General features: G+C 74.6%; 37 protein-coding genes and 1 pseudogene. 13 read left to right on the forward strand and 25 right to left on the reverse strand.

Annotated elements, in window-relative coordinates; all coding sequences use genetic code 11:
- Nucleotides 1-102 precede the first annotated feature (102 nt).
- A pseudogene (locus IH44_RS44380) lies at nucleotides 103-959 on the forward strand (serine hydrolase domain-containing protein).
- Between the two features lie 127 nt (nucleotides 960-1086).
- Here IH44_RS44380 and IH44_RS0121165 read toward each other — a convergent pair.
- From IH44_RS0121165 to IH44_RS0121185, 5 genes are read right to left on the reverse strand one after another with little or no spacing between them, the layout of a single operon-like run.
- Nucleotides 1087-1515, reverse strand: a complete 429-nt coding sequence (locus tag IH44_RS0121165; protein WP_030461228.1) for a Fur family transcriptional regulator — start codon at nucleotides 1513-1515, stop codon at nucleotides 1087-1089.
- A complete protein-coding gene (locus IH44_RS0121170; protein ID WP_030461229.1) occupies nucleotides 1512-2342 on the reverse strand; it encodes a metal ABC transporter permease in 831 nt (276 codons plus the stop codon). The genes IH44_RS0121165 and IH44_RS0121170 overlap by 4 nt, the downstream gene beginning before the upstream one ends.
- A complete protein-coding gene (locus tag IH44_RS0121175; protein ID WP_030461230.1) occupies nucleotides 2339-3244 on the reverse strand; it encodes a metal ABC transporter permease in 906 nt (301 codons plus the stop codon). The genes IH44_RS0121170 and IH44_RS0121175 overlap by 4 nt, the downstream gene beginning before the upstream one ends.
- Nucleotides 3235-4119 (reverse strand): metal ABC transporter ATP-binding protein, encoded by an 885-nt coding sequence (locus IH44_RS0121180; RefSeq protein ID WP_232795035.1) that lies wholly within the window; start codon nucleotides 4117-4119, stop codon nucleotides 3235-3237. The genes IH44_RS0121175 and IH44_RS0121180 overlap by 10 nt, the downstream gene beginning before the upstream one ends.
- Nucleotides 4116-5069, reverse strand: a complete 954-nt coding sequence (locus IH44_RS0121185; protein WP_030461232.1) for a metal ABC transporter solute-binding protein, Zn/Mn family — start codon at nucleotides 5067-5069, stop codon at nucleotides 4116-4118. Before IH44_RS0121185 ends, IH44_RS0121180 begins: the two co-directional genes overlap by 4 nt.
- Nucleotides 5070-5325: 256 nt before the next feature.
- Between IH44_RS0121185 and IH44_RS0121190 the strand changes: the two genes are divergently transcribed.
- The gene (locus tag IH44_RS0121190) at nucleotides 5326-7026 is read left to right on the forward strand and encodes a class I SAM-dependent methyltransferase (RefSeq protein ID WP_030461233.1); all 1701 of its coding nucleotides are present in this window, start codon (nucleotides 5326-5328) and stop codon (nucleotides 7024-7026) included.
- 111 nt (nucleotides 7027-7137) lie between these two features.
- On the opposite strand, the gene rpmF is transcribed toward IH44_RS0121190, so the two are convergent.
- From rpmF to rpmB, 5 genes are all read right to left on the reverse strand, one after another.
- Complete coding sequence (gene rpmF / locus IH44_RS0121195; protein ID WP_030461234.1) at nucleotides 7138-7302, reverse strand: 50S ribosomal protein L32; 165 nt, start codon at nucleotides 7300-7302, stop codon at nucleotides 7138-7140.
- A gap of 9 nt (nucleotides 7303-7311) precedes the next feature.
- Nucleotides 7312-7530 (reverse strand): 30S ribosomal protein S18, encoded by a 219-nt coding sequence (gene rpsR / locus IH44_RS0121200; protein ID WP_051817139.1) that lies wholly within the window; start codon nucleotides 7528-7530, stop codon nucleotides 7312-7314.
- Nucleotides 7531-7596: 66 nt separating this feature from the next.
- The gene (locus IH44_RS0121205; RefSeq protein WP_030461236.1) at nucleotides 7597-8760 is read right to left on the reverse strand and encodes a GTP-binding protein; all 1164 of its coding nucleotides are present in this window, start codon (nucleotides 8758-8760) and stop codon (nucleotides 7597-7599) included.
- Nucleotides 8761-8765: 5 nt separating this feature from the next.
- A complete protein-coding gene (rpsN, locus tag IH44_RS0121210) occupies nucleotides 8766-9071 on the reverse strand; it encodes a 30S ribosomal protein S14 (RefSeq protein WP_030461237.1) in 306 nt (101 codons plus the stop codon).
- On the reverse strand, nucleotides 9071-9307 hold the full coding sequence (gene rpmB, locus IH44_RS0121215; RefSeq protein WP_030461238.1) for a 50S ribosomal protein L28: 237 nt from the start codon (nucleotides 9305-9307) through the stop codon (nucleotides 9071-9073). The genes rpsN and rpmB overlap by 1 nt, the downstream gene beginning before the upstream one ends.
- Before the next feature lie 115 nt (nucleotides 9308-9422).
- On the opposite strand from rpmB, the gene rpmG reads away from it, so the two are divergent.
- Nucleotides 9423-9587 (forward strand): 50S ribosomal protein L33, encoded by a 165-nt coding sequence (rpmG, locus tag IH44_RS0121220; protein WP_030461239.1) that lies wholly within the window; start codon nucleotides 9423-9425, stop codon nucleotides 9585-9587.
- Nucleotides 9588-9729: 142 nt separating this feature from the next.
- On the opposite strand, the gene IH44_RS0121225 is transcribed toward rpmG, so the two are convergent.
- From IH44_RS0121225 to IH44_RS0121255, 7 genes are all read right to left on the reverse strand, one after another.
- Complete coding sequence (locus IH44_RS0121225; RefSeq protein WP_035955862.1) at nucleotides 9730-10617, reverse strand: anchored repeat-type ABC transporter permease subunit; 888 nt, start codon at nucleotides 10615-10617, stop codon at nucleotides 9730-9732.
- Nucleotides 10614-11372 (reverse strand): anchored repeat-type ABC transporter ATP-binding subunit, encoded by a 759-nt coding sequence (locus tag IH44_RS0121230; RefSeq protein ID WP_030461241.1) that lies wholly within the window; start codon nucleotides 11370-11372, stop codon nucleotides 10614-10616. Before IH44_RS0121230 ends, IH44_RS0121225 begins: the two co-directional genes overlap by 4 nt.
- A complete protein-coding gene (locus IH44_RS0121235; protein WP_030461242.1) occupies nucleotides 11365-12255 on the reverse strand; it encodes a TIGR03773 family transporter-associated surface protein in 891 nt (296 codons plus the stop codon). Before IH44_RS0121235 ends, IH44_RS0121230 begins: the two co-directional genes overlap by 8 nt.
- On the reverse strand, nucleotides 12252-13802 hold the full coding sequence (locus IH44_RS0121240) for an anchored repeat ABC transporter, substrate-binding protein (RefSeq protein WP_030461243.1): 1551 nt from the start codon (nucleotides 13800-13802) through the stop codon (nucleotides 12252-12254). Before IH44_RS0121240 ends, IH44_RS0121235 begins: the two co-directional genes overlap by 4 nt.
- Entirely contained in the window at nucleotides 13799-15628 is a 1830-nt protein-coding gene (locus IH44_RS0121245) for a TIGR03773 family transporter-associated surface protein (RefSeq protein ID WP_051817140.1), read from the reverse strand. The genes IH44_RS0121240 and IH44_RS0121245 overlap by 4 nt, the downstream gene beginning before the upstream one ends.
- Nucleotides 15629-15700: 72 nt before the next feature.
- Nucleotides 15701-16351 carry a choice-of-anchor M domain-containing protein gene (locus tag IH44_RS0121250; RefSeq protein WP_030461245.1) on the reverse strand — a complete coding sequence of 217 codons (651 nt, stop codon included), beginning with the start codon at nucleotides 16349-16351 and terminating at the stop codon, nucleotides 15701-15703.
- A gap of 11 nt (nucleotides 16352-16362) precedes the next feature.
- Nucleotides 16363-17016 carry a choice-of-anchor M domain-containing protein gene (locus IH44_RS0121255; protein ID WP_030461246.1) on the reverse strand — a complete coding sequence of 218 codons (654 nt, stop codon included), beginning with the start codon at nucleotides 17014-17016 and terminating at the stop codon, nucleotides 16363-16365.
- 346 nt (nucleotides 17017-17362) lie between these two features.
- Here IH44_RS0121255 and IH44_RS42940 point away from each other — a divergent pair, with 346 nt between their 5' ends.
- Nucleotides 17363-18394 carry a choice-of-anchor M domain-containing protein gene (locus tag IH44_RS42940; RefSeq protein ID WP_051817141.1) on the forward strand — a complete coding sequence of 344 codons (1032 nt, stop codon included), beginning with the start codon at nucleotides 17363-17365 and terminating at the stop codon, nucleotides 18392-18394.
- A 546-nt stretch (nucleotides 18395-18940) separates the two neighbouring features.
- Here IH44_RS42940 and IH44_RS0121265 read toward each other — a convergent pair.
- Nucleotides 18941-19831, reverse strand: coding sequence for an NAD(P)H-binding protein (locus IH44_RS0121265; protein WP_030461248.1), 891 nt, complete (start codon nucleotides 19829-19831; stop codon nucleotides 18941-18943).
- Between the two features lie 52 nt (nucleotides 19832-19883).
- Between IH44_RS0121265 and IH44_RS0121270 the strand changes: the two genes are divergently transcribed.
- A complete protein-coding gene (locus IH44_RS0121270) occupies nucleotides 19884-20543 on the forward strand; it encodes a TetR/AcrR family transcriptional regulator (protein WP_030461249.1) in 660 nt (219 codons plus the stop codon).
- A 184-nt stretch (nucleotides 20544-20727) separates the two neighbouring features.
- Here the strand turns inward: IH44_RS0121270 and IH44_RS0121275 are convergent, their stop codons facing one another.
- Complete coding sequence (locus IH44_RS0121275) at nucleotides 20728-21699, reverse strand: NADP-dependent oxidoreductase (protein WP_030461250.1); 972 nt, start codon at nucleotides 21697-21699, stop codon at nucleotides 20728-20730.
- Between the two features lie 88 nt (nucleotides 21700-21787).
- Here IH44_RS0121275 and IH44_RS0121280 point away from each other — a divergent pair, with 88 nt between their 5' ends.
- Nucleotides 21788-22369, forward strand: coding sequence for a TetR/AcrR family transcriptional regulator (locus IH44_RS0121280; RefSeq protein WP_030461251.1), 582 nt, complete (start codon nucleotides 21788-21790; stop codon nucleotides 22367-22369).
- A gap of 302 nt (nucleotides 22370-22671) precedes the next feature.
- Nucleotides 22672-23430, forward strand: a complete 759-nt coding sequence (locus IH44_RS0121285) for a hypothetical protein (RefSeq protein WP_030461252.1) — start codon at nucleotides 22672-22674, stop codon at nucleotides 23428-23430.
- A 78-nt stretch (nucleotides 23431-23508) separates the two neighbouring features.
- Here IH44_RS0121285 and IH44_RS0121290 read toward each other — a convergent pair whose 3' ends face one another.
- The gene (locus tag IH44_RS0121290) at nucleotides 23509-24252 is read right to left on the reverse strand and encodes a polysaccharide deacetylase family protein (protein WP_051817143.1); all 744 of its coding nucleotides are present in this window, start codon (nucleotides 24250-24252) and stop codon (nucleotides 23509-23511) included.
- Nucleotides 24253-24493: 241 nt separating this feature from the next.
- On the opposite strand from IH44_RS0121290, the gene IH44_RS0121295 reads away from it, so the two are divergent.
- Together IH44_RS0121295 and IH44_RS0121300 are read left to right on the forward strand one after the other, a co-directional pair.
- A complete protein-coding gene (locus IH44_RS0121295) occupies nucleotides 24494-25009 on the forward strand; it encodes a GNAT family N-acetyltransferase (protein ID WP_030461254.1) in 516 nt (171 codons plus the stop codon).
- 126 nt (nucleotides 25010-25135) lie between these two features.
- A complete protein-coding gene (locus tag IH44_RS0121300; RefSeq protein ID WP_030461255.1) occupies nucleotides 25136-25780 on the forward strand; it encodes a hypothetical protein in 645 nt (214 codons plus the stop codon).
- Between the two features lie 166 nt (nucleotides 25781-25946).
- Here IH44_RS0121300 and ccrA read toward each other — a convergent pair whose 3' ends face one another.
- From ccrA to IH44_RS0121320, 4 genes are read right to left on the reverse strand one after another with little or no spacing between them, the layout of a single operon-like run.
- Entirely contained in the window at nucleotides 25947-27191 is a 1245-nt protein-coding gene (gene ccrA / locus IH44_RS0121305) for a crotonyl-CoA carboxylase/reductase (protein WP_030461256.1), read from the reverse strand.
- A complete protein-coding gene (locus IH44_RS46605; protein WP_030461257.1) occupies nucleotides 27188-27370 on the reverse strand; it encodes an MbtH family protein in 183 nt (60 codons plus the stop codon). The genes ccrA and IH44_RS46605 overlap by 4 nt, the downstream gene beginning before the upstream one ends.
- Nucleotides 27371-27372: 2 nt before the next feature.
- On the reverse strand, nucleotides 27373-31242 hold the full coding sequence (locus IH44_RS0121315; protein WP_063759658.1) for a type I polyketide synthase: 3870 nt from the start codon (nucleotides 31240-31242) through the stop codon (nucleotides 27373-27375).
- Nucleotides 31235-39217, reverse strand: a complete 7983-nt coding sequence (locus IH44_RS0121320) for a non-ribosomal peptide synthetase (protein ID WP_051817144.1) — start codon at nucleotides 39215-39217, stop codon at nucleotides 31235-31237. Before IH44_RS0121320 ends, IH44_RS0121315 begins: the two co-directional genes overlap by 8 nt.
- 329 nt (nucleotides 39218-39546) lie before the next feature.
- Here IH44_RS0121320 and IH44_RS0121325 point away from each other — a divergent pair, with 329 nt between their 5' ends.
- Nucleotides 39547-40065: a SigE family RNA polymerase sigma factor gene (locus IH44_RS0121325; protein ID WP_030461260.1), complete on the forward strand. Its 519-nt coding sequence runs from the start codon at nucleotides 39547-39549 to the stop codon at nucleotides 40063-40065.
- Nucleotides 40066-40097: 32 nt separating this feature from the next.
- Complete coding sequence (locus IH44_RS42945) at nucleotides 40098-41015, forward strand: hypothetical protein (protein ID WP_051817145.1); 918 nt, start codon at nucleotides 40098-40100, stop codon at nucleotides 41013-41015.
- 84 nt (nucleotides 41016-41099) lie between these two features.
- Here the strand turns inward: IH44_RS42945 and IH44_RS0121335 are convergent, their stop codons facing one another.
- Entirely contained in the window at nucleotides 41100-42068 is a 969-nt protein-coding gene (locus tag IH44_RS0121335) for an acetylxylan esterase (RefSeq protein WP_030461262.1), read from the reverse strand.
- Nucleotides 42069-42480: 412 nt separating this feature from the next.
- Here IH44_RS0121335 and IH44_RS0121340 point away from each other — a divergent pair, with 412 nt between their 5' ends.
- Nucleotides 42481-44040 (forward strand): cellulase family glycosylhydrolase, encoded by a 1560-nt coding sequence (locus IH44_RS0121340; protein ID WP_051817146.1) that lies wholly within the window; start codon nucleotides 42481-42483, stop codon nucleotides 44038-44040.
- Nucleotides 44041-44346: 306 nt separating this feature from the next.
- Entirely contained in the window at nucleotides 44347-45606 is a 1260-nt protein-coding gene (locus tag IH44_RS0121345; protein WP_030461264.1) for an MFS transporter, read from the forward strand.
- Nucleotides 45607-45811: the final 205 nt, after the last annotated feature.

Here is a 45811-nt window from a genome sequence, read left to right on the forward strand (position 1 = left end):
TGCGGTCGCGAGGGAGTCCAGGTCAGGCGTCACAACCGACCTTTGGACTCCCTCGCTTCATCTCATGCGCTTCAGGTGCCCTTGGCATCAACCATCTAGCTCCTGGCCGACGGTGTCCGCGACCGGGCCTACCCCGGCGCCGTATGGGCCGTCGGCGACCCGGCCGGATTCCGAGCGGGCGGCGCCGCCGGTGTCCTCGACCCCGCCCGCCCGGGCACCCCGATGCTGCCGGACACCGTCTTCGACGTCGCCAGCCTCACCAAGATCCTCGCCGTCTGGTCCACCGTCGGCACGCTCTGGGAGGACGGCCTCCTCCCCCTCGACGAACCGCTCGGCGCCTTCTGGCCCGAGGTAACCGGGCACCCCCTCGGCCGGGCCACCGCACGGAACCTGCTCACCCACACCGCCGGCCTCCCGCCGCCGTCCGCGAAGGCGTCCTCCACGAAGCCCTCCACCGCCGCCCGGGCGAAGCCGTCGACTACACCGACCGCGCCGCCCTCGTCCTCGGCTACCTCGCCGAACACCTCTCCGGCCACCACCTCCGCGGCACCGCCCACGACTTCTCCGCCCGCCTCCTGAACGGCGTCTGCGGAATCGCCGGCGCCTTCTCCACCGCCGACGACCTCGCCCGATTCCTCCACCACCTGCTCACCCCCTCCCCCACCGGACAGGCCGGCTTCGGCCCCACCTGGACCAAGGAGTCCCTGACCGTCCACACCGGCCAACTGACCCCCGCACGCGGCCTGTTCTGGCACCCCGCCCCGGGCACCGACCCCTGCGACGACACCTGGGTCCACTACGGCTTCACCGGCACCGGCATCTGGATCTCCCCCAGCCGGCAAACCTGGGCCGTACTGCTCACCAACAAGCTCTACTACACCCGCGACCGGCAACCCCTCACCGACATCCGCAACGCCTTCCGGAAACTCGCCTTCGGCGAACGGCCGACCCGGACCTGACCGCAACCGGAAGTTGTCGGCCGCACCGCACCCGCCACGACTACCTCGATCGGGGATCGGGGCGGTGGGAACTCGCGGAAGCAGCGGGGTGGCGGTGGCGGGGTGGTCACCGGCCGCCGGGTCGGGGTTACTCGTCGGCCCGGCCGGTGAGGCAGGCCGGGCAGGTGCCGTGGAGTTCGACCCGGTGGTGGACGTCGGCGAAACCGGACCGTCCGGCGGTGCGTGCGGCCCAGGTCTCGACCTCGGCGGAGTCGACGGCGAGGCTGTGGCCGCAGCGGCGGCAGATCAGGTAGTGCCGGTGTCCGGGCCCGGGGCGGTGGCGGTACAGCCGTTCGCCGGAGTCGTCCCGCACGACGTCCACGAGTCCCGCCCCGGTGAGTGCGGCCAGGGTGCGGTAGACGGTGGACAGGCTCACCCCGGTGCCGGCCGAGGCCATGCGCAGGTGCAGGAGTTGGGCGCTGGTGAATCCCGGGCAGGCTGCCAGGGCCCGGCGCACGAGCGCCTGTTGCGGGCTCTCCCGCCCGGCCCGGGCGGCCGGTTCCGGGGACCGGGTCATGGGCCGGCCCGGCGGACCGGGGCCCGGCGGACCAGCGCCGTGGCGGCGTAGCAGGTGGCGGCGACGGCCATGATGGCGAAACTGGGCGGCAGTTGGGGCACGACCGCACTGAGCGTGAGCCCGCCCCACATCTGCAGCACGGCGAGTGCGGCGGAGAGGGCGAGCGCCCGGTAGGGGCGGTCGGTGAGGCGGACCGCGGCCCCGGCGGGTGCGGCGAGCAGGCCGAGCAGCAGCAGCGAGCCGACCGCCTGGGTGGCTTCGGCGGCGCAGGCCCCGACCAGGACGAGGAAGCCCGTGCCGAGGGCGCGGGCCGGCACGCCGCGCGCGGTGGCGACGGCTTCGTCCAGGCTCGCGAACAGCAGGGGCCGGGCGATGAGCAGGGTGGCGGCGGTGACGGCGAGGGCGATCAGCACGGCGGTGGCGGTCCGGGCGCTGTCGAGGCCGTAGAGGGAGCCGAACAGCACGCTGGTGCCCGCGTTGCCCTGGGTGGTGGAGCGGTGGGTGGTGTAGAGGGTGAGGAAGAAGGTGCCCAGGCCGAGGATCCAGGAGAACAGGGTGCCGATGACGACGTCGTCGGGGCGGCCGCGGCGGCCGAGGAGTCCGAGCAGCACGGCTGCGCCGATGGTGGCGGCGAACAGGCCGAGCCGCAGGTCGTAGCCGCCGGCGAGGGCGGCCATGGCGCCGGTGAAGGCGACGTGGCTGAGGGTGTCGCCGGTGAAGGTCTGGGCGCGCAGGACGAGGAAGTGGCCGATCAGGCCGGAGGCGAGGGCGATGGCGGTGCCGGCGATCAGGGCGTGCTGGAAGAACGGCTGGTGGAGGGTGGTCATGCGGGTCCTCCGGTCGGCAGCGGGGTCCGGCCGGACCTGTCGCGCAGGGCCCGGGCGAGGTGGGCGAGCAGGTACCCGGCGAAGGCGAAGGTGGTCACGCAGAAGCCGAGGGGGTAGGGCTGGTAGTAGGCGGTGAGCAGGCCGAGCCAGCAGGCGGCGAGGCCCAGGAGCACGGCGAGCGCGAGGCCGAGGGCGGGCCGGGCGGTGAGTTGCCGGGCGGTGGCGGCGGGCACGACCAGGAGTGCGAAGACCAGCAGGCTGCCGGTGATCTGGCCGGCCTCGGCCGTGGCAGCGCCCAGCAGCAGCAGGAAGGCAGTGCCGAGCGGGCGCACGGGCACGCCGCGGGCGGCGGCGACGTCCGGGTCGAGGGAGGCGAACAGCAGGGGTCGGCCGACCAGTGCCAGGACGGCCAGGACCAGGCCGCCGGCCGCGGCGAGCAGGACGACCTGGTCGGTGGTGATGCCGAGGAACGTCCCGAACAGCAGGGCCTGCGGGCCGCCGAGCAGTCCCTTGTAGAGCGTGACGAAGAGGAACCCGCAGGCCAGCGCGAGCGCCTGGACGGTGCCGGTGGCGGCGGACTCCTCGGCGCCCCCGGAGCGGCCCCGCTCGCGCAGCGCGGCGATGACCAGCGCGCCCGCCAGGCAGGCACCGAGGTAGCCGAGCGGGACGGAGAGGCCGAGCAGGGTGGCGAGCGCGGCGCCGGGGAAGGCCACCACGGACAGGGTGTGTCCGGCGAAGGTCTGTCGGCGCAGCACCATGAACCAGCCGACGACGCCCGCCACCACGGCGACGACGGTGCCGGCGCGGAAGGCGTTGACCATGAAGGGGTAGGACCACATCTGCTGGAAGTCGGCGAGCAGGTTCCAGGAGAAGGCCGGTGCGGCGGGGTCGGCTAGCAGCACGGGCCACAGCTCCCGCAGTCCTCGGGCACGCCGACGACGACCAGGCGGCCGGCGGCGGTGGTCAGCACCTCGACGGGGGCGCCGTACAGGCGGCTGAGGGTGGTGGAGGTGATCACTTCGGCGGGCGGTCCGGAGACGGCGCGGCCTTCGGCGAGGTACACGACCCGGTCGAGGTGGTGCAGGATCGGGTTGACGTCGTGGGCGACCATGACGACCGAGACGCCCTCGTCCCGGCAGATCCGGCCGAGCAGGGCGGCCGTGGCGCTCTGGTTGGGCAGGTCGAGGCTGTCGAGGGGCTCGTCGAGCAGCAGCAGCCGGGGGCGGGTGACCAGGGCCTGGGCGAGCAGCAGGCGCTGCTGCTCGCCGCCGGAGCACTGGCCGATCGGCCGGTGGGCGTAGGCGGTGGCACCCACCTGCTCGACGACCTCCCGGACCCGCTCGCGCTCGGCGCGGCGGCGGGCCCGGTGGAGACCGGGTACCGGGACGCCCCAGCGGTGGCCGTCCAGGCCGAGGCGGACGATGTCGGTGCCGCGGATGCGGACGCCCGCGTCGAAGCTGCGGCGCTGCGGCAGGTAGCCGATGCGGTCGCGGGGCGGGAGGCGCAGTTCGCCCGCGGTGGCGGGGACCGCGCCGAGCAGGGTCTTGACGAGGGTGGACTTGCCGACCCCGTTGGGGCCGAGGACGGCGGTGAACTCCCCGGCCCCCACGGTCAGGTCGACGCCCGACCAGAGCGGGCGGCCGCCGATCCGCACGGCCGCGCCGCGCAGTTCCAGCACGGGTTCGGCGAGGGGTGCGGCGGGTGCCGAGGGCCCGCTCGGTGCGGGAGGTGCGGGGGGTGCGGGGGGCGAGGCGGGCCCGGTCGGTGCGGCGGTCACTTGCCGGTCGCCTGCTTCAACGCGTCGGCGATGCCCCGGAGTTCGGCGGTCTGCCAGTCCTGGAAGGAGGCGTTCGCCGGGTCGGGCGTCTCGGTGACGGTGGCCACCGGGATGCCCTGGGCCTTGGCGGCCTCGGCCTGGGCCTTGATGTCCGGGGTGTCGTTCTGCCTGTTGTAGATGTAGACCTTGATCTGCTGGGCGGTGATCTGCGCGTCGGCGGCGCTCTTGTCGGCGGCCGTCGGGTCGGTGCCCTCGCTGACCGCGTCGAGCAGGCCCTCGGGGGTGAGGAGCTTGAGGCCGAGGCCCTCGGCAAGCGGGGTGACGATCGACTCGGAGGCGCCGATCGGGGTGCCGGCGTACTGCGTCCTGATCCGGTCGATCAGCTGGTCGTAGGGGGCCAGGGCGCCCGCCAGGAAGGTCGCCTTCTGCTGGTCGAAGTAGGCGGCGTCGGCCGGGTCGAGCTTCTTGTAGTCGGCGGTGATCTGCTCGACGACCTGGTGGACGCTCGCCGGGGAGTACCACTGGTGCGGGTTGCCGCCCTCCTTGACGCCGACCAGGTCGCCGACCTTGAGGGCGGTGCGACCGGGGGCCGGGTTGGCGGCCGTCAGCTTGTCCGCCCAGGTGTCGTAGCCGATGCCGTTGGTGATGACGTACTGGGCGTCCGCGACGGTGCGGCCGTCGGCCGCCGTCGGCTCGTAGTCGTGCGGGTCGGCGTCCGGATTGCTGATGATGTTCGTCACCTCGGCGTGCTCGCCGCCGAGTTGGGCGGCTATGGAGCCCCAGAAGCTCTCGGCGGCGGCCACCCGGACGGTCTTCCCGGTGGTGCTCGACGCCGCCGGGGCGTCGGACTTCGCGGGACTGGTCGAGCAGGCGGCGGTGGCGGCCAGGGCCAGCGCGGCGGCGGTGGCGGCGGTGAACCGGACGGGGCGTGCGGGCGCGGGGATGCGCATGGCGAAGGTGCTCCTCGGAAGGGTGGTGCGAACGCCCTCACCATAGATGGAAACGGTTTTCATCTCCAGATTCTTGAGGAGAATATGAAAATCATTGCCGAATCTTGACCCGGGCAGCGCCGGGGACCGCGCAGGCCGCCGCGGTTATTCAGTGAATATGATAACGATTGTCATATCAGTGCTGCCCGTGGTTCAGTGGTGCCGCCCCCCGCTGCCCGACTCCGGAGCACTCCCCGTGGATTCCGTTCCTCCGCTCGTGACCGCCCTGCGCGGTATCGCCGAACGCCCCGCGCTGATCGGCCACGACGGCCGACCGGTCAGCGGCGCCGCGCTCCTGGGCGGGACGGTGCCGGCCGACGTGCTGTCGCAGGCCCTGGCGGCCCGGGTGCGGGCCGCCAGGACGGCGACCCGCGAAGAGGACCCGCAGGAGCGGCGGCTGCAGTACTGGGCGAGCGTGCTGGGCCCGCCGCCGATCCGGCACACCGTGCTGCTGCCACCGGCCGAGCTGGGTGTCGAACTGGCGCTGGCCACCCTGCTGGCCGGCGGCACGGTCGTCTGCGGCGACCCGGACCGGCCCCTGGCCGACCTGCTCGCCGAGCTGGCCCGGTCGCGCTCCACCCACCTGAGCCTGCCCTCCGAACTGCTGTGGCGGATGAGCGGGTCAACAGACCTGCCCACCGAAGACCTCGGCGAGCTGCGGCGGGTCCTGCACATCGGTCCCGAACCGCGCCAGCAGGACGTGTACGCCGCCGTCGAGGCGCTGGGCGCGGTCGTGGCGCACGTCCGCGAGCCGGGCAGCAGTGCCGAGGCGTCCGACACCGCCCTGCGGGAGGTCGTCGCCGCCGCCACCGACGCGGCGTGGAAGCAGCTCATCGGCGTCACGGCCGACCAGGCGCGGGTGTTCACCGAACGCCTGGACGCCGCCGTGCTGGCCTCGATGCTGCTCGCCCTGCGCCGCGACGGCGTCTTCGCCGAGCCCGGCCGGGGCCACCCGCTCGCCGAGGTCCTCCGCGCGGCCCGGGTGGCACCCGCGCACCACCGGCTGGTCGAGCGGTGGCTGGAGGAGCTGACCGCCCGCGGGCTGACGGCCCGGCACGGCGACCTGTTCCGCGCCGAGCGCTGGGTCGACACCTCGGAGGTCGCCCGGGCCTGGCGGCTGGCCGCCGACGCCTGGACGGGCTCGCTCGGCTCGGCCACCGTCATCGACCACCTGCGCGGCAGCGCCGAGCGGCTTCCCGCGCTGCTGTCGGGCGAGGAGCGGGCCGTCTCGCTCCTGCTGCCCAAGGGCAGCCTGCGGGTGGTCGAGGCGCTCGCGGCCAGGACCGCGGCGGGCCGCTACCGGGCCGCCGTCCTCGGTGCGGCGCTCCGGCGGATCGCCGCCGGGCACCGCGGGCCCGGCCCGCTGCGGGTCCTGGAGGTCGGTGCCGGCGTCGGGACCGCCACCGACGCGGTTCTCCGGGCCCTCACCGCGGCGGGCTGTCCCGGCACGGGGGTGGAGTACCTCTGCACGGATCCGTCCGACGTGCTCCTGGCCGCCGTCCGCGCCCGGGTCGGCCGCCACCCCCACCTGCGGTTCGAGCTCTTCGACCCGCACGGTCCCGGCCCCGGGCCCGCGGCCGGCCCGTTCGACGTGGTGGTCTCCGACGGCGTCCTGGGCTCCGCCGCCGATCCGGACCCGGCCGCCCGGCGGCTCGCCGGGCTGCTCGCCCCGGGCGGATGGCTGCTGCTCAATGAACCGGCGCGCACCCGCCTGGAGTTCCTCGTCTCCGGAGCGTTCCTGCCCCACCTCCGGCCGGGGGACGCCAGGACCGGTCCGGGCGCGCCCGCGCCCGGTGCCGCCCGGTGGCGCGCGGCCCTCGCCCGGGCGGGCATCCGCACCGTGTCGGCCGTCACCGGCGACGACCACCCCGTCACCCTGCTCGGGGACCAGCTCTTCGCGGCCCGGGCCGGGGGCTGACACCCGCTCCCCCAGAACGGCGACTTCGCGGCCCGGGCCGGGGTCTGACACCCGCTCCCCCAGAACGGCGAGGGGACCGCAGCGCTGGGCTGCGGTCCCCTCGCTCCGGTCTCACGGCGTCAGCAGGCCGCGTTCGTACGCCTTCGCCAGCCGGCGCGGAACGAGGTGCTCGCGCCCGTCGACGGTGACCGGGACCAGGTGCGGGGCCGCGGCCTTCCAGTGGGCGCGGCGGTGACGGGTGTTGCTGCGGGAGGTCTTCCGCTTGGGGACGGCCATCATGGGCTCCTATCGGACGGTGGTGGGGTAAGGCAGCAGCGCCGTCTCGCGAGCGTTCTTGATCGCGGCGGCCATCGCGCGCTGCTGCTGGACGGTCAGCCGGGTCACCCGGCGAAGGGGGCACCTCCCGGCCGGAGGCCGGGGGAGGATCTTCCCGCGGTCGGAGACGAACTTCCGCAGCCGGGTGGTGTCCTTGTGGTCGATGTACTCGATGCCCGCCTCGATCAGCGGGTTGGGGCGCGGTCTGGCCGGCCGGGGCCGGGGCGCTCGGCCGTCTCGGGTTCTTCCTTCCGTTCAGGAGACGGGTTCGAGCAGGTCCTCGAAGGCGTCGGGGAGTGCCTTCCAGCCCTGTTCGCCCGTCAGCAGTTCGGCGTCGGTGAGCAGGCAGGAGTCGAGCAGCTCGGTGATCCCGTCGGCGTCCAGGCCCTCGGCGGTGAAGACCAGTTGCTGGATGCGGTCGCCGTGCTGCGGGTGCCAGTCGAGGGCGGCCGCGGCCCGGCGCTGGGGCGGGTAGTGCTCCCACTGCGCGTCGGGCAGCACGGCCAGCCACGGTCCGCACTCCTCGACCGCCAGGTTGGCCCCGGCCGCGTCCCAGGCCAGCATCAGCTCGGGGCGGTTGGCCAGCCAGAACCGGCCGCGGCTGCGCTGTGCGGCCGGGACGAGCAGTTCCAGCGCGTCGTGCAGCCGCTCGGGGTGCAGCGGGCGGCGGCGCTCCCACACCAGGGTGGCCACGCCCGCCTCGTCGGCCTGCTGCGGCAGCAGCGCCAGGGCCGGGTTGACCCGGTCGCGGGCGGCGGGCACGTCGAAGCCGCCGAGTGCGGCCCGCAGCAGTTCGCCCGTCCCGAGCACCACGCGCCGGGCGGTGGGGTGCAGTTGGCGCAGCATCGCGATCCCGGCGTCGCCGCCGCGGGCGACGGCGAGGGTGGTGGCGTACTCGATCTGGTGGGCGAGCGCCTCGGCCCGGGTGCGGAGGTCGTCCGCGGAGGTGTGCTCGGCGTGCTCGGCGAGGTCGTCGGAGACGGAGAGTTCGCCGATCAGCCGGTCGGGGTCGAGTGCGGCGACCACTCCGGCGAGCTCGATCAGCTCGGCCATCGGGCGGCCGTCCACCTCGCCCTCGGCGATCACCTCGACCACCGGGTGCGGGTCGCTGCCGCCCCACAACTCGACGATCGCCAGGCCGTGTTGACCGGCTTCGGCGAGGTCGGCCAGCTCGGGCAGCAGGTCCTCGCGCACCGCGCAGCAGGGGCAGCCGTTGGACAGGGGCAGTTCGCCGGTGTCGAACACGCCTTCGCTGTCGCGCAGTTCGCGGTGGACGGTGCCGCGGTCGGCGTCGCGCAGGTCGTGGTGGAGGACCACGCCGCCGACCGCGCCGTCGAGCAACTCCTTGACGGCGCGGCGGCGTTCGGCCCGGTGCAGGCCGACCACCACCACGACGGGGAGCCTGAGGTGTGCGGGCACCGCGCTCACCAGCTCGACTTGCGCACGCCCGGCAGCTGTCCGGCGTGGGCCATGGCGCGCAGGTTGATCCGGGACAGGCCGAAGGCGCGCTGGTAGCCGCGCGGGCGGCCGTCCACGGCGTCCCGGTTGCGCACCCGGGTGGCGCTGGCGTCCCGCGGCTGACGGGCCAACTCGGCTTGCGCGGCGGCGCGTTGCTCCGGCGTGCTGGCGGGGTACGCGATGGTCCGCTTCAGCTCGGCCCGGCGCTCGGCGTAGCGGGCGACCAGGGTGCGGCGCCGCTCGTTCTTGGCGATCTTGCTCTGCTTGGCCATCAGACCTTCTCCCCCCGGGCGCGGATCCGGGCGACGGCCGCCTCGATCCCGATGGTGTCGACGGTCTTGATCCCCTTGGCGCTGAGCACGAGGCGGACGTGGCGGCCCTCGCTGGGCAGCCAGTAGCGCTTGCGCTGGATGTTCGGGTCGAAGCGGCGCGGGGTGCGGCGGTGCGAGTGGGAGATCGCGTTGCCGAATCCCGGCTTGCGGCCGGTCAGTTGGCAGTGGGCGGACATCGGTGCTCCGTTCCAGGCAGGTTGATGGGAGTACTCTACATGAAAATGGATTTCATTTTGCTACAGTCGTGCCCTACCCCCGATGCCGGACAGCCGGCCGAACCGAAGGACCCCCGTGGCACGCAACGAACTGCGCCCGATCATCAAGCTCCGCTCCACCGCCGGAACGGGCTACACGTACGTCACCCGCAAGAACCGCCGCAACGACCCCGACCGCCTGGTGCTGCGCAAGTACGACCCGGTCGTCAGGCAGCACGTCGACTTCCGCGAAGAGCGCTGACCCCCTCACCCCGAAACCCCGAAACCCCGAAACCCCGAGACCCCGAACCGCCAGGAGGAACAGCGAAGTCCGGCATTCGCCCCGCGTACCGCCCCGTGATCGACGTCGAGGTCTCCTCGGCCGGCCGTCCCCTCCGACCCGATCAGGCCGGGCCCGGGTCCGGGACGGTCGAGGCGGCGGCGGCGCGGCGGCGCAGACCGGCCAACAGGCCGTGCCGCGGGGCGAAGGTCCAGCAGAGCAGGAACACCGCCGTCGCCACCAGGACGATCAGACCGCCCGCAGCGAGGTTCCAGGCGTAGGACAGGTACAGGCCCGTGAGCGAGGAGAGCGCTCCGATCACCGGGGCCAGGACCATCATCGTGCCGATCCGGTCCGTCAGCAGCCGCGCGCACGACGCCGGTGTGATCAGCAGCGCGAGCACCAGGACGTTGCCGACCGCCTGGAGCGAGATCACCACCGTCACGGTGACCAGCGCGTAGAGCACCGCGTCCAGCAGCAGGACCGGCAGGCCCAGCGCGCGGGCGCTCTCCCGGTCCAGGCTGACCGCCACCAGTTCCTTGTGCAGCAGCAGCGCCACCGCGACCAGGACCGTTCCCGCCACCGCCACGGTCAGCACGTCCCCGTCGCCGATGCCGAGGATCTGCCCGAACAGGAAGGACTCCAGCGAACCGCTGTAGCCGGGTGCGGTGCTGAGGACCACGATGCCCAGGCCGAACGCGGCGGCGAAGAAGACGCCGATCACGCTGTCCTCCTTGAGCCGCCGGTTCTGCGAGAAGACGGCGACCGCCAGCGCGGTGGCCAGGCCCGCGACCGCACCGCCGAGCACCAGGCTGGTGTGCAGGACGAAGGCGATGGCGACGCCGGGGAAGACGGCGTGCGAGACGGCGTCGCCGATGAAGGCCATGCCGCGCAGGACGACGTGGCTGCCGATCACCCCCGCGACGATGCCGGACATCGCCGCGACCAGCAGGGCCCGCTGCATGAAGACGTGCTGCCACGGGTCGGTGAGGAAGGCGAGGACGGCGTTCACCGCTCCACCCCCAGGGAGTGCAGCAGCTGGTCGGTGCGGGTGACGCCGAACGTGCGGAGCCAGACGTCCGGGTCGCGCAGGCTGCCGGGACTGGCGTCGGCGACGACGGTGCGGTTCAACAGGCAGAGCCGGGTGCAGGCTTCGGCCGCCGCCGGCAGGTCGTGCGTGGTCATCAGCAGGGCGGTTCCTTCGTCGCGGAGATGGGCGAAGAGAGCGGTCAGCAGGTCCTGGGTCGGTACGTCGAGTCCGGTGAACGGCTCGTCCAGCAGCAGCAGTTCGGGCCGCAGGGCCAGGGCGCGGGCGACCAGGACGCGCTGGCGCTGTCCACCGGAGAGCTCCCCGATCGGGCGGTGGCGCAGGTCGGTGAGGTCCACCCGCTCCAGTGCCTCGTCCACGGCGGCGCGGTCCGCCGCGCCCGGGCGGCGCAGCCAGCCGATCCGGTGGACCCGGCCGCTCATCACGGCCTTCTCCACCGAGAGCGGGAAGTCCCAGACGAACTCGTGGCGTTGCGGCACGTAGCCGACGCTGCCGCGCCGGCGCTCGGCCGGCGCGCCGCCCAGGGTGACGGTGCCGGTCCGGGCGGGGATCAGGGCGAGGACGGCGCGCAGCACGGTCGTCTTGCCCGCGCCGTTGGGGCCGATCAGGCCGACCAGTTCCCCGGCGCGGACGGTCAGGTCCACGTCGTGCAGGACCTCCCGTCCGCCGAGGTGGACACCCAGCCCGCTGATCCGCAGGGCGATCTGACGCTCAGTCACTTCCCGTTCCCCTTCCGCGGCGGCGCACCAGCACCACCGCCGCACAGACGGCGAGGACGGCCGCCGCCGCACCGCCCGACGCCCACGGCACCCACCCCGTCCGCCCGGTCGGCCCAGTAGGCCGGGCCGGCTGGGCCGGGGTGTCCTGCGCGGCGGGCAGGGCCGACAGCGGGTCCTGCGCCCCGACCGAGAAGTGCAGGGTGGTGCGGGCGTCGTGGCTCTGCCCGTCCAGGGTCCTGGCGGTCATCCGGATGCCGAGCCGGTAGCTGCCCGGGGCGGTGAACGCCCAGTTGCCGTGGACGTGGCTGTTGGTCTCGATGCCGGTCTCCTGCGGCAGCGGCCGGGTGCTGTCGAAGACCGGCTCGGGCGTGCCGAAGCTCCCGTTCAGGAAGAGCGTGAAGCGTCCCGGGCCGCGGACCGACTCCAACTGCCAGGTGACCTCGCGGTCGAGGGTGTGGACGACGCTCGGGTCCTGGCTGTTCCAGCCCGGCCACAGGACTCCGCGCTGCTGCACCTGGGGCAGCAGCCAGACCTTCGCGCCGGGGCTGCCGAGGAAGGCGAACGCCGGGTCCGGCGGCACCGTGACGGCGGCGGCGTCCACGGCCTGGAGCACCACGTGGTCGGGGTCGCGCCACACGGGAGCGGTACCGCCGGGAGCGGTACCGCTGTCGTCCCGGATGCCGATGGTCCAGCGCCCCTGGTCGAAGCGCGGCCCGAGGTCGACGTGGCCGTCGGCGATGACGGTCGGCGCGTCGCCGTCGGCGATGACGGTCGGCGCGTCGCTGCCGGCCGCTGCGGCGAAGGGCGCGGACGGGCCCGCGGTGAGGAGCAGGGCCGTCAGGGCGGCGGTGAGGGCGCGCACGGCGCGGCGGGCGGCGGTCACGAGGTGCCCCCGCCCAGGCAGGAGAGCAGTTCGTCGCCGTTGTGGCGCATCATGTCGGTGTAGTGGCGCACGGTCGCGTCGAAGGCGTCGCCGTACAGGGTGCAGACCCGCACGTGCTGGTCCTCGGCGACCTGGGTGAGGACGGCCGCGCGCCGGGCGAGGTTGGGCTCCGTGAAGACCGCGGGGAGCTTCAGGTTGCGGATGGTGGTGGTGAGCCGCTGCACGTCGTCCGCGCTGGGCTCCTGCGCCGGGTTGGGGACGACGAAGCCGGCGACCTTCAGGCCGTACGCCTGGGCGAGGTAGCCGAAGGCGTCGTGGGTGGTGATCAACTGCCGCCGCTCGGCGGGTATCCGGCCGATCCGTTCGGACAGGTAGCCGTCCAACTCGTCCAGTTCCTCCCCGTAGCGGCGGGCGTTCTCCGCGTAGGCCGCCGCTCCGCCGGGGTCGCGCCGGGCCAGGGTGTCCCGGATGAGCTGCACGTACGCCTTGGCGTTCTCGGCGTCCTGCCACAGGTGCGGGTCGATCTCGCCGTGGACGTGCTTGCCGAGGACGGCCTGCGGCAGTTGGTGGACGGCGGCGCCGGGGGGACCGAGGAAGGCGAACGCCGGGTTGTCGGGCACCTTGTCGAGGGCCTTGTTCGGGACGTCGATGACCACCTGGTCGGGCGGCAGCTCCTCCTGCCGGCCGTCCCCGGCCCGCAGGTCGGTGTAGGCGGAGAGCGCGCCGGTGTCGAGGTTGACCGTCAGGTCGGTGTGGCCCTCGTCGATGACGGTGTCCTGCGGGCGGGCCGCTCCGTGCGGGTCCACGCCGACGGCGAAGGTGAAGGTGCCGGAGCCGAGTTCCTGCGGCGCGCCCTGCGGGTTCTTCAACTGGGCGTGCAGCGTGAGGCGGTAGATCCCGGGGGCGGTGAACGCCCAGTTCAGGTGGGTGTGGGCGGCGGGCGGCAGCGAGGTGGTGTCCTTGTCGTCCAGGCCGTCGGCGGAGTCGAAGTACACCTGCGGCCGGCCGAGCGACTGGGTGAGGTAGGCGATCAGGTGGCCGGGGCCCTGGACCTCGGTGGCGGAGAGCAGCACGTCGGAGGAGCGGGTGGCCCCGCGTGCCGCGCCTTCGCCGCGCACCCGCAGGCCGAGCCACGGCACGTCGAGGGCGATGTTCTCCACCAGCGGGATGACGTGCGCGCCGTACGCCTCGGCCGCCTCGGCGAGGGAGACGTTCGGCGAGCCCTCGGGGGCGTTGGCGTCGATGGTCTTGATCAGGGCGTGTTCCTCCAGGAGCAGGTGGTTGGTGAAGGTCACGTCGGCCTCGGCGACCTTCGCCGCGTCCCTGGGGGTCGGCTCGTAGGAGTGCGGGTCGCCGCCGGGCGGGACGATCGAGTCCACCCGGACCCGGTCGCCGCCGACCTGGCGCACCAGGTCCGCCAGGATCTCCGTGGTGGTCACCACCCGGAGGCCCTTGCCGTCGGAGCCCGCGGCGTCCTCGGGCCCGCAGGCGGTCAGGGCCCCGAGCAGCAGGGCAGCGGCCCCGAGCAGGGCGGTGGGGCGTTTCATGGCTGGTCGCTCCGGGCGTTCGGGGGACGGTGGTCGGGGGCGGCCGGGACGGCGCCCGGCTTCGCCCGTCGGCGGCCGACGGCGGTGATCGCGCCGCCGCCGAGCAGGAGCAGCACGCCGGACACGGCGAGCGGGACGGTGGCGGACGGGCCGGTCTGCGCCAGCGCGCCGGAAGCGTTGCCCCGGCCCGCCGTGCGGCCCGGGTCGCGGGCCGTCCCGCCTGCGCCGGTTCCGGTGCTGCCGGTTGAGGTGCTGCCGGTTCCGGCGGGGGTGGTGGCGCCGTCACCGGCCGGGGTCGGGGCCGCCCCGTCCCCGACGGTGAAGGTGAGGGTCCGGGTGTCCGTGACGGTCTGCCCCGAGGCGAGGTGCCCGCTGAGGGCGAAGGTGAGCCGGTAGGTTCCGGCGGCGCTGAACCCCCAGTTGGCGTGCGCGTGGACGCCCGGGTCGACCGGGCTGCGGTCGGGCAGGCCGTCGCGGCTGTCGTACAGGACGGTGGCCCCGCCGAGGCCGGCCGTCTGCCAGATCGCGACCTCTCCGGGGCCGTCCGCCTCGGTCAGCGCCAGCTCCAGCGGCCCGGACAGCGGGCTGGAGGTCAGCGCCTCGGTGTTCCAACCGGCCCACACCACACCGGACTTCTGCACCTGCGGGATCAACCAGAAGGTACTGCCGGGTGCACCGAGGAAGGAGTACGCCGAACCGGCCGGGACCTGCTGCCGGGCCGCGTCGCCGACGTGCACCGTCACCGCGGAGGGCTCGCGCCAGAGCACGGCGTCCGGGGTGCGGCTGTCCTTGAACAGCAGGCGCAGCTTCCCGTCCACCCACTGCCCCGCCAGCGCGTCCACGTGCCCGTCGCCGATGGTGACGGGGGCGGTGGCGATCTCCGCCCCGGGCAACGACGCGGGCAGCAGAGCGCGGGGGGCCGAGAACGGGACGGCAGCCCGGGCGGCCGCAGCCGAGGCGGCCGCGACGGCCGGGGATCCGGCGGCCGCGGAAGGCTCGGCAGCGGACGGCGAGGGTGCGGCGGACGGCGCGGGTGCGGCGGACGGTGCGGCAGAGGCTTCGGAGGCGGTGACGGCGGCGTGCACGTGGACCGTGCGGGTCGCCACTCCCCCGCCGGACAGGGCCGCCTCGGCGGTGAGGTCGAAGTCGTACGCACCGGGGCGGGTGAACGCCCAGACCAGGCCGCCCCGGGCGGCGGGTGCCAGGGCTGCGGTGTCGGGCAGCGCGTCGGCGCTGTCGAAGAGCAGGAGCGGCTCGGCGGCGGACGGCCTCCCGCTGTTCCCGGGGGTGTCGGAGCCGGTGGGTCCGCCCGGACGTTCCGGGCCGGTGGTGTAGAGGATCACCGCGCCGGGGCCCTGCACCCGGCCGAGGGAGAGTGACAGGCCCGAGGGCGCGAGGTCGGCGGCGGCGACGGCCGCGGTGTCCCAGTGCGGGGCGTCCTGCCCGCCGGGTGCACCGAGTTGCCACAGCGGCGTGCCGGGCGGGCCGAGGAAGGCGGGGCTGCCGTCCGGGACGGCGGCCCGGTCGGCCGGGCCCAGGGTGAGCAGGCGGGTATCGGCGCCCGGAGTGCCGGTGGCGGGTGCGGGAGCGGGAGCGCCGACGGCAAGGTCGAGGCCCGCTCCGCTCAGGGAGAGAACGAGGTCGGCGGCACCGGTCGGCGTGGCGCCGCTGCTCGGGGCGGCGCCGGTGCCCGGCGTGGCGGCGCCGGTCGGCGCCTCCGGGACTGCGGCGTACGCACCGCCGGCGGCCCAGAGGACGGCGAGGGCCGATCCGGCCGCCGCGGCCCGTGCGGCCCGTGCGGTCCGTGCGGCCCGTGAACTCTTCATGCTGGTCACGACTCCTGGGTCGTCGGGCTGCGGACGGCGGGCCCGGACCTGTCCGGCCCGGGCCCGCGGGGGTCAGGCGTTCAGGACGTGGAAGGTGTACTGCTGGGGGGCGGAGGAGACGGTCTGCCCGTTCGAGGCGAGGACGCCGCTGACCTTGAAGGTCACCAGGTACGTCCCGGCCGCGTCGAAGCCCCAGTTGGCGTGGGTGTGCGACCCGGCGGCAACGGTGACGCTGTCGGGCAGGCCGTCGTCGCTGTCGGCGAGTTTGGTGGGCGTGCTGCCCGCGGCGGTGTAGATGCTGAACCCGGCCGGACCGCTGACGGCGGTGAGTTCGAACTTCACCTGGTTGTTCTGGAAGACGCCGGCGGGGACGTCGGTGGCGTTCCAGCCGGGCCAGAGCAGGCCCGCGGTCTGGCTCTGCGGCAGGATCCAGGCGGTGCCGCCGGTGCCGAGGAAGGACCAGGCGGGCGTGGTGGGCACGTTGGTGTGCTTGGCCGCGAGCGGGACGTCCAGCACGACGTCCGACGGGGCGCGGTCGACCGCGGTGGCGGTGGTCGAGTCGAGCAGGTCGAGGGTGAGCGCCCCGCCGCTGTAGTCGATGTCCAGCACGTCGACGTGGCCGCTGGAGAGGGTGACGGTGGTGGCGTTGGCGGTGGTGGAGACCCCCGCGACCAGCGCCGCGGCGAGCAGCAGGGAGCCCAGGGCCTTGGTGGGTGCGCGCATGGCGGACGTCCTCAGTTCTTGATCTGGAAGGTGTAGGTGACGGTGCGCGAGCTGACGGCCTGTCCGGTGGCGGCGAGTTCGGCGTCCGCCCTGACCTTCAGCGTGTAGGTGCCGGGCTCGGAGAAGGCCCAGTTGGCGTGGGTGTGGTCGCCCACGTGCAGGGCGACGGTGTCGGGCAGGCCGTCCCCGCTGTCGACGAGGACGCTCCCGGGCGCGCCGAACACGTCGTCGGTGTAGATCGCGATCTTGCCGGGGCCCTGGACGGACAGGAAGCGCACGTTGACGGTGTCGTTGCCGAAGTCGCCCGCGGACAGTTCCTCCGCACCGAGGCCGGCCCAGAGCAGATCCGGGTTCTGCACCTCGGGCAGGATCCACACGGGGGTACCGGCGGCGCCGAGGAAGGTGTACGCGGAGCCGGCCGGCACGGTCGTCCCGGCGGCGGGCAGGGCCTTCAGGACGACCTCCTCGGGGGCGTACTCGACCTCCACGGCACCGCTCTCGTCGTGGACGCCCACCTCCAGTCGGCCGTTCTCGTAACCGAGTCCGACCACGTCCACGTGGCCGTGGTCGAGGACGGTCACGCAGGTGGCGGAGGCGGGGTCGGCGGCTGTCAGCGTTGCGATCAGGGCGCCTGCGGCGACGAGCAGGCGGGCGGGATGGCGCACGGAACCTCCTTCGACGGAGCCCTCGGCGGGCTCGACGGCCGAAACGGTAATCATTTTCATTTTCATATGCAAGGGCCCGCAGGGGAGTTGGGGCGCCCTTGAGGCGGAGTTGGAAACGATGTTCATATCGGATAAGGTCTGCCTCCTCCCGCCTGACCCCACTCCGTCCGCGCGGCGCCACGTCGAAAGGAGGGGCCACGTGAAGGGCCCCAACTCCCTTGCCACTCAACTGGCATCTGCCACTGCCCTGGCCATCGCGGTACTCCTTGCCGGAGCACCGGCCGCCCCTGCCGCCGACACCCCGGTCCCGGCCTCCCCCGCCGCCCGGCCCGCACGTGCCGACGCAGTGGACCCCGTCCACACCGAACGAACCGTCATCGACTCCGGCCACGTGGACGCGATCTCGCCCCGGATCGCCGACGGCACCTTCCAGAGCCTGCTGCTCGACGACCGCGACGCCCTCGCCCCGGTCTGGCGCACCCCCGAGTCCGTGATCCTGCACCTCACCGGGGCCGGCGCACTCCATCTCGGCGACGACACACCGGGTTTCGAGTTCCTGGGCGCCCCCGGCAGGACCGTGTACTGCATCCCGCAGACCCAGGACCCCGCCGTCATCTGGACGGGCTGGAGCACCCAGGCGTTCACCCCCGGCAACGTGACCGGCGACCTGGCCCTCACGCTGGACGCGGTGGACGGCCCCGGGGACGTCGTGCTCTGGGAGTGGTCCCCGTTCGGCGAACCCGAGATGCTCCTCGACAGCCGGTCCGGACTCCCCGCCACCTACCCCGTCCCCAGCAACACCCACCAGCACGCCAACTGGGCCTTCACCGAACCCGGCGTCTACCGCCTCACCTTCGCCTGGAGCGCCAACCTGAACGGCACCGGCCACGTCAGCGACAGCTCCGTCTACACCTTCGCCGTCGGCAACGTCGACACCTCCACCATCACCCTGCCCGGAGCCCAGCCGAGCCCTTCACCCTCGTCTTCACCTTCGCCCTCGCCCTCGTCTTCGCCGTCACCCTCCTCGCCGTCACCATCGCCGTCGCCGTCACCATCGCCGTCGCTGTCACCGTCGCCGTCGGCTTCGACTTCACCGTCGGCATCGCCCTCGCCCTCCGCCGACACGCATGCGAGCCCCAGCGCGAGCGCGAGCCCGACTTCCGGCGCCGGCACAATCTCACCCCAGCCTTTCCTCCCGGCCAGTTCCCCGCCCACCGGCACCACGGCCCCGGTTTCGACGGCCGCCCAAGAACCCACCACCGGGCGCCTGGCTTCGACCGGCTTCCCCCTCACCCCCGTCCTCTTCACGGCCGGACTCCTCCTCGCCGCAGGAGCAGCCCTCCTGACAGTCCGCCACCGCGCGCGGCACACGAACTGATCCGGCTCGCCGCACGTAGCTGTTCCCCGCCTCCAGAAACGGCCCTCTGCCGGATCAGGCATGCTGCCCACCTACCGGCCGCGGGCGGACCGGCGGTAGCTCCACGAGGAACGCACCCTCGACCCGAAGCGACCGAAGCGACCGCGTGCCCACTGGCGGTGAGTGGCGGCGCCCGTCCCGGGTAGGCGCGGGTGCAGGCGGGGACGAGAAAGAGGAGAGCTGAGCACCATGATGACCGCCGTTTCCACGGCAGCGGCACCGCTTCCGCCGGTGCCACCCCTCCCGATGCGGCCGCCGCCCCGGCCCCCGCACCTGCTGCCCGACCTACCACCGCGCACGGGATGCGAAGCCCCGCCGATCGAAATTCCCGCCGCCGCCGGCAGGGCGCCCGGATCGCGCTGACACGCTCGCCGAGGCCGCGCTCTGCCGGGACAGCCGGAAGCCCGCCACCGCGGCCCCGGCTTCGGCTCCGCGTGCACGACTCCCCCGGCCGGCGAGCCGGTCCTGTCGTCCACCGGGGGCGATCGGCCCGTGGAGGTGGTGCGGTCAGGAGCGGGCGGCGTCGACGGCGGGTCGCAGGACCTCCGTGCACCACTGGCGGAAGGTGGTCGGCGTGCTGTTCCCGGCGGTGCGGACGACGCCCTCGTCGAGGCCGTCGATCTTGGCCAGCGCCATGTCGGCCATCGCCCGGGCCATGCCGGGTGACGCGCCGAAGGAGAGCATCGCGGCCTCCATCGACGCGACCTCGACCTGCACGTAGCGCACCGGGAAGCCGAGCACGTCGGTGATGACGGCGGCCGTGTCGTTGCCCGACAGGTCCTCCGGGCCGAGGACCGGAATCTCGGCGAACCCGGTCCAGGAGCGGTCGAGCAGCAGGCGGGCGGCGGCGGCGCCGATGTCGCGGGTGGCCACCAGGGGCAGCTTGCGGTCGGGCGCGAGGGGCCCGGGGAGCACGCCGTCGTCCAGGATCGTGCGGATGTCGCGCAGCGTGTTGTCCATGAAGGTCGGGTTGGCGAGCGAGCGGTAGTTCGTGACCGTGGCGAACAGGTCGTCCATGGCCAGCGAGGCGGTGACGTGGCCGGCCCGGTCGGCGGCCGCGGTTCCCCGGCCCAGCGCCGAGACCCCGACGACGTGGCGCACGCCGTGCGCGGCGACGGCTTCGACGCCGGGCCTGCTGCCCTCGACGTAGGAGGTCATCGCGTCGGGGGCGCGGAGGTCGCCGGGCATCAGCCAGAACACCGCGTCGGCGCCGGCGAAGGCCTTGTCGACCACTGCGGCGTAGCGGTGGGAGCCCTGCACGATCTCGACCCGGTCGCGGACGGCGGGGGAGAGCCGCCGCGGGTCCCGGACGACGACCCGGACGGGCTGGTCGGCGTCGAGCAGTCGCTCGACGACGTGGCGGCCGATTTTGGCGGTGGGTGCGGTGACGACGATCATGGATGCCCTCCGGGACGTACCCAATATGTAAACTCAACCGTACCGTTTACTTATGGAAGAGGCCACCATGCCGGCGCGACGAGGCGAGAAGCTCCGCGAGCACATCCTGTGGACGGCGAAGGACGTGTTCCTCGAGGCCGGCTTCGAGCGCACGTCGATGGACGTCGTCGCCCAGCGGGCCGAGACCTCCAAGCGCTCGCTCTACGCCCACTTCCCCAGCAAGGACGCCCTCTTCGCCGGGGTGGTCTCGCTGGTGCGCGAGCTCTACCTCGACCGCCTGGGCTCGCCCGAGGACTACCTCACCGCGGAGCGGGCCGACCCGGCCGACGCCCTCGTGCGCTACTGCGGGCGACTGCTGCAACTGCTGCTGTGGTCCTCGTCCCTGCGCACGCTGCGGATGGGGATCGCGGAGGCCGAGCGGGTGCCCGAGATCGCGTCCGGCTTCTACGAGGCGGTCTTCGAGGCCCCGATGACGCGGATCGGCGCGTACGCCTCCCGGGTCTGGGGCCTGCCGCAGGAGGAGGCGCGGGAGGCGGCCGAGGTCCTCGTCGGACGGACGGTCTACCCCGAAGTGGTGCGGGGCCTGCTCGGCGTGCGGGAGCCGATCTCCGAACGCCCCGACGAGGCCGCCCTTGCCGCCGACGTCGACCTCGGCCGGATCGCCGCGAGCGTTCGGCAACTGGTCCCGGACACGCCGGCGCCCCGGCCGTAGTGGCTCCATCGATGGCTCCATCGATGGCTCGACCGCGACGAGCGGCACCGGGGCATCCGCAGCATCCGCGAGGATCGCCCCCGGTGGCACGGCGTTTCGTACGGCCTGCCCCGGCCTCGGCCCCCGTCCCCTGCGCCTGCCCCGGCCCCGGCCGCGCCGGGACCGGCGACGACGTGCGCGGCTGTTACGGCCGGGGCGGGAGGTCGATGACGACCTTGCCGCGGACGTGCCGGGCCGCCTGGAGTTCGACGGCGGCGCGGATGTCCTCGACGGGGTAGGTCGCTGCGATGGGGACCCGCAGGCGGCCGGCGGCGACCAGGCGCGCGATGTCCTCCAGGGCGCCGGGGGCGGCGTTGGCACCGTTGGCGGCGGGAACACCGTCGACCTGGCCGGCGATGGTGCAGATCCGGTCGTCGGGGACCTTCAGCTCGCGGGCGACGTGCACGGTGTCCGTCCCGTGCAGGTCCAGGGCCGCCGTGACGGTACCGGCACCGAGGCCGCGGACCCGGTCGGCCAGGCCCTCGCCGTACGCGACCGGTTCGGCGCCGAGGCTCCGCAAGTACTCCGCCGACGACGGCGAGCCGGTTCCGATGACGCGTGCGCCCGCGATGCGCGCCAGCTGGACGGCGAACACCCCGACCCCGCCGCCCGCGCCACCGATCAGCACCGTGTCCTCCGGGCCGAGGCCCAGGACGTCGAGGGCGGCGGACGCGGTGCTGCCCGCGATCGAGAGCGTGGCGGCGGTGCGGTCGTCGACGCCGTCCGGGGTGTGGTGGGCGATGCCGCCGGCGATGTGCCCGGCCGCGTCCAGGACGATGTGGTCGGCGACCGCCCGGGACAGGGCCGTCCCGAACACGCGGTCTCCGATCGCGTAGCCGGCGGCGCCCGCACCGACCTGGTCGACGACTCCGGCGTAGTCGGTCCCGAACCCGCAGGGCAGGCTCAGGCCGAAACGTGCGGCGGTCCGGGCGTCGGAGGTCATGAACCAGTCCATCGGGTTCAGTCCGGCCGCCGTGACGCGCACGCGGATCTGCCCGTCGCCCGCCCGGGGTTCGGGCACCTCGGTGAGGGTCAGGGCCTGCGGGCCGCCGAACGAGTCGATGAGCAGGACGGCCCTGCTCGCGCCGTCCCGGGGGGTGTCGCCGTGGTGCTGCATGTCCTGCTCTTTTCGTCGCGTTCGTGGAGCAGCCTTAAGCGGACTACGCTCCGGTTAGGGAATCCACCATAACCGGAGCGTGATCCGTTTGACGACTTCCAAGCCACGGGCACCGCGCGCCGACGGCACCCGCAACCGCGAGCAGCTCCTCGAGGTCGCCACGCGCGTGCTCGCATCGCCCGGCGCGGAGACGTCGATGCGCGCCATCGCCCGCGAGGCCGGGGTCGGCATCGCGACGCTCTACCGCCACTTCCCGACCCGCGAGTCCCTGGTGGAGGCCGTCTACCGCGACCAGGTCGTCCGCCTCACCCACGGCGCCCGGGAACTGCTCGACACCCTGGCCCCGGCTGCGGCCCTCCGGTGCTGGATGGACCTGTTCGGCAACTGGATCGCGACGAAGAACGGCATGCTCGACACCCTGCTGGCCCTGATCGAGTCCGGCACGGTCGGCCACGCCGACACCAGGGACGAACTCCTGAACGCGATTTCGTCCCTCCTCGACGCGGGACGCGCCGCCGGAGACCTCCGCCCCGACGTCACCGCCGAAGAGGTCGCCACCAGCCTGATCGGGATCTTCACCGTCGCACCCCAGGCCGGCCCCGCGGTGACGGCCGACCGCCTCCTGGACATTCTCCTGGACGGTCTCCGCCCACAGGCGCGGCACAGCTGAGCCGGATCGCGCCCGCACCGCCGCGAATTGCGAACTCATCCGTCGGCGGGAACGTTGAAACACCCCCGGACCGGGCCCGCCGGAAGAATGATTGCACATGTGCATTCCCCCAGCGGATCCCGCAGCCCGATTACCCCCGGAAAGAGCATTCGGTAGATGAGATGAAGAGGGGCGTCAATTGTGGCGGACCCGGCTCCGGGACGGAAAGCGCTAATCTGGTTCGATAAATTCCGACCGATGGGACGCCCGCCATGGCCACCGAGGACCACAGAATTGCGCCACCCGGGGAGCCGGCGGTCCGCGTGGCGGAACGCTGCCAGTACAAGAGCCTCCCGTTGCGCGACTTTCCCCCGCTGGGGGTGGTGCGGCGCCTGCGGATCTCCCACGAGCAGCGGCGGCAGGACCGGGGCGGCGTCCCGGCCCCGGGGCGGCCCTCCCGGTACCGGGAGGGTGACTGGGTCCGCGTCAAGGAGGCAGCGGAGATCCGGGCCACCCTGGACGCGAAGGACTGCCACCGCGGCCTGTGGTTCACCGGCAGCCAGTGGTCGTTCTGCGGCGGCGTGTACCAGGTGGAGCGGGTGGTGCGGCGGATGGTCGACGACCACTACCGGGTCCGGCGGCTGTCCGGCACCGTCGCGCTCGCGGGGGCCACCTGCCACGGCGCGGACGGCACCCAGGGGTGCGGGCTGGACTGCGCCCTGCTCTTCCGGGACGAGTGGGTGGAGCCCGCCGCCGCGCCGGCCCCGGCCGACCGGCCGGCGGCTCTGCGGGCCACCGTCCGTAGCCTGGACGAGATCCGGGCGACCCTGGACGGACGCGGCCGGCTGCACGGCGTTCCCTTCCAGCCCGGCATGGAGCAGCACGCCGGAGAGGGCTTCGCCGCTCACGAAGTGAGCCACCGTTCGCTGGCGTGGTGGCAGCGCCCGGTGGGGGGCCGCTGGTTCACCCTCACCGGGTTGCGCTGCGACGGCGCGCCCATGGCCGCGACCGGCTGCGACCGGCAGTGCGCCCTGCTGTGGCACGAGTCCTGGCTCCACCTCTCCGGTTCCCCGCAGCGGTGACCCGCCCGGCCCGCCGGGGCGGCCGGGGGCCACCGCGGCGGGCGGGGTTTCCGGTGGACCGCCCGCGCGGGCCGCCCGTCAGCTCCGCCAGCGGTGCAGACCCCGCTTGACGGCCAGGCGGACCGCCCCGTCCCGCTGGCCCACGTAGCAGCGCGGCAGGGCGAGCCGGTCGTCGCCGCCGCGGCCGGTGGCGCACGCGTAGCCGTAGCCCGCCTCTCCCACCGCCTCCGCCGCCGCCCGGTCGTAGGACCCGTACGGGTAGCAGAAGCCCGCGACCTCCTCCCCCGTCACGTCCTGCAGCGCGGCCCGGCTGTCGGCGACCTGCGCCACCAGCTCCCGCCGTCCGAGACCGGCCAGCCGGCGGTGGGTCAGGCCGTGGGAGCCGATCTCCAGGCCGGCCGCGGCGACCTCCCGGACCTGGCGGGGGGACATCAGCGCTTTGCGGGGCCCTTCGCGGTCCCAGTCGTTGTGGCCGCTGAGCTTGCCCGCCACCACGTACACCGTTGCGGTGAAGCCGTACTCCTCCAGCACGGGGACCGCCTGCTCCGCGAAGTCCCGGTAACCGTCGTCGAAGCTGAGCCCCACCAGGCCCCGCGCCCGCCCGAGGGCGTGGGCGCGCATCAACGCGCCGACCCCCACCCCCCGCAGGCCGCGCGCCGCGAGCCAGCGGATCTGCTGGCGAAACCGCCGGGGGCTCACGGTGATCAGGTAGGGGTCGTCCTCGTCCCGCGCCACGGAGTGGTACATCAGCGTCCACGGGAAACGACCGCTGCCCCCCGGCGCGAGCCCGCCGGTGGAGAAATCCTCGTCGACCTTTTCCATGGCTGCTCCCGCTGTCACTCTTCCGGCGGCCGGTGATGGACAACGCAGTCTGGCAGTCCGCCTGAAACTTTCCGCGCAATCGGCCCAATTCCAGGCCATTCTTCACTCGAATGCGAATAATCCCACCGCACGCGCGGAGGCGCGGAGAACCGCCGCACCTCCCCCGCCCCGTCGCGCTCGTCCGTGTCGGCGCCCGGTTCGAGCGCGGCATACTCGTCGGACGTTCCGACCAGGAGGCAGTGTGATCGCTCTCGAACCCGAAACCATCCGCACCGGCCGGCTGGACCTGCTTCCCCTGCGGGTCGAGCACGCCGACGACATGGCCGCGGTGCTGTCCGACCCGGGCCTGCACGCCTTCATCGGTGGTGCCCCGGACACCGCCCGGGAGCTGCGCAGCCGCTACGAACGCCTGGTGGCCGGCTCACCGAATCCCGGTGAGTCCTGGTGCAACTGGGTCGTCCGGCTCCGCGACGCCGCCTGCCTGGTCGGCTACGTCCAGGCGACGGTCACCGCCGACGACCGCGGCGCCGCTGCGGAGATCGCCTGGGTGACGGGCACCTCCTGGCAGCGACGCGGCATCGCCACCGAAGCCGCCCAGGGCCTCGTCGCCTGGCTCCGGCGGCAGCCGGTGCACACGGTCACCGCCCACATCCACCCCGACCACCGGGCGTCCGCCGCCGTCGCCGCCGCGGCCGGTCTCACCCCCACCGGGCAGTCGCACGACGGAGAGGCGGGATGGCGGCTGACGATCAGCTGACCCCGCGCGTCCACGGGTCCCGACGGCCGCTCCCGCCCCGGCCGCAGACGGCCCGGGCCGCTCCCCTACCCTGACTCCTCGGCGTCCGCCCCAGGACGCCCAGGTCCGTGACGTACGAGGGAGAGCATGAACGCCCGTCTGATGGTGCATCTGATCGTGTCGCTGGCCGTGGCCCTGACGCTGGTCTTCGCCGGTGCGGCGATCGGGGGCCCGGCGCTGGGCCTGCTGGGCCTGGTCGTCTGGTACGTGCTGGAGAGCCTGGTCAAGGCGCTGCTGCCGGTCGCCCACCAGCCCGGCGTCGCGGGGGCGGAGAGCACCTCGGCCGTCTACCGGGGCTGGGCGGCCAAGCTGGTGGCGGGCACCGCCCTGGCCCGGGCGCGGACGCCGCAGGGCGACGCCGACCGCCTCGCCGCCGGGGTGCGGCTGTGCATGGTCACCTACGGGGTCCGCGACGGCAGCCAGAGCCTGGGCTACCTGCTGCTGGAGCGCACCCCCGACGGCGGCACGGCCGTCGCCTGGCACGGCCGGGGCAAGAACGCCGGGACCCGGCCGATCACCCCGGCGGTCCCGGCCTTCCGTCCGGGCCGCGAACAGCAGAACGCCGCCCAGGCCCGCCTCGGCTACACCTCGTCCGTGCAGTTCGGCCAGGACACCTACTGGCTGCAGCCCCACAACACCGAACTCCTCCAGCTGGCCCTCGCCCCGCAGGGCGCCGCGGCCGCGGGCGGCAAGGGCGGCAGCACCGGACCCGCGACGCCGGCGACCACCTGATCCACCCGACGGCTCGGTGACCGAGGGGACCCGAGGGGTACTGGAGTACCTCCGGGTCGGCCCGTCGTCCGGGTTCAGCCGAGCCCCCCGCGCGGCTTCCGAGGCCGCCGGGGCGGGCGGCAGCCCCTCCCGGCGGGCGGGGTGCCGCCGGGAGGGGCTGCCGCCATCATGCCTGCGCGCCCTCGTCCGGGCGGCGGGCGCCGACCAGGACCGCGAGGTTGCCCGGGGGCTGCCGGTTGTCGTGCAGCAGTTGGTGGGCCGCGCCGATCTCGTCGAAGTCGAGGACCAGGGACAGGCAGGGGTCCACGATGCCGCGGTCGATCAGTTCGGTGATCTCGCGGGCCTGCCGGGCGTTGGCGGCGTGCGAACCCTGCAGGCGCTTCTGCCGCATCCACAGGAAGCGCAGGTCCACGTCGCCGTTGTAGCCCGTGCTGCCGCCGCAGATGACCACCATGCCGGCGTTGTCGCACAGGTACATCGAGGTGGGGATGGTGTCCGCGCCCGAGTGCTCCAGGACGATCCGCGGGGCCCGGCGCTCGCCGAGCACCTCCCAGAACCGGCGGCCGAACGCGCGGGCGCCGGCCAGCCAGCGGTCCATCGCCGCCTGGTCGTCGGTGTTCGGCAGCCGCCCCCAGTGGTCGAACTCGCGGCGGTCGATGTAGCCCTTGGCGCCGAGCCGGATGCACTCCTCGCCGCGCTCCTCGCTGGAGACCACCGCGATCGGCACTCCCCCGGCCCAGCGCACCAGTTGGATCGCTATGCAGCCGAGCCCGCCGGCCCCGCCCCAGATCAGCACCGGGTCGCCGGGGCGCACGGTGTGGGGCTGCCAGCCGAACAGCTGCCGGTACGCGGTGGCCGCGGTGACCATGTAGCAGGCGGCCCCGGCCCAGGAGAGCCGGCGCGGCTTGGGGTGGCACATGTACTCGTCGGCGACCGCGAACTGCGCGAAGGAGCCGAAGTTCTCCTCGTAGCCCCAGACCGACTGCGAGGCGGAGGTGGCCGGGTCGGCGCCCAGCCGGATGTCCTCGGCGCGCTCGTCCCACTGGTTGCCGAGCACCACCACCTCGTCGCCCGGTTTGAGCGTGCGGACGTCCTCGCCGACCGCCCACACCACGCCGGCGCCGTCCGAGCCGCCGACGTGGAAGGCGTCGAGGTCGCCCCGGCGCCGGCGGGCGGCGACCACGTCGACCGGCTTGCCCAGCGCGGCCCAGACGTTGTTGTAGTTGATGCCGGCGGCCATCACCTTGATCAGCACCTGGCCGCGGCCGGGCTGCGGCGTGTCCACCACCTCGGTGCGGAATGCGTCGGCGGGGCGGCCGTAGCGCTCGGGGCGGATCACCGAGGCGTACATCCGCTTGGGCCACTCGCCCAGCGGCGGGGCGTCACCGAGTTCGTACAGTTCCTTGGTCATCGCGGGTCTCCCTCCAGGTGGGCGGTGCAGGCGTGGTGCGTGTCGGCGGGGAAGCCGACGGTCCAGCCGGCCGGTACCTCGGCGAAGACCGGCCACAGGCTCTGCCGGCCGGCGGCGTTGACCAGGACCAGGTGCGAGGTCTCGGCGGGGTCGTCCGGTGGCTCGAAGGGGTTCGGCACGGTCAGTCCTTCCGGTCGGAGCCGTCGTGGTCGTCGGAGTGGCGGGGGTCGTCGGGGCGGTGGGTTCCGTCGAGACGGGCGAGCGCGGTGGCCAGCACCTCGCCGACCCGGGCGATGTGTTCGGGGCGGGTCATCTCGTAGTGGCCGCACGGCAGTCGGTGGTCCTGCACGGCCGCGGAGGCGTACCGCTGCCAGGCCGCGGCCAGCGGCTGGGCGTCCGCCGCCCGCGCGGACTCGGGCAGGCCCTCGGGGACGGCGCCCGGGCCGGCGGCGGTGAAGAACAGCAGCTCGCCGTCGAACTCCCGGAGCGCGAAGCCGCCGGAGATCGCCAGGTTGTTGGCGAAGACCCGGGCCATCGCTCGCGCGTCCTCGGCGCCGACGGGCAGCCCGGAGCCGTCCCCGCCGAGGATCGCCGCCACCAGCCGCTCGGCCTCCTCCTGGCCGGGCACCGCGAGCGCCGCCAGGGTCTCGGGCAGCGGGGTGTCCATCATCGCCAGCAGCTCCACCTGCTCGCCCCCGCGCCGCAGTTCGGTGGCCACCGCGTGCGCCACGACGCCGCCGTAGGAGCCCCCGAGCAGGCGGTACGGGCCGTGCGGCTGGACGGCCCGCACCCGGGCGAGGCAGTCCGCGACCATCGCGGCGGCGCCCTCGGCCACCGGTTCGCGGCCGTCCAGCCCGCGCGCCTGCAGCCCGTACACCGGCTGGTCGGGCCCGAGCCGGGGCAGCAGCGCGGTGTAGCACCAGGCGGTCCCGATGCTGGGGTGCACGCAGAACAGCGGGCGGCGGCTGCCGTCGGCGCGCAGCGCCAGCACGGGAGCGAACGCGCCGTTCTCGGACGGGTCGGCGGGCCGGGCCTGCGCGACCAGGGCGCGGACCGTGGGGGCGGCCAGCAGCCGGGTGACGGGGACGTCCAGCACACCGGCGCCGCGCAGGCGGCTGGTGAGCAGGACGGCCCGCATCGAGTCGCCGCCGAGGTCGAAGAAGTTGTCCTCGACGCCGATCCCGGCCACCTTGAGGACCTCCTCCCAGTGCGCGGTCACCGCACGCTCCAGGTCGGTCCGCGGCGCGAGGTAGGCGGCGGCGAGCAGCGGGCGGGGGGTGCGGCCCGACAGCGGCTGACCCGGCTCATCCGGCTGATTCGGCTGGTTCGGCTGGTCGGCCGTCGGGGCGGGGCGGGTCGTCGCGGTCGGGGCCGTGGCCGCCCGGGCCGCGGGGATCCAGTGCCTGCGGCGCTCGAACGGGTAGGCCGGCAGCGGCACCCGGCGGCCGCCGCCCTCCCCGCCCGCCAGGTCGACCGGCACCCCGGCGCTCCACAGCCGCCCGAGCGTCTCGGCGAACACCTGGCCGTCCGGACGCTCCGCCCTGGCGTGCCGCATGGTCGCCATGGCCACCGCCGCCGGGTCGTCCAGCACGGTCTGTGCCAGCGTTCCCAGCACCTGCCCGGGGCCGACCTCCACCAGCAGCGGGGCGTCCCGCTGCCACAGGCGCGCGACACCGTCGGCGAACCGCACGGTGCGGCGGGTGTGGGCGATCCAGTGCCGGCGGTCGACGGCCTGGTCGTCGGTGATCCAGTCGCCGGTGACGTTGGTGACGTACGGCGTGTGCGGCCGGTGCAGCGTGACGCCGTCCAGGGCGGCCGCGAAGGACTCCAGCACCGGGTCGAGCACCAGCGAGTGGGCGGCGGCCGGCATCCGCAGCCGGCGGTACGTCACGGCGTCGGCGGTCAGCTTGGCCTCCAGGTCGGCGATCGCTGCCGCCCGGCCGGCCACCGTGCAGGCGTGCGGGCCGTTGACGGCGGCCAGCGACAGCTCCTCGGTCAGGTAGCCGCGCAGTTCCGGCTCGCCGAGCGCCACGCTGGTGGTCGCGCCGCCGGCGGCGATGATGAGCCGCAGCCGGGTGGCGACCAGCGGCAGCATCTCCTCCAGCGACAGCACCCCGGCCAGGCACGCTGCCGTGTACTCGCCGAGCGAGTGCCCGAGGAAGGCGTCGGGCTGCACGCCGTGCGCCGTCAGCGTGCGGGCCAGCGCGTACTGGGTGGCGACCAGCGACAGGAAGGCCTCCGCACTGCCGGGCTCGGTGTGCCGGTACAGGTCGTCGCGCAGGTCGTGGCCCAGGTGCGGCCGCAGGATCTCGGCGCAGGCGTCGATCGCGGCGCGGTAGACCGGCACGTCCCGGTAGAGGCCGGCGCCCATGCCGACGTACTGGGTGCCGCCGCCGGGCAGCAGGAACGCGACCGGGGGCACCCGGCCGGGCTGCACCCGGTCGGACGACGGCAGCGGGCCGGCCAGCAGCCGCGCGGCGTCCTCGGTGCGGGAGGCCACCACCGCGGCCCGGTAGGGCAGTTGGGGGCGGTGGGCGCGCAGCGTGTGGGCCACGTCGCCGAGCGCCGGCGCGGGGTCCCGGGCGAGCCGGTCGGCCAGCTGCTCGCCGATCCGGCGCAGCGCGCCGGGGGTGCGGGCCGACAGCGGCAGCACCCGCCAGCGGCCGTCCTCCGCGCCGGCTGCGGGCCGTGGCGGTTCCCCGGCCTCGGGCCGTGGCGGCTCGGGGGCCTCCTCCAGCACCACGTGCGCGTTGGTCCCGCCGACGCCGAACGCGCTGACGGCGGCGCGGCGCGGCCCGCCGTCGCGCTCCCACGGCTCCAGGGAGGTGGGCACCCGGAACGGGCTCGACGCGAAGTCGATCAGCGGGTTCGGCCGCTCGAAGTGCAGGTTCGGCGGGATCGCCCGGTGCTCCAGGGCCAGCACGGTCTTGATGAAGCCCGCCATCCCGGCGGCCGCGCCCAGGTGGCCGATGTTGGTCTTCGCCGACCCGAGCGCGCAGTACTGCCGGCGGTCGGTGCTCTCGCGGAACGCCCCGGTCAGCGCGGCGACCTCGATCGGGTCGCCGAGCGCGGTGCCGGTGCCGTGCGCCTCCACGTAGCCGATCGAATCCGCGGCGACCCCGGCGACGGCCTGCGCCTCCAGGATCACCTCCAGCTGCCCCTCGACGCTCGGCGCGGTGAACCCCACCTTGCGGCGGCCGTCGTTGTTGACCGCCGAGCCCTTGATGACGGCCCGGATCCGGTCGCCGTCGGCCACCGCGTCGGCGAGCCGCTTGAGGACGACCACGCCCACCCCGCTCCCGTCGGCGGTGCCCCGGGCGTCCGCGTCGAAGGCGCGGACCCGGCCGTCCGGGGAGAACGGCCCGTCCGGCACGTACCGGTAGCCGAGCAGGCCGGCCGGGTTGATGCTCGCGGCGGCGGCCACCGCGAGGTCGCAGCGCAGCCCGAGCAGTTCCTGGCAGGCGGTGTGGATCGCCACCAGCCCGGTGGAACAGGTGGTCTGGACGGTCATGCTGGGGCCGGTCAGGCCGAGTTCGTAGGAGATCCGGGTGGCGAGCGAGCCCAGCGAGTTGCTGATCGCGGCGTGCGTCGCCTCGATCGAGGAGGGGCGGCCGGCGAACAGCGGGTGGACGTGGGCCGGGTAGTAGTGGCTGTCGTCCGCTCCCGCGTACACGCCCACCACCTGCTCCTCGGGCAGCACCGGGTAGCCCGCGTCCTCCAGCGCGTGGTAGGCGCTCTCCAGCAGCAACCGCTGCTGCGGGTCGAGGAGTTCGGCGTCGGCCGGGCTGAAGCCGAAGAACTCGGCGTCGAACCGGTCGAAGCCGTCGACCATCGAGACCCGGCGGACCAGGGAGGGGTCGTCGAGGTCGGCCGGATCGCCGCCCGCGGCCAGGAACTCCTCGTCGCTGATCGTCCGGGCGGCCTCCCGGCCCTCCGCGAGCAGGTTCCAGAACTCGGCCGCGGTAGCGGCGCCGGGCAGCCGGGCGGCCAGGCCGACGACGGCGATCTCGAAGTCGCCCGCCTCTTCGGTGCGGGCGGTGTGCTCAGACACGTGCGTTCCCTTCGGTGGCGAGCGGGCGGCGGGTGAGGCCGGCGGCCCTGCGGGCGGCCCGGTCACGGGCGCGCCGGCCCGGGGTCGTCGGAGGCTCGGTGGCCGGAGGCTGGGCGGCCGGTGACTGGATGCTCTCCGCGGTCGGGCGGCCGACGGCGGCCAGGTGGGCGGCGAGCGCGCGCACCGTGGGGTGGCCGAACAGGTCGACGACCGTGAGCTCGCTGCCGAACCGGGCGTTGACCAGTGCCTGCACCTTGGCCAGCAGCAGCGAACTGCCGCCCAGGTCGAAGAAGTTGTCCAGCACGCCGACCCGGTCGGTGCCGAGCACCCGGCCCCAGATCGCGGCCAACTCCTGCTCCAGCGCGCGCTGCCGGTCGCGGTCGTGGTCGCGGCCCTGGTCGTGGTCGCGGTCCCGGTCGTGGCGGGCCGGTCCGGCGTCCCCGGGGGTCTGGGCCGGCCTCGTTCCGGCCGTGCGCAGCACCCAGCGGTCCCCGGTGCCGACCCGCTCGGCCGCGCTCGCCGCGGCGGCGTGCAGGGCCCCGAGGTCGGTGCCCCCGGCCAGCGCGACCTCGGCCGCGAGCCGGTGCAGCGGGCGGGCCGGGGCGACCACCCGGCTGCCCACCCAGGGCGCACCGCGGTCCGCGCCGATCAGCAGGTGCGGCTCGTCCAGGACGAGCGCGGCCCGGAGGCTCCGCAGGCCGTCGGCCGGGCGCACCGTCCGGTAGCCGCGGGCCTCGGTCAGGGCGGCCAGGCCGGTGCCGCGGCTCATCCCCAGCTCGTCCCAGCGGCTCCAGGCCAGGCTGCGGGCGTCGACGCGTCCGGCGAGCCGCTGGTGCCCGGCCAGCGCGTCGAGGAAGGCGTTCGCGGCCGAGTACGCGCCGCTGAACGCTCCGCCGAAGAACCCGTTGACGGAGGAGAACGCGACGAACGCCGCGCCGGGCTGCTCGGCGGCCACCCGGGCGAGCACCCAGCCGCCGGTGACCTTGGCGGCCAGCGCCGCCCGCCACTCGGCGACGGTGTACTCCACCGCCGGGCGCTGGTCGAACCGCCCGGCCAGGTGGAGGACCGAGGCGAGCGGCACGCCCCAGTCCTCGGCCGCCCGCGCGAGCGCCGACCGGACCTGCGCCTCGTCCGTCACGTCGGTGGCCCGGTAGCGGACCTCGCCGAGTTCGCGCAGCCGGCGGTAGGTGGCCAGCCGCCGGCCGAGCTCGGAGCCGGCCGCGATCTGCGCGTCCCACTCGTCCTCCGCGGGCAGCACGGTCCGGCCCAGCAGCAGCAGCCGGGCGCCCGGGATGGCCAGCAGGTGTTCGGCGATCACGCCGGACAACCCGCCGAGACCACCGCTGATCACCTGGAAGCCGTCCGGTGCGCCGGGCAGCCGGGCGGGGACCGGCGGCAGCGGCCCGTCCACCGGCGCCAGTCGGCGCACCCAGCGCCGGCCGCCGCGGAACGCGACCTCGCTGTCGGTGCCGGCACCGGTCGCGGCGGTTCGCAGCTCCGCGAGCAGGAGCCGGGCCGACGTGCTGTCCGCCTCGCTGCCCGCCTCGTTGCCCGCCTCCAGGTCGACCTGACTGCCGGTCAGCCACGGCAGTTCGGCCGTCAGGCTCTTCAGCAGGCCGCCCGCCGTGGCGTGCACGAACCCGGGCTGCTCGCCCTCCCGGACCGCCCAGCCGCCGGCGGTCACCAGCTGTACGGTGACCGGCCCGCCCCGCTCGCCCCGTTCGACCCGCTCGGCCAGCGCCTTGGCGAGGCACAGCAGGCTGTCGGCGCCGCCGCGCTGGGCCCGGTGCAGGGCGGCCTGGTCGGCCGGCTCCCGGTCCGCGTCGAGGGCGCCCAGGTGCACGACGGCCTCCGGGGCCCGGCCGTCCGCCGCCAGCTGGGCCAGCAGCGCGTTCCAGTCCTCGGTGGCGTCGGGGCGCAGGCCGTAGTCCGCGGCGCTGCGCCGGACCGGGCCGTCGGCCCAGGTCACCACGGTGCACAGGCCGCCGTCCGCCCGTACCTGCTCCGCCAGTTCCGCGGCGAGCGTGCGGGCCGGTCCGGTGTCCGCTCCCCCGGCCACGACGAGCACGCTGCCGAGCGGCCGCGGCTCGGCGGGGCCGGCCTGGGTGCGCTGCCAGACCGGGCGCAGGAACCAGTCCGGCACGGTGTCCGCGGTCCCGAGCAGGCGCGCGACCCGGTTGATCGTCCCGTCGAACTCGCCCGCCTCGAAGCGGCGGCGCAGCAGGGTGCGCTGGATCTTGCCGATCTCGGTCTTCGGGATCTCGTCCGCCGCGACCGGCAGCAGGTAGGCGGGACTGACCCCGGTCTCCCTGGTCACCTTGCCGCGCAGCTCGCGCAGCGCCGTCGCCTCGTCCTGGCCCGGGGCGAGGTGGACGAAGAGCGCGAGCGCGTCGGTGCTCGCCGCCGGGTCGCTGCGCACGGCGCAGGCGGCGGTGAACGAGCGTTCCACGTACGGGAGTTCTTCGGCGACCGCCTCGATCTCGTGGCTGTAGTGGTTGACGCCGTTGATGATGATGACGTCCTTGGCCCGGCCGGTCAGGAACAGTTCGCCGCCCAGCAGGTAGGCCAGGTCGCCGGTCTCGAACCAGCCCTCGGCGTCGAACGCCTCGGCGTTCTGCTCCGGGTTGTCGTGGTACCCGCAGGTGATCGAGGTGCCGCGAACCTGCAGCCGTCCGGCCGTGCCCTCCGGCACGACCCGGTCCTGCTCGTCCACCACCCGCATGGCGAACCCGGGGTAGGGCAGACCGCAGCTGACCACCGCGCCCTCGGCCCCGGTGGGGACCGCGGGCAGCTCGGAGTCGGTGACCACCGAGGAGGTCTCGGACATCCCCCAGCCCGGGTGCATCGCGCTCTGCGGCAGCCCGTACGGCGCCAGCAGTTTCAGGAAGCGGCGCGCGGTGGCGGCGACCACCACCTCACCGGCGTTGGTGAGCAGGCGCAGCGGCGACAGGTCCCAGTCGCGGTCCGCCATCGCGGCCGCGTGCTCGGCGACCAGGCCGAAGGCGAAGTTGGGCGCCCAGCTGACGGTGGCGCGGTGCCGGTCGGCGAGGTCGAGCCAGCGCAGCGGGTCGGCCAGCACCCAGGCGGTGGGCGCGTGCACCTGCCGGCAGCCCAGGAACACGTCGCGCAGGTGGAACATCACCACGCCGGTGACGTGGTCCAGCGGGATCCAGTTCAGCGAAACGTCCTCGCTGGTCAGCGAGTTGACCGCGGCGGTGGCGGCCGAGCGGGTCAGGACGTTGCGGTGGCTGAGCCGGACGGCCTTGGGCAGTCCGGTGCTGCCGGAGGTCAGCAGCATCAGCACGGTGTCCTCGGGCTGTGCCCGGTGGTAGTCGGTGTCGGCCGCGGCGGTGCGCAGGGCCGCGACGGAGGCGACCCTCGGCGCTGCCGCGCCGCCCGCGCCGTCTGCCTCGTCCGCGCCGCCCGCGCCGCCCGTCCCGTCCGCGCTCAGCACCTCGCGCAGCGCGTCCTCGTGCCGGGCGCAGGTGACCACCCAGGGGCGGCCGAGCATGCCGTGCACGCCCTCCAGCTTGGCGCGGGCGGCCGACGCGGTGGCGTACGACGGCGGCACGGTCAACGGCACCGTGACGAACCCGCCCAGGATGCAGCCCCAGAGCGCGGCCAGGAAGTCCTCGTTGTCGTCGCACTGGAGGATCACGGCGTCCCCGGGCCGCAGGCCGCGGCCGCGCAGCCCGCCCAGGACGCGGGTGGCCTGGGCGAGCATCTGCGCGTAGCCGACCCGGACCTGCGAGCCGTCCTCGCGCACGTGCACCACCTCGGCCTGCGGCCCGGCCCCGGTGGCCCGCAGCAGCGCCTCGGTCAGGGTGGCCACGCCGGGGTCGGGCAGCGGCGGGCCGACGCTGAGCGAGGCGGGACCGGCGGCCGCGGCGCCCGGCTGCGGCTGCTGCGCCCGGTCGGCCGGCTGCGCGCGGTCGGCGGTCGCGGCGCTCGTGGTGAGCTGCAGCACGCCGGGCTGCGGCCGGTCCGGCTCCAGCGCGACGGTCGCGGACAGCACGCCGGGCAGCGCGGCGAGTTCGCGCTCCCAGGCGTCCGCCGACTGTTCGTCCAGCAGCGGCAGTTCGCGCAGCGCCGCCAGGTCCACGGCGCCCTGCGGGGTGCGCGGCAGGTCCGAGACGGCGACCACCCGGGCCGGTCGCACCGCTTCGGCCGCCCGGCGCACCGCGCCGTCCCGGTCGGGCACGGCCAGCACGACCGGGACGCCCGGCTCGGCCGAGCCGCCGGTCGAGCCGCCGGTCGACGGGTCGGGCAGCGCGACGCAGTCGCGGATGCCGTCCTGGGCGCGCACCAGGTGCTCCCAGCGCGTCCCGGCGTCCGCCTCCGACTGCGCGGCGGGCGGCTCGGGCAGCGCGGGCAGTTCACCGAGGCGTCGGGCCGGGTCGGCGGCGACGGTGGTCAGCAGTTCCTGCCAGGCCGTGACCAGCCGGTCCGCGCTGTCCGCGTCGAACAGGTCGGTGCGGTGGTCCACCCGGACCTCGATGCCCGCCGGCCGCCCGTCCGCGCCGTGTCGCTCGACGGCGTTGACGAGCAGGTCGAACTTCGCCGTCGCGGTGTGCCGCAGTTCCAGCCGCAGCGCCTCCCCGTCGAGGCACAGCTCGGCGTCGGCGTTGTTCTGCAGCGCCAGCATCACCTGGAACAGCGGGTGCCGGTCCGCGTCCCGGTTCGGGTTCAGCTCGGCGACCAGCAGCTCGAACGGAAGGTCCTGGTGGTCGTACGCGGCCAGGTCCGCCGCCTTGACCCGGGCCAGCAGCTCGCGGAACTCCGGGTCGCCGGAGGTGTCGGTGCGCAGCACCAGCGTGTTGGCGAAGTGGCCGATCAGGTCGTCCAGCGCGGTGTCGCTGCGGGCGGCGACCGGGGTGCCGATCGGGATGTCCGTCCCGGCGCCGCCGCGGGTGAGCAGCGCGGCCAGCGCGGCGTGCAGCACCATGAACAGGCTGGCCCCGCTCTCGTCGGCGAGGCGCTGCAACCCGCCGTGCAGCCGAGCGTCGAGCCGGACCGTGCGGTTGCCGCCCTGCCCGGCCTGCCAGGATTGCCCGGCCTGCCCGACTTGCCCGGTCCGCCCGGCCGTGGCGGCGCCGTTGCGCGGACGGGCGAAGGGCAGCGCCATCCGCTCCGGAAGACCGGCCAACGCCTGCTTCCAGAAGGCTATCTGACGGCTCGTCAGGCTCTCCGGCGCCCGGTCGGCGAGCAGCTCGCGCTGCCACAGCGCGTAGTCGGCGTACTGGACCGCCGGCTGCTGCCAGGCCGGCGCGCGGCCGGCCAGTCGCGCGGCGTACGCGGTGGACAGGTCCCGCGCCAGCGGCCGCAGCGACCAGCCGTCACCGGCGACGTGGTGCAGCACCAGGACCACCGCCCGCTCGCCGGGGGCGCTCCCGTACACCGCGGCCCACAGCGGGGTGTCGTCGTGCAGGTCGAACCGGTGGTGCGCGGCGGCCGTGAGGTGGGTCTCGATCTCCGCCGCCGGGCAGTCCACCACCCGCAGTTCGGGGCGGACGGTGCCGGGCGCGGCAATCTGCTGGACGGGCGTGCCGTCGACGGTGGTCAGCCGGGTGCGCAGCGGTTCGTGCCGGTCGGTCAGGTCGGCGAGCGCGGAGCGCAGGGCGGCGAGGTCCAGCGGCCGGCGCGGCCGCAGCACCAGCGGCATGTTGTAGGTCGGTGCCGCGCCCTCCAGCCGGTCCAGGAACCAGAGGCTCGCCTGCGCCGCGGAGAGCGGGACCTGCGCCGGGCGGGGCCCCGCGAGCAGCGGCGGCCGGGCGGCCGGCGCGTGTTCCAGGCGCTCGGCGAGTGCGGCGGGCGTGGGGTGGGCGTACAGCTCGCGGATCGACAGCTCGACGCCGACGGCCGCGCGCACCAGGGTGGACAGGCGGGCCGCGCTCAGCGAGTGCCCGCCGAGTTCGAGGAAGCTGTCCTGCGGGCCGACGCCGGGTATGCCCAGTACCTGCTCGAACAGCTCGCACAGCACGGCCTGCCGGGCGGTGCGCGGGCCCTCACCCTGGCCCTGGCCCTCGCCCTGGCCCTCACCGTGGCCTGCGCCGCGGCCCGTACCGCGGCCCGTGCCCGGCGCGGCGGGGGCGGGCAGGGCCGCACGGTCCAGCTTGCCGTTGACCGTGGTCGGCAGCCGGTCGAGCGCGACGAACGCGCCGGGCACCATCGCGGCGGGCAGCGACTCCGCCAGGTGCGCGCGCCACAGCCCGGGATCGGGCTCGGCGCCCGGGTCCGGCACCACGTAGGCGGCGAGGTAGGGGTGGCCGGGGCGGTCCTCGCGCAGGAGCACGGCGGCCGCCCGGACCTGCGGGTGGGCCAGCAGTGCCGCCTCGATGCCGGCCGGTTCGATCCGGATCCCGCGCAGCTTGATCTGCTGGTCCGCGCGGCCGATGAACTCCAGTTCGCCGCCGGGCAGTCGGCGCACCAGGTCGCCGGTGCGGTACATCAGGGTGCCGGGCGGGCCGTAGGGGTCGGCGACGAAGCGTTGCGCGGTCAGGGCGGGCTGCCCGAGGTACCCGTCGGCGAGCTGGTCGCCGGCCACGTACAGCTCTCCGGTGGCCCCCGGCGGCACCGGGCGCAGTGCGGCGTCCAGCACGTGGGTGCGGGTGTTCCAGACCGGGTGGCCGATCGGCACGGTCGCGGTGGTGTCCGCCGCGGAGTGGGCCCACGCCGTGACGTCCACGGCGGCCTCGGTCGGTCCGTACAGGTTGTGCACCCGCGCCCCGGTCAGCTCGGCGGCCCGGGCGGCCAGTGCGGTCGGCAGCGCCTCGCCGCTGCAGATGATCCGCCGCAGCCCGGTGCCCTGCCAGGGCTCCGGGTCCTGCACGCAGATCTGCAGCATCGAGGGCACGAAGTGCGCGGTGGTGATCCGCTCCCGGCGGATCAGCGCGGCGAGGTAGCCGGGGTCCTGGTGGCCGCCCGGCTCGGCGCAGACCAGGGTGGCCCCGCTGATCAGCGGCAGGAACAGCTCCCAGACGGACACGTCGAAGCCGAACGGGGTCTTGTGCAGGATCCGGTCGTGCCCGTCGATCCGGTAGGCGTGCCGCATCCACAGCAGCCGGTTGCAGATGGCGGCGTGCGAGACCACCACGCCCTTGGGACGGCCGGTGGTGCCCGAGGTGTGGATGACGTAGGCCGCGTCGTGCGGACGCGGACGCGGCCGCACGCCCGCGCCGGGCTCGGCGTCGCGCGGACCGGTGCCGTGCGGACCCGTGTCGGGCAGTTCGGCGAGTTCGGCCGCAACGGCGGCGTCGTCGAGCCGCAGCAGGGTGGCACCGGCGCCCGCCGTTCCGAGCGCCGCGGCGCCGGCGCGGTCGGTGAGGACGGCGGCGGGCTCGGTGTCGGCCAGCACCGCCGCGAGCCGGCCCGCCGGGTGGTCCAGGTCCAGCGGGACGTACGCGGCACCGGACTTGAGCACGCCGAGCAGGGCGACGACCAGCTCCGTCGAGCGCGGCAGCGCGACCGCCACCGCCCGCCCCGGGCCGGCCCCGCGGGCGGCCAGCAGCCGGGCGATCCGGTTCGCCCGCTCGTCCAGCCCGGCGAAGTCCAGGCTCTGCCCGGCGCAGCGCACCGCCTCGGCCTCCGGGGTGCGCGACACCTGCGCTTCGACCAGGTCGACGAGCGTGGTCGCCGGTACGGGGTGCGCGGTCGCGTTGGCTTCCTCCAGCAGCGCCAGCTCCGGCGGCGAGAGCCACTCGGCCCGGCCGACGGGGGTGTCGGGGTGCGCGGTCAGGCTCTCCAGTAACCGCTCCAGCCGGGCCACCCGCTCGGGGACGTCCGCGCCGTCGCCCTCGGCGAGCTCCAGGTCCTGGCACAACTCCTCGAACGTGTACCGGAGTTGCCCGTCGCCCAGCTGTGCCACCACCTCCCGGAAGCTCAGCCCGGAGGCCGGCTCGATCGTCGACCGCCCCGATCCGAGCGTGACTTCGCCGAGCCCGGCGCACCGGTGCAGGTAGACGGCCACCGATGCCATCAGCTGAGGGATTCCGTGTCGTGCCAGGCGCCGGTTCACGTCGTGTCCTTCCAGAGGTCGCCGTCCCGTGAGGGCCTGAAAAAACGATACCGTCGCGAAGGAATAATTTAACTGTGATCCACGTCACTCTCCGGACGGACCGTACGGGACGCAGGTGCGACCGGTCCGGAGGTCGAGGAGTTCGCGGAACGGGCCCTGGGGGTCGGCGAGTTCGCCCCGGGCGCCAACCGGCAGCCGGTGGGAGCCCCGGCGGCGATGCGCGTGACACCGGCAGGCGGTTCGAGTCGTGTGTACGGGAGCGTCCGACTTCCGTCCCCGAGGAGCCTCTTTTGTCCGACCGGATCACTTTCGAGGAGTTCGCCGCCAGCCGGGCCGGGCAGCTGTTCAAGATCGCCTACCTGATGTGCGGAGACTGGCACCAGGCCCAGGACCTGGTGCAGATCGCCCTGTCGAACCTGTATCCCGCCTGGGGCCGGCTGACCCGGGGCGGCAGGGTCTCCGGCCTCGACGCCTACGCGCGCAAAACGCTGCTGAACTGCTACATCTCCCACCGCAGACTCCGGCGTTCCAGCGAGCTCCCGGTCGGTGAGCTCCCCGATCGCGCTGCGCACGGACCGAGCGAGGAGAGCGAGGTGACCCTGCGCCTGGCGGTCCTGGCCGCGCTGGACCACCTCGCTCCCCGCAACCGCGCGGCGGTGGTGCTGCGCTACCTGGAGGGCTACCGCCTGGAGGAGGTCGCGGACGCCCTGGGCTGCTCGGTGAACGCGGTGAAGAGCCTCAACTCCCGCTCGCTGGCCACCCTCCGGGAGCTGCTCGGACCCGACCGCTTCGCCCTGCTGCAGAACTGACCCCCCAGGCACCCCGGAAAGGCAGACCCACCGTGGATTTCGACCAGGACCTCGCCGGCGTCCTCGCCGCCAGCGTCAAGAACCTCGATCCTCCCGTCACCCGGATCGTCGCGGAGAGCGCCCGGCTCGGCCGCGAACAGCAACGCGCGCAGCGGCTGCGCGCCCTGCGCGTGGGCGGCGCGTCGCTGACCGTCGCAGCCGTGCTCTGCGCCGCCGTCGTGACGTCCCAACTCCGCGACCGGGGCGCGCCGGTACCGCCCCCGCCCGCCGCCCCGGCCTCCGCCACGGCCTCGCCCACCGCGTCGTCCACCGCCTCGCCCTCCCCGTCCGCGCTGCCCGCGGACGCGCAGTTGACGCCGGACGCCATGGTCAAGCTGCTGTCCGACCGGCTTCCGGCGGGCGGGACCTTCGTCAAGTACCAGCAGCCGTACACGGACCACGACCCCGCCGAGGAGCTGGGCGCGTTCCTCCGCTACGACGACGGCCACGGCACGGCCACGTTCCAGCTCACCCTGCGCAAGGAGACCCGCCCGTTCCCCGCCGGCGGCCGCACCCCCGACGCCCGGGACACCGCCCTCCGCTGCGACAGCGGACCCCAGCGCCCCAGCGGCCCCCCGCCGGGCCCCCTCAGCTGCCGGACCCGTTTCCTCGCCGACGGCAGCTGGGAGATGGTCAGCGCCACCGACGCCGCCGTGCCCGGCCTGTACGGCTACCAGGTCGCCATCTGGCGCCCCGACGGCGACGTCCTCGTGTTGTCAGAGTTCGCCGGGACCATCAACGCCTACGGGCACAAGGAAGCCGCCACCCGGGCCGAGCCCCCCGTCCCGCTCGCCCAGTGGCAGGACATCGCGGAGAGCCCGGACTGGCAGTTCCACGTCCCCCGCACCCTGGTCGACGAGGGGGCCCGGCTGGCGTCGGGCATCCCCCGCGCGCCCTTTCCCGAGAGCTGAGCGGACTCCCCCTCGGGCCCCCTCCCGGACCGGGCCGGGCCGTCTCCGGCCGGGCCGGAGGGGAAGCCACCCCGGCGGGGGGCGTCACACCAGGGAGGCCGCAAAGGCGAGGGCGGCGGGGGTGTGGTGCGAGCCGCCGCCCTCGTGGCCGTTGTAGGGGTAGACGGTGATCTGCTTCGGGCCGCGGTAGTGGTTGTGGGAGGCGAAGACGGTCTCGGGCGGGCAGACCTCGTCCATCAGGGCGACCGAGTACAGCGCCGGGACGGTGGCGCGGACCGCGAAGTTGAGGCCGTCGAAGTAGGCGAGGGTGCGGAAGACGGTCTCCACCTTGTCGCGGTGGACCTTGCAGAACTCGGCGACCTCCTTGTAGGGGTAGGCGTCGGTGATCTCGGTGGCGCGGCGGATGTGCTGGAGGAAGGGGACCTCCGCGATCACGCCGGCCAGGTCCGGCACCAGGCCCGCGACGGCCAGCGCGAGGCCGCCGCCCTGGCTGCTGCCGGCCACCAGGATCCGGGCCGGGTCGATGCCGGGGTGGGTGCGGACGGCGTCGACCGCGCGGACGCAGTCGGTGTAGAGCCTGCGGTAGTAGTAGGCGGCCGGGTCGAGGACGCCGCGGGTCATCGACCCGGGGTGGGCCGGGCCCGCGCTGCCCGCCTCGTCGGGGGTGTCGCCGGCGGACCAGCCGGCGCCCTGCCCGCGGGTGTCCATGACCAGGTGGGCGTAGCCGGCGCTGGCCCACAGCAGGTGGTCGTGGGGCAGTCCCCGGCCGCCGCCGTACCCCACGTAGCCGACCACGGCCGGGAGCCGCCGTCCCTCGGCGCCGTGCGGGCGCACCAGCCAGCCCTTGATCGGCTGGCCCGCGTGGCCGGGGAAGGTGACGTCCTCGACCGTGACGGTGGTCAGGCCGGTTTCGACCGGGGTGGTGTCGAGGCGGGCCGGGAAGGCCCTGGCGGCGGCCAGGGTGTCCGCCCAGAAGGCGTCGAAGTCCTCGGGCTCGGTCCGCTCGGGTCGGTACTTCCGCAGTTCCGGAAGGTCCATGGAAAGGAATGCCATGGCGGCCCAGAGTAGGGCAGGGCGGGGCCGGCGCCAATGTCCGGCCCGAAAAGTCCTGAAAGTTACTCAAGCGCTTAAGACCTGACGTGCGGAAGCGCCCACGAGGCCGGCCGGGCTGGTTGACCGGGTTGCCGGTCGAGCCTACGTTCCCCCCGGAGTCAGGCCGGGGCGGATTTCGTGCGTCACGTGCTTAAGCGCATAAGTGCCGGCCGTTCCTGACGCCCTTTCCGTTGTCCTGTCGAATTCTGTCGAATCTTCCGGCATTCCGGAGTTGACACATGGAGCAGCGATCGGCGGCCCCGCCGACCGTGGCCCTGATGCCGACGCCGGGCGGCTGACCGTCCGCCGGCCGCTCCCCCGTTTTCCGGCGGAAGTCCCTCCGCCGGAGTCGACCCGCCCTCAGGAGGGCTCCATGCGTCTCGTGTTCCCCGATTTCCGATCACGCCGCACCCGCGCCGTCACCGGCGCGTTCGCGTCGGGCGCGCTGGCGCTGGCGGCGACCTCGCTGGTCGTCCTGCCGCAGGCCGCGCAGGCGGCCGGGACCCGGTGCCAGGCCACGTACTCGGTGCAGAACGACTGGGGCAGCGGGTTCCAGACCAGCGTCACCATCACCAACCTGGGTGCGGCGTGGACGAGTTGGACGCTCGGCTACTCCTACGCCGGGAACCAGGTGCTGTCCTCGGGATGGAACGGCACCTGGAGCCAGTCCGGCCAGGACGTGACGGTCAGCAGCCTGGCCTGGAACGGCAGCGTCCCGTCCGGCGGCACCGTCTCGCCCGCTGCCACCTTCGGCTACAGCGGCGCGAACACCGCGCCGACGGCCTTCACGGTCAACGGCGTCCTGTGTGGCGGTTCCGCTCCCAGCACCCCGCCCACCAGCCCGCCGCCGACCAGCCCGCCCCCGACCACGCCGCCGCCCACCACGCCGCCGCCGTCGGGCCCGGCGCCCGCGCTGCACGTGTCCGGCAACCACCTGGTCACCGCCGCCGGGGCGAACTACCGCCTGCTGGGCGTGAACCGCTCCAGCGGCGAGTTCGCGTGCGTGCAGGGCAAGGGGATGTGGGACGGCCCGGCGGACCAGGCCACCGTCGACGGGATGAAGACCTGGAACGTCCGCACCGTGCGCATCCCGCTGAACGAGGAGTGCTGGCTCGGCACCGCTGACGTGCCGTCGGGCGGGACCACCGGCGCCGCGTACCGGCAGGCCGTCAAGGACTACACCGACCTGCTGGTGGCGAACGGGATGAACGTGGTCCTGGACCTGCACTGGACGTACGGCCAGTACACCGGCTCCGGCGCGGGCTGCTCGGACACCGCGGCGACCTGCCAGAAGCCGATGCCCGACCAGAAGTACAGCCCGACGTTCTGGACCCAGGTCGCCGACACCTTCAAGGGGAACGACGCGGTCCTGTTCGACCTGTTCAACGAGCCCTATCCGGACGCCGCCAACGGCTTCACCGACGCCACCGCGGCCTGGACCTGCCTGCGCGACGGCGGCACCTGCACCGGCATCGGCTACCCGGTCGCCGGCATGCAGTCGCTGGTCGACGCGGTGCGCGCCACCGGCGCCACCAACGTGATCCTGACCGGCGGCCTGACCTGGACCAACGACCTGAGCCAGTGGCTGGCCTACCGGCCGGTCGACCCGACCGGCAACCTGGTCGCCTCCTGGCACTCGTACAACTTCAACGGCTGCGTCACCACCGCCTGCTGGGACTCCACCATCGGCGCGGTCGCGGCGAAGGTCCCGGTCCAGGCCGCCGAGATCGGCCAGAACAACTGCGACCACGACTACATCGACCAGGTGACGGCCTGGGCCGACCGGAACGGCGTCGGCTACTCGGCCTGGACCTGGAACCCGTGGGGCGTGTGCACCAGCAACGGGAACGTCCTGATCACCGACTGGGCGGGCACCCCGACGGCCACCTTCGGCCAGGGGTACCGGGCGCACCTGCTGGCCCAGCACCCGTGACCCGTCACTCGTCACCCGTGACCCGTCACCCGTCGCCGGTGGCCCGTCACCCGTAGTCCCGCCGCGCACGCGTCGGCCCCGGGAGCGAACGCACCGTCATCCGTCCGGCGAATGACGGGTATTCGTACAATCGATCGGCAGTACCATTCCCCGGGACCACCGACTCCGTTCAGGATGGCTGCCACTCCGGCCCGCCGACACGGCGTCCCGTGCCGACATCCCCACCGCCGTCCGGGCGGGGACGGGCCGACGCGTGCGCCCGTCCGCTCCCGGCCGGCGGTCCACTCCTCTGCGAACGGAGCGGTCATGCCCGCCCCCCTCCCCGCCGACGCGCCCGCGCCGGACCAGGTGCTCACCGACGTGCCCGCGCCGGACCCGGTCCTCGCCCGGCCCCGGCTGACGGTGACCCTGCTGATGGCGGGCAGTTGCCTGCCGATCCTCGGCGCCGTCCTGATCGCCCCGGTCGTGCCGAAGCTCCAGGACCACTTCGCCTCGGTCTCCGGCGTGGACGCCCTCGCCCCGATGGCGCTGACCGTCCCCGCGCTCTCCCTCGCCGTCATGGCGCCGTTCGCCGGCGCGATCATCGACCGCCTCGGCCGCCACCGCCTGCTGGTGATCGCCACCGTGCTCTACGCGATCGTCGGCACCGCCCCGCTCTGGCTCGACTCGCTGCCCGCGATCATCGCCAGCCGGGCCCTGGTCGGCGTCGCCGAGTCCGCCATCATGACCTGCTGCACCACCCTGATCGGCGACTACTGGAGCGGCAAGCAGCGCGAGAAGTACCTCGCCCTGCAGGCGATATGCTCCGCCGTCTCCGCCACCGCCTTCTTCGCCCTGGGCGGCGCCGCGGGTTCGGCGGGCTGGCGCGCCCCGTTCTGGGCCTACGCCGTCGGCCTGCTGCTCGCGCCCCTGCTGGCCACCGTGCTGCGCCCGGCCGGCCGCCGCACCGACGGCGCCACCGTCGCCCTCACCCCCTTCGGCCCGCTGCTGCGCCGCCTGCTGGCGCCCTGCGCGCTGACCTTCTTCGGCGCGATCGTCTTCTACACCATCCCCGTCGAGACCTCCTTCCTGCTCAAGGACCTCGGCACCGAGGCGCCCGCCACCATCGGCCTGTGCACCGCGATCGCCAGCGCCGCCACCGTCGCCGGCGCGGCCGCCTTCACCCGCCTCACCGACCGCGCCGAGCGCCTGCTCCCCTGGACCCTCGCGCTCTGCGCGGCCGGCTTCGGCATCATCGCCTTCGCCGGGAACGTCCCCCTCCTGGTCGTCGGCGCCGTCGTCAACTGCCTGGGCACCGGCATGCTGCTGCCCACCCTGATCAACCGCACCGTCGCGCTGCTCACCCCCGCCAACCGCGGCCGCGGCACCGGCCTGTGGAACACCGCCTTCTTCCTCGGCGAGTTCGTCTGCCCGCTGATCCTGCTCGGCGTCGCCAAGCCCGCGGGCGACCTCGCCGGCGCCGTCGGCGTCCTCGGCGTCGTCACCCTGGCGATCGCCGCCGGCCTGGCCGTCGCGCGTTCCCGGCGCGGGGAGGTCCCCCGGGCGGTGGAGAACGCGCACGCCTGATCCCCGGCAGCCCGTCCGGCCCGCGTCCGGCGCGGGCGCCGGCCGGGGTGCCGGGAGCAGCGGGCACCGTACGGCAACAGCCGGTGCTCGCTGCTCCCGGCCGCGGCGGTGCCCGGTCGAACGGGCCCGCTGCCGCCGGGACTTGTCGCGCGGGCGTCCGCGCCGTGACGGACGCCGGTGCGGCCCGGCCCGCCCCGCCCCGGCC

Source organism: Kitasatospora sp. NRRL B-11411 (genome assembly GCF_000721345.1).
Taxonomy (GTDB): Bacteria; Actinomycetota; Actinomycetes; order Streptomycetales; family Streptomycetaceae; genus Kitasatospora; species Kitasatospora cineracea.

Bases quoted from the DNA above. Each gene is read 5' to 3' on its own strand.
- IH44_RS0121165 (WP_030461228.1), bottom strand. From the start codon at position 1,515: ATGACCCGGTCCCCGGAACCGGCCGCCCGGGCCGGGCGGGAGAGCCCG.
- IH44_RS0121170 (WP_030461229.1), bottom strand. From the start codon at position 2,342: ATGACCACCCTCCACCAGCCGTTCTTCCAGCACGCCCTGATCGCCGGC.
- IH44_RS0121185 (WP_030461232.1), bottom strand. From the start codon at position 5,069: ATGCGCATCCCCGCGCCCGCACGCCCCGTCCGGTTCACCGCCGCCACC.
- rpmF (WP_030461234.1), bottom strand. From the start codon at position 7,302: ATGGCCGTCCCCAAGCGGAAGACCTCCCGCAGCAACACCCGTCACCGC.
- rpsN (WP_030461237.1), bottom strand. From the start codon at position 9,071: ATGGCCAAGCAGAGCAAGATCGCCAAGAACGAGCGGCGCCGCACCCTG.
- rpmB (WP_030461238.1), bottom strand. From the start codon at position 9,307: ATGTCCGCCCACTGCCAACTGACCGGCCGCAAGCCGGGATTCGGCAAC.
- IH44_RS0121240 (WP_030461243.1), bottom strand. From the start codon at position 13,802: ATGAAACGCCCCACCGCCCTGCTCGGGGCCGCTGCCCTGCTGCTCGGG.
- IH44_RS0121245 (WP_051817140.1), bottom strand. From the start codon at position 15,628: ATGAAGAGTTCACGGGCCGCACGGACCGCACGGGCCGCACGGGCCGCG.
- IH44_RS0121250 (WP_030461245.1), bottom strand. From the start codon at position 16,351: ATGCGCGCACCCACCAAGGCCCTGGGCTCCCTGCTGCTCGCCGCGGCG.
- IH44_RS0121265 (WP_030461248.1), bottom strand. From the start codon at position 19,831: ATGATCGTCGTCACCGCACCCACCGCCAAAATCGGCCGCCACGTCGTC.
- IH44_RS0121270 (WP_030461249.1), top strand. From the start codon at position 19,884: ATGGAAGAGGCCACCATGCCGGCGCGACGAGGCGAGAAGCTCCGCGAG.
- IH44_RS0121275 (WP_030461250.1), bottom strand. From the start codon at position 21,699: ATGCAGCACCACGGCGACACCCCCCGGGACGGCGCGAGCAGGGCCGTC.
- IH44_RS0121290 (WP_051817143.1), bottom strand. From the start codon at position 24,252: ATGGAAAAGGTCGACGAGGATTTCTCCACCGGCGGGCTCGCGCCGGGG.
- IH44_RS0121300 (WP_030461255.1), top strand. From the start codon at position 25,136: ATGAACGCCCGTCTGATGGTGCATCTGATCGTGTCGCTGGCCGTGGCC.
- ccrA (WP_030461256.1), bottom strand. From the start codon at position 27,191: ATGACCAAGGAACTGTACGAACTCGGTGACGCCCCGCCGCTGGGCGAG.
- IH44_RS0121320 (WP_051817144.1), bottom strand. From the start codon at position 39,217: ATGGCATCGGTGGCCGTCTACCTGCACCGGTGCGCCGGGCTCGGCGAA.
- IH44_RS0121335 (WP_030461262.1), bottom strand. From the start codon at position 42,068: ATGGCATTCCTTTCCATGGACCTTCCGGAACTGCGGAAGTACCGACCC.
- IH44_RS0121340 (WP_051817146.1), top strand. From the start codon at position 42,481: ATGCGTCTCGTGTTCCCCGATTTCCGATCACGCCGCACCCGCGCCGTC.
- IH44_RS0121345 (WP_030461264.1), top strand. From the start codon at position 44,347: ATGCCCGCCCCCCTCCCCGCCGACGCGCCCGCGCCGGACCAGGTGCTC.